Genomic DNA, 50,547 nt, shown 5'->3' with positions numbered 1-50,547 from the left:
GGTTGATGGGCTTCTTCAACACCGGTGCCGCCCAGGTCCAGGCGACGGCGCAGAGGACCGATCCCCAGGCCGAGACCCATTCCCGCAAGCCGCTGGCCAAGGCCGCACCGAAACCCACGGCCAAGCCCGTGGCGAAAGCGATGCCGAAGCCCAAGGCCACAGCCGCCAAGAGCGCGGACGAGGATTGGGCCGAATTCTGAAATCAAGCCTTCCGCAACGACATGTGGAGGCGGAGATTACGGACAAAGCCCCCCGTCAATGATGGGGGGCTTTTGTTTCACGGAGACGAGGAAGCCAGCGAAGACCGGCTTTTTCCCTCATTTATACCGCCCGGCGAATGAATTGATCCATTGGATCAATCCACGCCGAGACGGTGACGCTCAGGCGCCGCGCGGGCTTGCCGGCCGCCCGAACGGATCATTTCAAAGGGCGGCCGGTATTACAGACATTGATGATGTCCTTGGCCGTGACCACCACATCCTTGGGAGCCTTTTGTCCAGGGGCGGTGGTGCCTTGGACCTAACCGCGACTTCTGACGTCCGGTTGACACAAATCATACCCCAGGGGCATCATCGCCGCATGCGACACGCCGAGCGGTGCACCAAGACCAGCAAGAGAACGACCGCCGGATGGCGGCGGCGTTTCTTCGCCTGGTCAGCTCTGCTGCTGATGGCCGTCAACATCCTGGGAGGGGCGTTGCTGCCGGCTTCCCAGGCGGTTGCCGCAACCACCGACGCCGACGCCCTGTTGGGCGGAAAATACATCGTGGTGTGCACCGCCGCCGGCATGATGGCGATCGACCCGAAGGGCGAAGCACCACCGGTCTCGGCCGCGGCACACGGCGCGTTATGTACATTCTGCCTGCCGCTGATGCATGGCGCGGCCGCAATCCCCATGGCGGCCACCGCCCCCCCACCGTCGGCCGTCGAGCATCTGACGGCGCAAACTTCCCCGACGAACGCCCTGCCCTCCCAGGCCGTGCGTGGCATCGCCTCGCCACGCGCCCCTCCCATGGTGTGATCTCCGTCCAGCCGAAGATCCGCCGAAAAGGTGGATTTCATCGCGGCGCCTGACGGCGCCTGATCGACGCAGAGGTGACCCCATGAACACCCACGCGTGCACCGGCACGGGGCCAACCGGCCATGCCCCGTGACCCGGCCACAGGCGGCACCGCCTTGACCGAACAGGTCAACGGTGCCTACCTGACCCACAAATCGTCCCTTTTGCGGTTCCTGACGCGCACATTGGGCAATAGTCGCGACGCCGAAGACGTGGCGCACGAGGCGTTCGCCCGCATGCTGTCCCTGCCGGAACAGGCAACGGTCGACCATCCCCTGGCGTTGCTCAAATGCATTGCCCTCAACATCATCCGCGACACGTTCCGCCGCGAACGATACCGCCGCCAGCAAGTCATCGGATTGGAAGACCCGCTGGTGTCGGCCCAGCCCGAACCCGACCCGGAACAGGTCGCGGCCGCCCGTCAAAGACTGGTCCGACTGCGTGACGCCATCGATGACCTGCCGCCCCGATGCCGCGAGGTCTTCGTCCTGCACAAGGTGCATGGCCTGCCCCATACCGAAGTGGCGCGCCGACTGGGAATTTCCCGCAACATGGTGGAACGTCACGTGATCCGTGCCTACGCGCAATTGCGGGAAGTCATGGACGACACCCCATCCGGGGTTGACAAGGACTAGGTAAGCCGTGACTCATCTCGCCATGTCCACACAGGATTCGCCCCCCACCGCCGACGAGCTCAGGACCGAGGCCGTCAGGCGATTCGTCAGCGCCACCTCGGGCGACGCGCCCGAACGGGAGCGCGACGATCTGGCGCGGTGGGCCGCCGGGGACAACCGGCGCCAACACGAGATATCCTGTCTTGAACGCATCGACGCGGACGCGGCGGCCCTGACAGCACACTATCCCCTTGCCGCCCCGGTTCGCTCCCGACGGTGGCACTGGGCGGCGGCCATGGGAATGGCCATGGCCGGAGCGTGCATCATCCTCTTGTTACCGCCAAAGGTGATCGACGCAGCCATCCGTCCACAGCAGGTGACGCTTGGCGACGGCAGCCGCATCGACCTGGATGCCGGTACGGTCGTCAAGATACCGCGCCAACCTTGGGCGCACTCCATCACCTTGGTCAAAGGCGACGCCGTCTTCGACGTGGTTCACGACGAAAGCCGCCCTTTCACCGTTCACACCCCGATCACCACGATCACCGACGTTGGCACCCGCTTCCTGGTGCGCAGCCGTCCCGACAGCAGCACTGTCGCCGTGTTCGAAGGCGAGGTCGCGGTGACCCCACCGCAAGGCCCCGCACAGCGCCTGACCGCCCAACAGGCGGTGGAGATTCGTGCCTCGGGCGCGACCAAGACCTTGGCGCCCATGAACGAACGCGGCGAAACCGCCTGGCGCCAGGGACGGATCGTGTTCAAGGACACCCCCTTGTCCGAAGTCGCGGCACGGCTGTCGCGTTATTCCCCGCGCCCCGTCCTGATGGGAACGCCGACCCTGGCCGGTCTGAAGGTCAGCGGCAGCTTCGCCATCGACAATGGCGACGACGCCCTGGGCGCCCTTGAACAGGTGTTGCCGATCAGGGCACGCCGTCTGGACGACCGCATCGTCCTTGAACCCGTGGGGCGGACGCAGCCGCCAACTCGCACGCCCCGCTGATTTTTCTCCTAACCGACATCAGGGAACGGTCACGCCATCCGTCTTGGTCATTGGGTTCGCCGTCGAAAGCGACCGTAACGACCATGCCAAAGGGTGGACGACAATGAGAGGACCGAAAGGCGCGACAGGCGTCATCAGCCGCGCGAGAACCGCGTTGGGAGCGTTGAGCGCGGTGGCCGCGTTACTGGGCGCCATGCCGGTATTGGCCGCAGACACGACGGTCAGGGTGGATCTGCCGGCCCAGAAACTTTCCGAATCCCTTGACGCCCTGGCCGCGCAATCGCAAATCCAGATGATGTATGCGGGCGATTCCGTCCGTGGGCTTTCCGCCCCGGCGCTCAAGGGCGAATATCCGGTCGCCGAGGCGTTGCGCCGACTGTTGGCCGGCAGCGGTTTGGAAACCAGAACCAGCGGCGACACCTATCTCATCGTCAAGCCGCAGTCGATCAACCGTCTTGAGGCGGTGACGGTGACCGCGACCCGCACCGAGAACAAGGCATTCGACGTTCCCGCCTCGGTCTCGGTGGTAACGCGCCAGCAGATCGACGACCTTCAGGCCAAGGACATCGCCACCGTATTGCGCGATCTGCCTGGCGTCACCATGGGCGGCGGTCCGCGCGAGAACGGTCAATTGCCAACCATCCGTGGCTACCAAGGATCCGACATCATTCTTCGGGTCGATGACGCCCGCCGCAGTTTGGACGCTTCGGTCGGCATTTTCAGCCCGCTTTACCTCGACCCCAACTTCGTAAAACAAGTCGACATCGTGCGCGGGCCGTCTTCGGCCATCTATGGCGGCGGTGGTCTGGGCGGTGTAATGGCTTTTCGCACCATTGACGCCGACGACGTTCTGGCCCCGGGGGAATCTGTCGGCGGGTACGCGAAAGCGGGATACCGCTCCGGCGATGGGTCGATCAATTCCAACCTCACCGGTGCGGCCCAGACGGCGGGCGCCAGCGTCGTGGCCAGCGGCACGATCCGCAACTATCATAATATCAATAATGGCGCAGGAACAGAAAACATACAGAACGGCACGAGCCAAAACGGCTTGATGAAGGTCGGATACTCTCCGAACGAACTAAACGATATAACCGTTTCCTACATGCGTTACTTTGACGGAGGAATCGGATTCGCCAATCCAGCATTCAACGATGTCTGGAACGCTTCATCATTACGTTACATAGAGCGTTCCCAAGATGAGTTCTCCGGCCGTTGGGACTTCCGGGACGATACAAAAAAAACGTTGGACGGCAAGGTCTTCGCTTACAGCACGCACCTGAAACAAGAAATCCAGGACCGCGCCAATTCCGCCGCCAACAACAGCACCTATGAAGTCACCACCTATGGCGGCGGCGTTCAGAACAGTTCACGCTTCATGGCCGGTCCCGGCCACCGCCTTACCTATGGTCTGGACGGCTATCGGGATGAGTTGACCAACACGAGCGGCGGCAGCGCCAACGCCATCAACCCCGATGGAACCATGTTGGCGGGCGGAGGGTTCGTGCAAGACGAAATCCAGCTATCCAACACCTGGACGCTGATTCCGGCGGTGCGTTTCGACAGCTACAAGGCCGAAGGCGGTGCCAACCCGACCAATTCCAGCGAACGATTGTCCCCAAAACTGGCCATCAAATGGCAGGCATTGCCTGCGGTGGGGGTGTTCGCCAGCTACGGCGAAGCTTTTCGAGCGCCGACCTTGACCGAACTGTATTCGAGTGACAACCGGAGCAGCAGTTTCCAGAATTTCCGAGCCAGCCCCACCTTGAAGCCAGAGGTCAGCCATACCAAAGAGGTCGGCATGACGCTTGCGCTCGATAATCTGCTGGCGGATAGCGACTCGCTTCGAGTCAAGGCGACAGCATTCGATGAACATGTGGACGACCTCATCAACCAGGCAACTGTCGGCACCTATGCCCGAACATCCGCTCCTTTTGGAACTGGTTACGTTTTTCAATACCAGAACGTATCGAACGTCCACCGATGGGGAGGAGACGTGGAACTCGACTACCGTCTTGGCGATTGGTCGTTTGGGGCGGGGTACTCGCGCCTGCGGGTGAACAACAACGCCCTTCTTTCGCAGCCTGACAAATTGACGACCAGTGTCGGTTATTTTGTCGATGAATATCTTGCCTTGAGATATGCCGCGCGCTTCGTCGCCGCCCAGGATTACGACACCAAGGTGGACACCAGTGGTGTACCGCCACAGGATCGCAGACGAAGCGGCTATGCCGTGCACGACATTGGCGCCAGCTATGACCGCGATTGGTATCGGGTCGATTTCGCCGTCACCAACATTTTCGACAAGGAATACATGACCTACGGTCAGAGCCTCCAGACCAGCCGTATCTACGAGGAAGGACGTTCGTTCAACCTGAACTTCACCGCACGCTTCTGATTCCAAGCCGGCTGCCGAGGCGTTTTCCCGCCCCGGCAGCCGACTTGACTTGGATCACATGCACGACCATCCTGCCGGACATGAAGAGGGGGCTCTCCATCCGTCGTTACGACACGGCTGTCGATCGTTCGACCGCCGCCGGGAGACGCTTCGTCGCCGCCTGGACCGGCTTGGTCCTGTTGCTGTTCAACGTCTTGGGGGCGGCCCCGCTGGCCGGCGGGGCCGGCGCCCCGTCCGCCTTCGCCCAGTCCTTCGACACCAGCCATCTGGTGGTGTGTACCACCGCCGGCATGGTGGTGATCGACGCAGGAGCACAAGAGGGCGAGGCAAGCGGGCACGGTGCGCTTTGCTTCCTGTGCCTGCCGCTGTTCCACGCCGCCAGCCAAAGCCCGGCCCCGGCGGATGTCGTCCCGCCCGAGCGAACCGGCGGCATCCAAATTCTTCCGGTCCCCGGCCGCCCGCTCCACCGTCCGTCGTTCCTGACCGGCGCCGCCGGTCCTCGTGCCCCGCCGACAGCCTGACTTCCGCTTTTTCTGAATTCACCGCGCCCCATCGGCGCGGCATCCCGTCGCGGGCAACTGGCCGCCGGTGCGGTCCTTATGCCCATGCATCGAAAGCGAAGTCACCATGACCTCTTTTGCTCGTACCATGCTGGCCGCGGCTTCGGCCATGCTGTTGCTGTTTTCCGCCGCCCCCTCCCATGCCGGTCAGGCACGGGTGGTGGTCAGCGTCCCACCCCTTCATTCCCTGGTCTCCAACCTGTTGCGCGGCGTCGACACGCCTGAACTGCTGATGCGCGAACGGGTGGCCGACCATCTGATCGCGCTTGATTCCACCCAGGTCGAGGCACTGCGCCGCGCCGATATGGTGGTGTGGGCGGGCCCGGAACTGGAAGGCGCCATCGCCGAGGCCGGATTGATCATGCCCGACCTTGCGGTCCGCAGCCTGACGCTTGGTCGCCACATCCCGATCATGACCCCGGTCCAGGACGGAACCGACCAGCCGGGAAACGCCCGCGACCTGCGGTTCTGGCTCGACCCCCGTCTGGTCCACCACGCGGTGCATGTGCTGGCCCCGGCCCTGGTCAGGCTTTATCCCGAAGCGAGCGAAACCATCCTGGACAATGAAATCGCGCTGATGGCGGAAATCCATCAGACCGAACATAACGTCCGTGCCGCATTGGGGACTGCCCAAGGCACGCCGCTGCATCTGACCAACGCCGATCTGCTTTACCTGGAATGGCGGTTCAACCTGCCGGTCAGCGGCTGCGCTCGGGGCGCCTTCGACCCCCTGGGGTTCAACCTGACCAGCGGGCCGGCGCTTTACGGCAAGTTGATGGAAGGCGCCCGCGACACCTTGGCCGCCTGCATGAACAGCAAACCCGCCGAAACGGCACGGCATGGCGACGGCCACGTCCTTTAGACCGACGACAAGACGCCGCGGCCAAACACCGCGGCGTTTTTTTTCGCGACGACGTCAGGAAAAGCCCCCGTGAAGCGTCCATGGCAAGACACTTCTCTTTTCTCACCGTAGGAGCATGCCATGAACCGCCGTCGTTTCCTGCTTGCCGGCAGTACCCTGGGGGCCGTGGCCCTGTCCGCCGGCACCGTCTCGGCCGCAACCTGCGAAGGAGACGGCACCCCGGCCCAGTTCGCCCCCAGAACCCCAAAAGACCCAAACCCGTTGGAGAACGAGTTCGATAAATATCCCAAATGCCCGTATTGCGGCATGGACCGCAAAAAATGGCATTTCTCGCGCCATCTCATCCACTACAACGACGATCTGGTGGACGGCACCTGTTCATTGCATTGTGCGGCGGTCGGCATCTCGCTCAATCTGGTGCGTGGACCAAAGGCCATCTATGCCCCCGACAACGGTTCCGGCGAAGCGATCAAGCCGCTGACCGACGCGCAGATTGCCACCTATGTCATCGGCGGCGATCACAAGGCGGTGATGACCGGCATCGCCAAGACGTCGTTCGCATCCAGAATCGCCGCCGAAGCGGCGAAAGGCGACGGCGAGTTGACCGATTTCGACGGCGCCTTGAAACTGGCCTATTCCGGCATGTGGGACGACATGCGGATGATGCGGCGCAAGCGCGAGGAATACCTGCGGCGCAAAGCCCAACAAACCCCGTCATGACCGGTTCGAGGGAAAATCCCCCCAGAAATCGCCAAGATTGACTAGGATACTCCCTGTCTACAGGGAGAAAACCTTGGTCGCGAAAAAACTCACACGCTGGGTGGACATTTCCGCTGTCCTTGTGTTGGCCGCATTGTCCGCTGCCCCCGTTGCCGCGAACCCGGCAACGGGTGGCCGATGCCCGGCTGGCGGCGACGCCATCACCCTGAGCGTGGATGTCGAGGGCGTTCGCAGCGCCAAGGGAACCGTCACCATCTCGATCTACGGCGACCGTCCCGAAGATTTCCTGGCGAAAGGAAAGAAGCTGGGGAAAGTGCGCCTTCCCGCCGAAAGCGGAACCGTTCACGGATGCCTGTCCCTGCCCCATCCGGGCGTCTACGCCTTCACCGCCTATCACGACGAAAACGAAGACCGCCGTTTTTCCCGGAATTTCCTGGGATTGCCGTCAGAGGGATTCGCCGTGTCGAATGGCAATGCCTCGTTGCTGGGCATTCCATCTTTCCGGGAATCCGCCGTCACCATCAACGGCAGCAATGCGCGCATTACATTGATGATGCAGTATCCGTAGTACAACGCCTTGTAAAATCCTCAAAAAAAGAGGCAGATATCCCTTGTGAGCTTCCGGTTCCAGAATGGAAACGTACAGCCGGAAAACCTGAACGTTTACGAGTAGCGCCATGGCCCGCAGGACAAAGGCTGAATCAGAAGAAACGAGGAAGAGGCTTCTTGACGCTGCCGAATTATTATTCAGCAAAAGAGGGGTAACAAACACATCCCTGGCCGACATCGCCGCCGCCGCTGGAGTAACGCGCGGCGCCATTTATTGGCATTTCAAGAACAAGGTAGACCTGTTCGAGGCAATGCATGCCAGGGTTCGCCTGTCAGTGGATGAGATAGAGTCGGAAGCATTGTCCGCAACGGACCCGTTGACTGGGCTTCGCGATTATTGGACACATTCACTGTTGCGGGTCGCTCATGACGAGCAACACCGTCGCGTGATCGACATATTATTTCGCAAGTGCGAATACGTCGATGAATACCAAACCGCGTCAATCCGCATCAGCGAATGGAGCGGTGAAATCATCCATGCGATGACCGGCATCTACACCCGTGCCGCGGAAAAAGGCGCCCTGACCCCCCGCTTCACCCCCCAAGCCGCTGCCCGCGCCACCTTCAGCATGGTCACCGGCATCGTCTTCAGTTGGCTGGCAGTGCCGCAGCTTTATTCGGATGACGACGAGATCGTCGCCACCGTCGACATTTTCTTCGACGCCCTCAAGCCGTAAGCGGAACCGTCAACCGGCCCCCGCCAATTGTTCGATTTTCTTGCGCAACAAGCCGTTCAGTTCGTCCAGACCGCCATGGCGCAACACCGTTTGGTATTCTGAACGATAGGTCAGCACCATGCTGGTTCCTTCGGCCTTGATGTCGAGAAGACGGTAGCCCTCACCCTCGCCGCGCAAACGCCACTCCACATTCAATGGCTGATTGCCGCTCCCGTCGATCTGAGACGAGACAAGCACATCGCCGTTCCCAATCGGCGTGGCCGCGCCGAAACGCATGCCGCCCCCGGTGTAGTCCTGGAACCGTCTGGCCCAGGTCACCACCAGCATGTCCTCGAACAACCGACGGAATTCCTGCTGCTGTTCCGCGGTGGCGGTCCGGCCGTAACGCCCCAGGACCTGCCGACAGATTTCATCCATGCCAAACACCCGTTGCAGAATCGCACGGAAATTCTGTTGGCGTTCGCCATGGCTCAGGCCGGGGGCCGTGACCTCGGCCAACACCTCCTTACTCACGCCATCAAGAAACGCCACGGCCCCGTCCTGGGCAGCGGCGGTTCCCACCATGAAGGACAACGCAGCCGTCGCGCCGACCACCCAGCGCCAAATCCCGGCTTTCCCCAAAAAAAACATAGCTGCCCCCGTTTATCAAAAGGTATCACCAGACATGGTTCTGCTATACATTCATGAGTGTATGTTGTAAAGAAGTCGTCATCGTGGCGCGTTTTGACGCCACCCGCCAAACGGAGAGATGTCAGTGAGCAGGAAGGCGATCATCCTCAGCGCCGGCCAAGGAAAGCGTTTACTGCCGTTCACGGCGCAGCGCCCCAAGTGTCTGCTGCCGCTGGGGGGGCGTACCGTACTGGAATGGCAGATAGCCGCACTGGCCGCCAATGGCGTTGAAGAAGTGGTGGTTGTCACCGGTTTCGAGGCTCAGGCGGTGGAAACCGTCATCCGGGCTCGGGCCGACGACGGCATCCTGGTGCGACCTCTGCACAATCCCTTTTTTGAGGTGGCCGACAACATCGGCAGTTGCTTCGTGGCCCGCCACGAGATGATGGACGGCGACTTCGTTTTGTTGAACGGCGACACCCTGTTCCACCCCAGCCTGTTCGCCGAAGCCAAAACCCAGGTCGACGCCCCCATCGTGGTGACCGTCGACCACAAGGAACGCTACGATTCCGACGACATGAAGGTGCAGTTGGACGGGCGGCGGCTGGTTGCCATCGGCAAGACCTTGACCGAGGAACAATCCCACGCCGAATCCATTGGCATGCTGTTCTTTTCCGACGATGGCGGACGGATTTTCGCCGACGCCCTGGAACAGACCATCCGACGCGAGGGGGGCCTGAAGCGCTGGTATCTCAGCGTCATCGACGAATTGGCCGGACAGGCGACGGTTCACACCGCCAACATCCAGGGCCGCGAATGGTGCGAGGTGGACTTCCCCAAGGATTTGCCCGCCGCCGAACGTTTGGGGACAAGAATGTGGCGCGAACAGGTCGGAGCTCCCGAAGACGGGGCTGCACTGTGCTCGCGGGCGCCATAGGAAACGCCCGCCCGCATGGATGACGCCCCCCGCCCTCTTCCCTCTTCTTCCGTCGGCAACGGAGTCATGCGCCGCCTGCTGTCCAATCTTGGCCTGTTGATCGGCGGCAAGTCGGTCAGCGGTCTTCTGGGACTGGGCTATCTGGCGCTGACGGTGCGGACGCTTGGGATCGAGACTTTCGGCGTTTTGGTCATCATCCACACCATGGTTGAAATCGCCAGAAACGTGGTCAAGTTCCAAAGCTGGCAACCGATCCTGCGCTACGGCACCCCCGCCTTGCATGCCGGTCGCCTGGACGACTTGCGCCGACTGGTGCTGTTCAGCGGCTGGCTGGACATCAGCAGCGCGATTGTCGGCGCACTCGGAACTGCCGCCGCGTTGTGGTTCTTTGGCTCGGCCATGGGCCTGCCGGCCGAAAGCGTTCCGGCGGCGATGCTTTATGCCGGTTCGTTGCTGTTCATGATCACCTCGACGCCGATCGGCTTGCTGCGCCTGTTCGACCGTTTCAAGCTGGCGGTGCTCGAAGACAATGTCGAGGCGTTGGTGCGGTTGCTGGGCGGGGCTGTTTTCTTCGTGGTCGGCGGCGATCTGAACGCCTTCCTCGCCCTCTGGGCGTTGTCGACGGTGGCCGGCGCCATGACCAGCATCGTCCTGGCATGGCGCGAGGCCCGTCTTCATGGTTTGTCGCTGCGGTCTTCTGGAACGGACAAACGTTCGCTGACCGACGGTTTCGACGGCATCTGGCGTTTCGTGCTCAGCACCAACGCCAACTCGTCCCTGGCGCTGCTGACCAACCAGTTGGCGACCTTGACCGTCGGGGTACTGATCGGGGCGCCACAGGCGGCATTGTTCCGCATCGCCCGCCAAGTGGCCGAGGCCGCCGCCAAGCCGGTCAAGTTGATGACGACCGCCATCTACCCGGAATTCGCCCGCTTCGCGACCCTGAACCGTCTGGATGCCCTGTGGGGATTTCTTGGCCGCACGCTACGCTTGTCCGGGATCGGCGCTGGCCTTTGCGCCCTGGTCCTTTATGTGGCCGGGCCATGGATTTTGACGTTGATCGGCGGGGCCGAGGTGGTTGCCGCGTTTAATGCCATGTTGCTGTTGGGATTGGCTGCGTTGATCGGGGTCGGGACCTTCGCCCTCGAGCCGGCGTTGATTTCCATTGGCGAAGCGTCAACGGCCCTGCGCATCCGCGTGGCCGCCACCGTATTGTATTTGCCGTCGCTGGTGGTGCTGGTGCCGCTGGCCGGAATCGAGGGTGCGGGCGTGGCCGCGGTCATCGCGGCGACCGCCATTGCCCTGATGCAGTCGCTCTCGGTACTGTCCCGCCTTCGGGCGCGGATGGTGCCGTGTGCCAGCGTTGACTGAAGCGCGAGAGGGAAAAGTGTCTTTGGCCGTTGAACAATGCTCCGCCGAACCTTGCAACATCGCTGCCTTGTCGGCGACGCCCACATCAAGCGGCCTCCCGTTGCGCTTTTCGGATTTCACCACCCTGGTTGACGCGCTGGATTATGCCGCGGACGGCAACAGCGGCATGAACTTCTACTCCGGCCGGCTGGAGTTGACGGAACGCCTGCCTTATCGCGACCTGCGCGACCGTGCCATCGTCTTGGCCCGCATCCTGTTGGGCCAGGGATTGCGACCGGGCGACCGTGTCGCCCTGATCGCCGAAACCGGGGCAGACTTCATCGTCGCTTTCGCCGCCTGCCAATACGCCCGCCTGCTGCCGGCGCCGGTCCCGCTGCCCCCCACTTTTGGTGGCCGCGATGCCTATTGCACGCTGCTGCGCCAGATGGTGTCGGGAGCCCGTGCCGTCGCCTTGCTGGCTCCGACCTGGCTTGAGGACTGGTTGGCGGAAGCGTTGGACGGGCTGGGGCTCAAGTTCCACGGCAGCGTCGCCCAATTGCAGAAACTGCCCGAAGCCGCCGTCACCCTGGCCCCGCCACGGCCCGACGACATCGCCTACCTGCAATTTTCGTCGGGCAGCACCCGCACCCCGACCGGCATCGCCATCACCCACCGGGCGCTGATGACCAACGCCGGTGCGATGATCGGAACCGGTCTGGCCGTGCGCCCCGGCGACCGCGCCATTTCCTGGCTGCCGTTCTATCACGACATGGGGCTGGTCGGCTTCGCCCTGGCCCCGTTGATCGGCCAATTGTCGGTGGATTATCTGGCCACCCGCGACTTCGCGCGCCGTCCCCTGGGCTGGCTGTCGCTGATGGACCAGAACGGCGCCACCATTTCCTACAGCCCCAGCTTCGGCTACGAATTGTGCGCACGCCGTGCCTCTAACGCCCTGCCTCAGGGATTGGACCTGTCGCGTTGGCGGGCCGCCGGGATCGGCGGCGACATGATCCGCCCCCATGTCCTGAACGAATTCGCCGACATTTTCGCCCCGGCCGGGTTCGACCGCCGCGCCTTCGTCCCCAGCTACGGCATGGCCGAAACCACCTTGGTGGTCAGCTTCGCCGAACTGGAGCGTGGGGTTGAAACCGACCGTGTCGATGTGGAAACCCTGGAGCACCAGGGCCGGGCCGAACCACCCGCCACCGATTCGAACGGCCGCAGCCGCGACTTCGTGATCTGCGGCCGGGTCATCCCCGGTCACGAATTGCAAATCCGCGACGAAGACGGAGCGGCACTGGCCGAGCGCGAGGTCGGCCGGGTGATGGTGCGTGGTCCCAGCCTGATGACCGGATACGACCACCGCCCGGACGAAACCGCGCGGGTGTTGGATGGCGAAGGCTGGCTGGATACCGGCGACCTGGGCTACCTGATCGGCGGGCAATTGGTGATCACCGGCCGGGCCAAGGATGTCATCATCGTCAACGGCCGCAACATCTGGCCGCACGACATCGAACACACCGTCGAGCAGTTGGACGGCCTGCGCACCGGTGACGCCGCCGCCTTCGCCGTCGACGACGACAAGGGGGAACGGGCGGTGGTGCTGGTCCAATGCCGTCCCAGCGACGATGGCATCCGCCGCTCCCTGATCCAGGCGGTGACGGCCGTGGTGTCCCAGGTGCACGGTATCGAACCACAGGTGGTCCTGGTCCCCAACAACGCCCTGCCGCAAACCTCGTCTGGCAAGCTCAGCCGGTCGTCGGCACGCGCCAGCTTCCTGTCGGGCGCCTTCGCTTCGGAAGGCGGCGCATGAGCCTTGGCCGCGTCGCCGTCACCGGCGGAACCGGTTTCATCGGCCCTTACATCGTTCGCGCCCTGAGAGAGGCCGGCTGGCAAGTCCGGTTGTTGGTTCGTCCGGGACGGCAGCGTGTTTTCGAACCCGAAATCGAGACGGTGGAGGGCGACCTTGCCGACGTCAACGCCCTGACCCGTCTGCTTGACGGTGCCGATGTGCTTGTTCATGCGGCAGGGGCCATCAAGGGCCGCTCGCGCCGAGATTTCCTGACCGCCAACCGTGACGGCGCCCACCTTCTGGCGGTGTTGGCCGCACGCCGCCCTCGCCCGCCCCGAGTGGTGATGCTGTCGTCCCTGGCCGCCCGCGAACCAGCCCTTTCCGACTACGCCTTCAGCAAGGCGGCCGGCGAAGAGGCGTTCCACGAACAAGGACTGAGCGAACTGGCGATCCTGCGCCCGGCGGCGGTTTACGGCCCTGGCGACCGCGAAACCGGATCATGGCTGCGCGCCGCCTGGGGGCCGGTGTTGCCGGTCCCGGACCGTCCGTCGGCGCGACTGTGTCTGATCCATGCCGCCGACGTTGCCGCGGCCGTCATCGCCCTGTGTCCTCACGGCACCCCTTCCGGCACATTCGAACTCAGCGACCAACGCGCCGACGGCTACACGTGGCGCGAACTGGCGGAAACCGCCCGCGCCTGTGCCGGTGGAAACGGACGTATCGTCGCCGTGCCTCCGTTATTTTTGTGCGGCGCAGCGCGAATGATATCCATTCTTAATTTTCTTGGCATCCCCCCGGCCATGTTGACTTCCGGCAAAGCTCGGGAAATTCTGCACCCCGACTGGAGCAGCTCTTCCACCCGCCAGCCGCCGTCTTCCTTGTGGAAGCCGGTGTGGACGTTGCGGGACGGATTGACGCAAACCATTGAAACCTTGCGGCCGGCAACGGCCACCACAGCCCAGGCATAGGGAAAACCAATGGCGGATTTCCAGGAAATCGTCGAACACATCATCGGTCACTTGCGCAAGGTGGTCCCCCCAGGCACCGAAATTGCCGCCGAATCGCGGATTGTCGGCGACTTGGGACTTGATTCCTTGGTAGTGATGAACTTCGTCATGGCGCTCGAAGATGATTTCGATGTGTCGCTGACCATGGACAGTTTGGCCAAAGTCGAAACCGTGGGCGACCTGGCCCGCACCCTGGAGGCGCTGACCAAGCGATGAGCATCCTCGACAAGTTCGCGCCCCTGGGGCAAAGCTATGCCCAATTGCGGGAATTGGGGGCCGATCCGTTCGCGGTGACCTTTGATTCCATGCGTTCCCCGGTCGAGGCCACCATCGATGGCCGCCCGGTCCTGGTCTTCGGCAGCAACAACTATCTTGGCCTGACATTCGACCCCCGGATGGTCGAGTCCGGCATCGAGGCGCTGCGGACCTATGGCGCCGGCACCACCGGCTCGCGCATCGCCAACGGCACCTATCTCGGTCACACCAGCCTGGAACACAAGCTGGCCGAATTCTTCGGCCGCCGTTCGGCCATGGTGTTCACCACCGGCTATCAGGCCAATCTGGCCATGATCTCGACCCTGGCCGGACGCGACGACGTGCTTTTGCTCGACGCCGACAGCCACGCCAGCATCTATGACGGCAGCCGCCTGTCCGCCGCCCAGGTAATCCGCTTCCGCCACAACGACCCCGACGATCTGGCCCGCCGCCTGCGCCGCCTCGAGGGACAGCCGGGCGACCGCCTGATCGTGGTCGAAGGCATCTACAGCATGTTGGGCGACCGCGCCCGCATGGCCGAGATCGCCCAGGTCAAGCGCGAGACCGGCGCCACCTTGCTGGTGGACGAGGCCCATTCCCTGGGCGTTCTGGGCGCCAACGGCCGCGGAGCCGCCGAGGAAGCCGGGGTCGAGGACGACGCCGACTTCGTCGTCGGAACCTTTTCGAAAAGCCTGGGCGGCATCGGCGGCTTCTGCGTGTCGAACCTGCCCGATTTCGACATTCTCCGGGTGTGCTGCCGTCCTTATATGTTCACCGCCTCGTTGCCGCCGTCGGTGGTCGCCACCGTGCAACGGGGATTGGAGCGGATGGTCGAACAACCCGAATTGCGCCAGACCCTGCACCGCAATGCCCACCGGCTGTATGACGGCCTAAGCGCGGCCGGCTTCATCCTGGGACCGGAGCCGGGACCGATCGTGTCGGTTCGCCTGCCCGACGTCGCGGTCGCCGCCACGTTCTGGACGGCGCTGCTTCAGGAAGGCGTTTACGTCAACCTGGCCTTGCCGCCGGCCACGCCGGATTCCCATCCGTTGCTCAGGACCAGCGTCACCGCCGCCCACACCGACGCCCAGGTGGACCGGGCCATCGCCACCCTGACCAAGATCGGCGCCGCTTTGGGCGTGCTGGAGACGAACAATGGCTGACGCCGCCTTTGGTGGCCTGATTGTCGGGCACAGCGACGTCCGGCTGTGGAGCATCACCGGCGAGGAGCGGTGCCGCCGTACCCTGACCAAGGCCGGCGCCGCCACCGTCGTCGCCGACATTGTGGCGACGGCGGACATGCCGTCCTGTTTGATGGCCCGCGCCGATTGGGTGATCGACCCGGCGCTGGTCGGTCTGTTGGCCAAGGGTCGCGGAACCGTGCTGACGACCCGTGTGGATGGCCGGCAGGTGCCGTTAGCCGCCCATGTGGCCGCCGCCGACATCGCCGCCACCGCCCAGGCCATCGCGACCGCCCAGCCCTGGCCCGACCATCTGGCGGTGATCGAACACGATCCGGCGGCGCCTTTCCTGTATCTGGCCATCCTGCGCAAACGGCTGAAGCCGGTGGTGATGGCGCTGACCGAGGACACGGTTGCCGAGGCCGAGCGCGCCACCTTTTCCGGTGCCTACAAAGGGGTCACCGATCTGGTGACCAAATATGTCTGGCCCGCCCCGGCCAGAGCCGTGACCCGCTGGTGCGCCGCCGCCGGGCTCAGCCCCAACGCCGTCACCCTGGCCAGTCTGGTGCTGGTGTTCGTCGCCATGGGATTGTTCGCCCAAGGCCACTTCCTGGCCGGATTGGCCGCCGCCTGGGTGATGACCTTCCTCGACACCGTGGACGGCAAGCTGGCCCGCGTCACCCTGACCTCGACCAAGTTCGGCAACGCCTTCGACCACGGCATCGACATGATCCATCCGCCATTCTGGTGGCTGGCGTGGCATTGGGGCTGCGTGGCGGCCGGCGCCGCCTATCCGTTCCCCGAACTGACCATCGCCGTGACCTTCGTCGGATACGTGGTGCTGCGGCTGCAAGAGGGCGCATTCATCCTGCGCCACGGCTTCCAGATGCATGTGTGGCGCCGTTTCGACAGCTTCTTCCGGCTGATCGTGGCTCGACGCAATCCCAACCTGATCGTGCTGAGCCTGTTCTCCCTGGCCGGCGAGCCGGGATGGGGACTGGCGGCGGTAGCCCTGTGGACGGTGGCCTCCATGGTGGTGCACACGGTGCAACTGGCCCAAGGCGAACTGACCCGCCGGAATGGCCCGCTGTCGTCGTGGCTGGCCGGACCATGACCACGGTGGCGCTGGTCTGCAACCCGTTCAGCGACGGCAACGGCGGCCTGGCCAGTCTGGCCGAGCACGCCGCCACGCTGCCGGGTGTGCTGGCCTGCGCCCCCACCACCCCGGATGATCTGGCCGAAGCGCTGAAGGGTTTCGCCAATGCCGGAATCGACGTCCTGGCGGTGGATGGCGGCGACGGCACCTTGCGCGAGGTGATGACGCTGCTGCCCGAGATTTTCGGAGACCACTGTCCGCCGCTGGCGCTGTTGCCGTCGGGCAAGACCAATCTGGCGGCCCGCGACGTCGGCTCGTTCGGGGGTGGCCGGTCGGGTTTGACCCGTCTCTTGGACATGGTGCGCGACGGATGGCGAGGCGCCCACTGGAGCGAACGCCAAGCCCTTGAGGTGACTTGGCCGGACCAGCCGCAACGCCGCTTGCGCGGCTTCCTGTTCGGTGCCGGGGCCTTTACCCACGCCACCCGCATGGCGGGAAGCTGGGCCCATGACCATGGTTTCCGCCAGCGATCGGCGGTGGCGATCGGCGTGGCGCGGGTGTTGTGGGAAGCCCTGCGCGGCAGCAAGATGCTGGCCGACCCCATGGTCGAATACGCCCCCGACGGTGCCGACGCCACACCCGCCGCGCCTCGATTCCTGATGCTGGCGACCACCGCGCGCACGCTGATGCTGGGGCTGTGGCCGTTTCCGCCGCCGGCTGACGGACCGGCGCTCAACTGGCTGGGCGTCGCCCATCCGCCACGCCGTCTGCCGCTGGCTCTGTGGAAAGCGTGGCGCGGCACCCTGCCCGATCCCGCCCTGGGGATCGAAGGCGGACGCTGCCGCCGGCTCGACCTGCGGCTTGGCGGCGACTTCGTCGTCGATGGCGAGGTATACCAGACCGGCCCCGCCGGCATCGCCTTGCGGGCCGGCCCCACCTTCCGTTTCGTCGCGGGGTAGCCCCATGTCGGCCCCGCCCCCTTCGCTGTTGCTGCGGGAGCATGTGGTTGGCGACGACGTCCGCCGCATGGCCCAGGACATCGCCGACCGTCATGGCGACACGGTGGCGGCGATCCTGTTCTATGGGTCGTGCCTGCGCGACGAAAGCGGCGCGGGCATCCTTGACTTCTATGTGCTGGTGGACGACTACCGCGCGTTCCATGGTCATCCGGGGGCGGCGCTGGCCAACGCCCTGGTCCCGCCCTCCGTCGGCTTCGTTCCGGGGGGACAAAGCCGCTTCCTGGGCGCCAAGGTGGCGGTGATCGCACGGACCCAATTCACCGGCCGGCTTACCCGCGACGCCCTCGACACCACTTTGTGGGCACGATTCTGCCAGCCGGTCGCCCTGGCCTATTGCCGCGATCATGAATGTGCCGCCTGGGTGGAACGGACATTGTCACGGGCCGCGGCGACGGCCATGGATTGGGCTATCCGCCTGGGCCCCGTCGAAGGCCGGGCCGAGGATTTCTGGACCGCGCTGTTCCGCCACACCTACGCCGCCGAATTGCGGGTCGAGGGCGGCGGGCGAGCGGGGCAGATCTATGGCTTCGCCCCGCGGGAATTCGACGACGCTTTCGCCCGGCTGTCGCCGCCCGAGGTCGAGGCCTTGGCCGATGGCCGCTACCGCGTCCATCTGGACGAAAGCGAAAGACGCCATGCCCAGGCCCGCTGGCGACGGCGGCGGGTGACCGGCAAGGCGTTGAATGTGCTGCGCCTGTGCAAGGCGCTGTTCACCTTCGACGGCGGTGTCGATTACATCGTCGGCAAATTGGAACGCCATTCCGGCCAAACCATCGAATTGCGCCCGTGGCAACGCCGCCATCCACTGCTGGCGGCACCCGGAATGGTGTGGTCGCTTTATCGGCGCGGGGTCATCCGATGAATACCATCTCCGTCACCGCCATCGACCCCAGCCACGACCTGGACACCTTTTTACGTGTGCCGTTCCAGGTTTACGGCACCCTGCCCCATTGGGTGCCGCCGCTGTGGATGGAACGCCGCGCCAGCTTGGCCCCCGGCGCCACGCCCTATACCCGGCGCGCCCGCATGCACTGGTGGATCGCCACCCAGGGCGAGAAGGTGGTGGGACGGATTTCCGCCCATGTCGATCCCCTGGCCCTGGAACGCGAGCCGGGTATCGGCCACATGGGGTTGCTGGCGGCGGTGGAGGACCCGGCCGTGGTCGCGGCCCTGACGACAGCGGCCGAGAATTGGCTGCGGGCACAGGGTATGACCCGCGTCCGCGGCCCGCTGGATCTGCACATCAACCAGGAAAGCGGATTGCTGGTGGACGGCTTCGACACGCCGCCCATGATGATGATGCCGCACAACCCGCCCGGCCTGGGCGCGGCGCTGGAAGCCGCCGGCTACGCCAAGGCCATGGACCTGCTGGCCTATCGCGGCGACCCCCGCCAATCTTTCCCGGAATCCGTGCGCCGGCTGATGGATCGCCCCTTGCCGCCCGGCCTCGTGGTGCGGCCGGCCCGTCTGGGATCGTCTTATGACGACGAAGTGCGGACCATGGTGGACATCTTCAACGACGCCTGGAGCGCCAATTGGGGCTTCGTCCCCTTCGAGCCGGAAGAGGTGGCGTTGCTGGGCCGCGAATTGCGGCCGCTGATCGAAAAGCGGCTGGTGTGGTTCGCCGAGACAGACGGCCAAGCCGTGGCCTTCCTGGTGTGTCTGCCCAACGTGAACGAGGCGGTCGCCGACCTTGACGGCCGGTTGCTGCCGTTCGGCTGGGCCAAGCTGTTGTGGCGGCTCAAGGGGCGGGGCTTGCGCACCGCCCGCGTGCCGCTGATGGGCGTGCGCAAGGCGATGTCGGCAAGCCTGGCCGGCAGCATGCTGCCGTTCCACCTGATCGCCGCGTTGTGGCCCGAGGTTCTGGCACGCAAGATGGAAGCGGTCGAATTGTCCTGGGTCCTGGAAAACAACAAACCCATGCGCGCCCTGGCGGAAATGTTGTGCGGACCGGCATACAAGACCTATCGCCTGTACGAGAAGGCCCTGGCATGACCCGCCTCCCTCCGCAAATCCTGATCCTGGCCGGCAGCCGCGGCGGCGCCGACCCGGTGGCGCAGATGGCCGGGGTCGAGCGCAAGGCCTTCGCCCCGGTGGCGGGAACACCCATGCTGGAACGGGTGGTCGAGGCGTTGCGCGCCGCGTTGCCCGAGGCGTCGCTGACCATCGCCATGGACCCGCCCGATTCGCCGCAATCGCGGATGATCGTCGACCGGCTGAGCCAGGGCGGCAACCTGACCATCATGCCCCCGGCGGAATCGCCCGCCCGCACCGTAAGGGCGGCATTGCCGGCCGATGGCGGGCCGATACTGATCGCCACCGCCGACCACGCCCTGTTGACCCCGGCCATGGTGCGCCATTTCCTGGCCACCGCCCCCGAAGACGGCAACGCCGCCGTGGCGGTGGCGACCAAGACCACCATCGCCGCCGCCTATCCCGACACCCGCCGCACCTATTGGCGCTTCGCCGATTGTCAGGTCAGCGGCTGCAACCTGTTCCTGCTGAGCGGCGAAGGCGCCGCTTCGGTGGTGGAGTTCTGGGCGGCATTGGAACGCGACCGCAAGCGGCCATGGGCGATGATCCGCCGGCTTGGTCCGCTGACCCTGGTGCGGTTCGCGCTTGGGCTGCTGCGCCTGGATCAGGCCCTCAAGCGGATGGGACGGCGGACCGGCACCCGGTTGGCCGCCGTGGACATGCCGTTCGCCGAAGCCGCCATGGACGTGGACCGGCCGTCCGACCTGACGCTGGCCGAACGCATCTTGGCCGAACGCATCCTGGCCGAACGCCTTTCCCAGGAGCGGGCGGCATGCTGATCGACCGCTACCTGCTGGCGGAAACCTGGCGCCGTCTGGGCATCGCCCTGGCCGTCGTGCTGGCGTCGCTGGTGCTGGAGCGTATCTTACGGCTGTTCGACATCGTCAGCCTGCATGGCGGACCGGTGACCATGGTGTGGGAAATGGCGCTTTATCTGGTGCCCCACTATCTGGGTCTGGCGTTGCCGGCCGGTTTCTTCCTCAGCGTCTTTCTTCAGGTGACACGGCTGGGCGACGACAACGAATTCGACGCCTTGTTGAGCTGCGGCATATCGCCCGCCCGTTTCGCCGTGCCGTTCGTCGCCTCCGCGCTGGTGCTGGTGGCGATCAGCGTCGCCCTGTTCGGCTATGCCCAGCCCTATGGCCGCTACGCCTATCGCGCCGTCTATTATCTGGCGACCAACGTGCCCTGGGGGGCGCGGGTGCCGGAATACGCCTTTTCCACAATCGGCAAGAATACGGTGGTGACCGCCGACCGGGTAACCGATTTCGGCAACACCCTGGAAAAGGTGTTCGTCCACCAATGGCGCGACGGCCGCGAGATCATCACCACCGCCGCCCGTGGCGAACTGGATTTCGACGCCGGCCGCTCGCGTTTCGGACTGCGCCTTTATGACGGCGTCCAGGCGTTCGTCGGCGCCGGCGGCCAAACCTCGTTCAACCATTTCGACACGCTGGAGATGGACCGCAGCTTCGCCGCGACCTTGCCCGAGTTCCGGCCGCGCGGCAACGACGTGCGCGAATACAGTCTGGACGAATTGCTGGACGGCGCCACCACCCCCACGCCGCCCCTGCCCCGTTCGGAAATCCTGGCGGAACTGCACGGCCGTCTGGTGCGGGCGATGTCGCTGGTCTTTCTGCCGTTCCTCGCCATTCCCATGGCGCTGGCGGCCAAGCGGCAACGGCGCGGCATCGGCATCGTGTTCGGCGCCGTGGTGTTGCTGGTGTTCCATTACGTCCTGCAAACCCTGGAAGGACTGGCCGATTCCGGCCGTCTTCCGGTGCTCACCCTGTGGGGTGCGACGGCGATCTTCGCCGCCTTCAGCCTGAGCCTGTTCTGGCGGGCCCAGCGGCGCCCCGGCGAAAACCCGCTGGATCGCGTCTTCTCCCTCATGGAGGACGTGGCGATCGCCGTTCGTATCCTGATCCGGCGAAGCAAGGGGGTGCGGCCATGACGCTGACCCTTTACCTGTCGCGCGTGGTCGCCACCCGCATCGCCGCCGTCCTGGCGTCGTTGACCGCGCTGGTGCTGCTGATCGAGATGCTCGAGGCGATCCGCCGTGTGCTGGGCGACACCCGTGGCATGGATGTGGTCCTGACCTATCTGGCGCTGCGCCTGCCGCTGGCCGTGGACCGGCTGTTTCCGTTGGCGGTACTGATCGGCAGCGCCCTGGCCTTCGGCACCCTGGCGCGCAGCAACGAAATGGTGATCCTGCGTTCGGCCGGACTGTCGCCGTTGCGCTTTCTGCGCTCGCTGTGGCCGGTGATCCTGGTGTGCGGCACCGTCAACTATCTGTTCGAGGACCATGTGGCCCCGGCCTCGGAGCGTTCCTTCGCCCTGTGGTGGCAAGACACCGTGCGCAAGGATGACGACGACGCCGACAAGAACCGTGCGCAATGGCTGCGCGTCGGCAACCGGATCGTATCCATCGGCCGGATCGACGAGGACGGAAAGAGCCTGGACACCGTCACCCGCTACGACCGCGACGCCGACGGCCGGCTGACGGCGGTGTCGCGGGCCAAATCCGCCCGTTTCGAAGACGGCAAATGGCACCTTGAGCACGACAAGGTCACTCTTGCCGAAGGCGGCAAGGCGGCTCCGCGACTGGTCTGGAGCGATGGCCCCAGCGTGGACAACATCCGTCAACTGACACTGTCGCTGTCGCGCATGTCGAGCGCCCAGGCGCAACAAGTCCTGGACGGCCGGTGGAGCGGCAAGGACAGCGCCGCCCATTATCGCGTCGTCGTCCATCGGGGATATGCCGCCGCTACCGTTCCCCTGGTGATGCTGCTGCTGGCGGTTCCGGCCCTGCACGGGCTTCGCCGCTCGGGCAACCTGATCTACGGCATGGCCAGCAGCCTGGGGCTGGGGCTGGCCTTCCTGGTGGTCAACGGCCTGTTCCTGTCCATGGGCGAGGCCGCCGCCATCCCGGCGGTCCTGGCGGTATGGAGCGCGCCGCTGTCCTTCATCCTGTTGGGACTGGCCGCCTGGGTGCATTTCGAAGAAGGGCGCTGACGGCAAGTCCCCAGCAAAAAACCCCGCCGTTGCCGGCGGGGTCAGTTTGCGTTCCGAGGGGTTTATTGCTTTTTGTGAGCGGCGTTCCAGGTTTCGTTCAGTTCGCGTTCGGCCTCGAACGCACCCTTGGGCAGCTTGTGGGCCACGCCCTTGTGGCAATCGATGCAGGTCTTGCCTTCATCGATGGCTTCGTCATGGCGGATCTGGGCCCGCTTTTGCTGACGCGACAGGTCGAAAGACGAGAAGCTGTGGCAGTTGCGGCACTCGCGGGAATCGGTTTCCTTCATCCGCTTCCATTCGTTCATGGCCAGGCTCAGGCGCTTTTCCTCGAACTTCTCGCGGGTGTCGATGGTGCCCAGAATCTTGTGCAACACCTCGTTCGACGCCTGCACCTTGCGCTTGATCTTGTAGAACCACGGACGCGGCACATGGCAGTCGGGACAGGTGGCGCGCACGCCCGAGCGGTTGCTGTCGTGGATGGTGCCGCGATATTCGCGATAGACGTTTTGTTCCATCTCGTGGCACGACAGACAGAACGTCTCGGTATTGGTCAGTTCCAGGACGGTGTTGAAGCCGCCCCAGAAGACGATGCCGGCACCGAAACCGACCACCAGCAGCGCGCCCAGCGACCACCGGCCGGCCGGCTTGCGCAAGGTTGCCCACAACCGGCACAGGAACCCCGGCGTGGCCGCCTGGGCGGATTCGTTGTCGTTGTTCATGACCGAAATCCTTTCAGGGCCGTCAGCGGTTGATGGCAGCGGGCTGGAACTTGTTTTCCACCAGCGGCTTGGCGTCGACCTGGGAGACGTGGCACTGGGTGCAGACGTAACGGTTGCCGTTCACCGTGTCCTGGCGCACACCATTGCGGTCGAGATAGTGCAGGTCCGAAATTTTCGGCGCCTTCTCCTGGTCGGAATACGGCCATTCATGGCAACGCAGACATTGGTTGACCTTGAGGTCGATCTCGTATTTGTCGGTGGTGTGCGGCACCAGCGGCGGCTGTTGGCGATAGGCGCGTTCCAGCTTGACGCCGTCCTGGACCCGGAAGGTCTCGGGTGCCTTGTCGGGTGTGTTGACAGCCGCCCCGCGCAGACCCTTGAGGTCCTCGGCCGAGACGGATGCGCTCCCCATGCCGAGACCAAGGGCCAGGCCCAAGGCGACGGCGACAGCCATGATCTTGCTTTTCACAGCACTCACTCCCCTTGCAGAACGTCGTCGGTTGCGGCCGGAACCCGGTTGTGGAAACGGGTGCCGAACCGAAAAACTTGTTTTGAGCAAACGTCGATGCAGCGGCCGCAATTGGTGCACGCGCCGGCGTCGATGACCGGTCCGATGCCCTTGTCCTCGCCTCGCAGCGCCGGTGCGATCACCTGGCGTTCGGGGCAGACCGCGAAACATTCCATGCAATTGTCGCAGGCAGCACGGCCATCGGCGCGCACCCGCAGGATCGCCACCCGCCCCAACAGGCCGTAAAAGGCCCCCACCGGGCACAGATGGCCGCACCAGCCGTTGGCCGCCACGCCAAGGTCGAACAGCAGCACCGCCGCCGCCGCCACCAGCGCGGCCCCGCCGCCCAGCACCGAGCCCATCACCAGACCGCGATGCAGCATGGTCACCGGGTTGACGAATTCCCAGACGATGGCCCCGGTCACGGCCGATCCCACCGCCACGCCCGCCAACAGCCAGAACCGAAGCCGGCGGTCCAGCGTCAGGCTTTCCTTGAGGCCAAGGCGGCCGCGCAGCCACAGGGCGAAATCGGAGACAAGGTTGACCGGGCAGACCCAGGAACAGAACACCCGGCCGCCGACCACCACATAAAAGGCCAGAACGATGGCCGCCCCCACCAAGGCGGTGCTTTCCAGCATGTGGCCGGCCAGCAAGGCTTGCATCGCCATCATGGGATCGGTCAACGGCAGCACGCCGAGCGTCAGGCTGGAGGCCAAGGTTCCCTTGACGATCCACACGCCCATCAGCGGCCCGGACAGGAACAGGGCCAGGAAGGTCAATTGCGCGGCACGGCGGGCCAACAGCCATTTGTGCGCGGACAGCCACCCCGTCTGGGCGGCCTTGGAGGCGCCGGGGATCATGGCTTGAACTCCTTGAAGCCACCATTGGGCGTGCGCTGGGAACTGGGCAGGCCCTGCTCCATGCCGCGAATGGGCAGTTGCAGGTTGTCGTCGATCAGCGCGCGTCCGGCCTTTTCCTTTTCCTTCCACCCCAGCCGATAATGCTTGCCCAACTGGCCCACCGCCTGGGCATGGGGCAGCACCTTGATGGCCGCCTCGTCCAGCACACAGGCCTTTTCGCATTTGCCGCAGCCGGTGCATTTGTCGGTGTGAACCACCGGCAACAGGATGGCGTGCTTGCCGGTGCGTTCGTTGTGGTGGGTCTCGAGCGAGATCGCCTGGTTGGACAACGGACAGACGCGGTAGCAGACGTCGCAACGCAGCCCGAGGTAATTCAGGCAGGTCTCGTGCCCGACCAGCACCGCCACCCCCATCTTCGCCTGGGTGATGTCGGTCAGCGACTTGTCGAGCGCTCCGGTGGGACAGGCGACCACACAGGGAATGTGCTCGCACATCTCGCACGGCACGTCGCGTCCATGAAAGAACGGCGTTCCCACCGGCACGCCGTCACCGGGCTCGGCCAGTTTCAACGTGCCGTAGGGACAGTCGCGCACGCACAGGCCGCAGCGCACGCACGCCGACAGGAACTCGCCTTCGTCGATGGCACCGGGCGGACGCAGGGCGACCGCCTCGGCCCGTCGCCGGGCAGGAACACTCAGCAACAGAGCCAGAACCCCCGCCCCGCAGGCGGCGCGAAGCCCCTGTGTGAGCAGGCCGCGCCGGTCCATGTTCGCTTTGCCGTCAGCCATGATCGAGCCTCCGGGACGGGCCGCCGCGCTTGGCGGCGGCCCCGGCCCTTACGCCTTTTCCACCTTGACCGCGCACTTCTTGAAGTCGGTCTCTTTCGAGATCGGACAGGTGGCGTCCAAGGTGAGCTTGTTGACCAGGATGGATTCGTCGAAGAACGGCACGAACACCAGCCCCTCGGGCGGCCGGTTGCGGCCACGGGTGTCGATGCGGGTCTGGATTTCGCCGCGCCGGCTCTTGAGCTTGACCACGTCGCCGTTGCGCAAACCCCGCTTCTTGGCGTCGTTGGGGTGCATGTAGCACAACGCCGCCGGCACAGCCTTGTGCAGTTCGGGCACACGCCTGGTCATCGACCCGGAATGCCAATGTTCCAGCACACGGCCGGTGCACAGCCACAAATCGTATTCACCATCCGGCATCTCGGCCGGGTCCTGGTACGGCAAGGCGATGATGAAGGCGCGGCCGTCGGGGCGGCCATAGAACCGCACGCCCTCGCCTTGCTTGACGTAAGGATCGAACCCCTCGCGGTAACGCCACAGGGTTTCCTTGTTGTCGACCACCGGCCACCGCAGGCCACGTGCCTTGTGGTAAAGGTCGAACGGGCCAAGGTCATGGGCATGGCCGCGGCCGAAGCTGGCGTATTCCTCGAACAGCCCCTTTTGCACATAGAAGCCAAAGGCCTCGGATTCGTCGTTCTCGAACCCCTGTTGCGTCTCGGACAGCGGGAACTTGTCCACCGCACCGTTACGATAGAGTACGTCGAACATGGTCTTGCCCTTGTATTGGGGCGCCTTGTCCAACAATTCGGCCGGCCAGACCTCCTCCATCTTGAAGCGCTTGGCGAACTCCATCAGTTGCCACAGGTCCGAACGGGCTTCGCCCGGCGCCTTGACCTGCTGGCGCCAGAACTGGGTGCGGCGTTCGGCGTTGCCGTAGGCGCCTTCCTTCTCCATCCACATGGCGGTGGGCAGGATCAGGTCGCCCGACAACGCGGTGACGGTCGGATAGGGATCGGACACCACCACGAAGGCCTCGGGGTTGCGGTAGCCCGGATACCCCTCCTCGTTCATGTTGGGCGCCGTCTGCATGTTGTTGGTGCATTGGACCCAATAGGCGTTGAGCTTGCCGTCCTTCAGCATGCGGTTCTGCAACACCGCGTGATAACCGGGCTTGGGATTGATGGTGCCCGCCGGCAGCTTCCATATCTGCTCGGCCATCTGGCGATGCTTTTCGTTCATCACCACCATGTCGGCGGGCAGACGGTGAGCGAAGGTGCCGACCTCACGCGCGGTACCGCAGGCCGAGGGCTGGCCGGTCAGCGAGAACGGGCCGCAGCCGGGCTCGGAAATCTTTCCGACCAGCAGATGCACGTTGTAGATCATGTTGTTGACCCACGTTCCGCGCGTATGCTGGTTGAAGCCCATGGTCCAGAACGACACCACCTTCTTCTTGGGGTCGGCGTAAAGCTTGGCCATGGCGATCAGCTTGTCCTCGGGCACGCCGGACAGCTTGGACACCTTTTCGACGGTGTAGTCGGCGACGAAGGCCTTGAACTCCTCGAAAGTGAAGTTCTCCATCTTGTTGGGATCGCCCTTGCCCTCGCCGTAGCCGTTGTTGCCCGCAATCTTTTCCAAGGGATGAGTCGGACGCAGGCCATAACCGATGTCGGTGACGCCTTTCTTGAAGGTCACGCATTTGTCGACGAACGCCTTGTTCACGGCGCCGTTCTGAATGATGTAGTTGCAGACGAAGTTCAGGATGGCCAGGTCGGTCTGGGGCGTGAACACCATGGGGATGTCCGCCAGATCGAACGACTTGTGCTCGTAGGTGGACAAGATGGCCACCTGGGCGCCCTCGTGGGTCAGGCGGCGGTCGGTGATGCGCGACCACAGGATCGGATGCATCTCGGCCATGTTGCTGCCCCACAGCACGAAGGCGTCGGCCATCTCGATGTCGTCGTAACAGCCCATGGGCTCGTCCATGTTGAACGTGCGCATGAAGCCGGTGACGGCGGACGCCATGCAGTGCCGGGCGTTGGGGTCAAGGTTGTTGGAGCGGAATCCGGCCTTCATCAGCTTGGCCGCCGCATAGCCCTCCCAAATAGTCCATTGGCCGGAACCGAACATGCCGACGCGGGTGACGCCGTCGGGCTTTTTCAGTTGCTCCTTCCACTTCTCGGCCATGATGTCGAAGGCTTGATCCCACGAGATCGGCGCGAATTCGCCGTTCTTGTCGAACTTGCCGTTCGTCATGCGCAACAGCGGCTGAGTCAGCCGGTCCTGGCCGTACATGATCTTGGACAGGAAATAGCCCTTGATGCAGTTCAGACCGCGGTTGACCGGAGCATCCGGGTCGCCCTGGGTCGCCACCACGCGCCCGTCCTGGACGCCGACCAGGACGCCGCAGCCGGTCCCGCAGAACCGGCACACGCCCTTGTCCCAGCGGATGTTGTTGGGCTTCATGGTCTGCGCCGCCGCCGGCACAGCCATGCCTGCCGCGGCCGCGGTGGCGGCGACGGCCTGGGCCTTGATGAAGTCGCGGCGGGTCAAGCTCATGGAACGATCTCCCCTTCCTGCACGGAATCGAAATGGTGGTAGGCCAGGGCGACGGACAGCACGCCCGGCATTTGGATGAATCCCTCGATGGTGGGGCCGGCCAGGGTCTGGGCGGTGTCCTCGACGGTGACGATCAACTTGCCGTCGTCGCCGGTGACGTGGACCTCGACCCCCGGCAGTTCCCCAAGACGCCGGGCCACCCCAAGACGTTCAGCCGGGCGGGCATGCACCAGCACGCCGCAGATGTTGTCGGGGCGGTTCACGGGGCGGCCGCTTTCGGCGCTCGCGAAACGGTTCACGCGCATGCCTGTTCCTCCGAAGACGACGAAGCCGGCACCAGCCGAAGGGCGCCGACCGGACAAACGGCAAGGCAGTCGCCGCAACCGGTACAGGTCGCGGCATCGATGACGGGAAGGGCTCGGCCGCCCAGCAGCGGCCGCAGCTTCAGCGCACGCGGTTCGCACGGATCGGCGCAGGTGCCGCACGCGACGCCGCGCGCCGCCAGACACACGCCCCCCACCGCCGCCACCAGGGCAACGCCCTGGTGCGTCACCGGTACGGAGACGCGCTCGGATACGGAAAGAAAGGCGCGGCGGGACAAGTTCCCCGACATGGATCTGCCTCTTGGCACGGCCGGTCCGACCATTCGGAACCGCCGTGAGGCAAGACTGCGCCCCATGATCGTGGGGGTTACTTGATTTTGGTCAACAAGACCCTAGAAAATAAATGGGTAATCGCAGCAGGGTTGTCGGAAATGACATTTCAGACATAAGTGAAGTCGGCGTTACTGGCGACTTCAAGAATGGTGGAGAACACCAACCGCCAGCATTTGCTCGAACTGGTCGGCGGGAACAGGGCGGGAATAATAATAGCCCTGAACGGTGTCGCAGCCGTTCTCGCGCAGGAAAGTGACGTGGTTTTCCACCTCGGCGCCCTCGGCCACCACCTCGAGGTTCAGGCCGCGCGACAGACCGATGATGGCCCGCGCGATCTCGGCGGTCTTGGGATTGGTGTCCACGTCGGAAATGAAGGCGCGGTCGATCTTGAGCGTGGTGATGGGAAAGCGCCCAAGATAGCTGAGGGACGAATAGCCGGTGCCGAAATCGTCGATGGACAGGCCGAGGCCCAGGTCCCGCAGCGCGGTCATCTTGCGCACCGCCGCCTCGACGTCGTTCATCAGCATGCTTTCGGTGATCTCGAGTTCCAGCCAACGCGGGTCGAGACCGGTTTCGGCCAAAATGCCCGTCACCATCTCCAACAACGTGCGTGAACGGAACTGACGGGGCGAAACGTTGACCGACACCTTGACCGGCATCAGCCCATCCTCTTGCCACCCCTTGGTCTGTTGGCACGAACGGCGCAGCACCCAGGCGCCGATGGGTTCGATCAGGCCGGTTTCCTCGGCCACCGGGATGAATTCGCCCGGCGACACCAGTCCTTTGTCGGGATCGAGCCAACGCACCAGCGCCTCGGCGCCGACGATGCGGCTGTCGGCGGCCCGGACCTTGGGTTGATAGAAGACGGCGAATTCCTCGTTCGCCAACGCCCGGCGCAACCGCGCCTCAAGGTCCAGACGGCTGCGGGCCTTGGCGTTCATGTCCTTGGAAAAGAACTGGTACTGGTTACGCCCCGACACCTTGGCATGATGCAAGGCGTTTTCCGCCTGCTTGACCAGGGCCACGGCGTTGCCCGCGTCCTGGGGATAGATGCCGATGCCGATGGAGAAGGTGACCACCACTTCCTGGTCATTGATGACGAACGGCTCGCGCACGGCGCGCAACACCTTTTCCGCCACGATGACGCTGTCGTCGATGCCGGCCATGGTCATGACCAGGGCGAACTTGTCGCCCTCGATCCGTACCGCCGTGTCGGTTTCGCGGATGCATTGCCTGAGCCGGCGCGCCACCTCGACCAGCAAACGGTCGCCGGCACCGTGCCCCAAGGCGTCGTTGATCACCCCGAAACGATCCAGCCCCATCAGCAGCAACGCCACCGACCCGCCCGAGCGGTTGACCCCCAGCACCGCCTGATTGACGCGGTCATGGAAAATGTCGCGATTGGGAAGCCCGGTCAGTTCGTCATGACCGAAGCGGCGGCTGTCCTCGCCGGCCGAAGGGCGCAACAGGCCCAGATAATGGGTGGGGAAAACGCCGTCGCCGTTGACCGCGCTGACGGTGACATCGAACAGACGGTCAGCCCCGTCACCACAGCGCAACGGCCCGTGCCAGCGACCGCCATCGCTGGAATCCATGGCGCGCAACAGATGCTCGCGCGCCAGTGCGGCATCCTTGCCCTCGCCGGCCAGAAACGCGGCGGCGGCATGGCCGGTGGCCTGTTCGAACGCCTTGTTGACCCGCACGAGGCGACGGTCGGCATCCACCAATACCACGGCGTCGCGGATGTTTTCCAAGATGACGTCGAGGATCGCCTGGTGATCGTTCATATTCTCCCCTCTTGCGGCCATTTATCCCCAGGCCAAGGGCAAAGCGCAACGACCATCTTGCCGTCTTGAGGACGGCGCCGCTCCGTGCCATGGTCAAGGGATGAACGACATCCTGTACCGTGCCGTCCCCTTGGACCGCGCCCACACTCTTCGCCGCGACGCCGAGACCATCTGTGCCCTGCGCCGTTCCCCCGACAAACGGGTCGTCCCCACTTGGCGCGAATTGTCGCTGGTGGCGGGTGACGCCCATCTGGCGGACCAATCGCGCCAAGCCCTGTTCCTCGACCGTATCGGTTCGGGCGAGGCCAACGCGGTCATTCTTGGGGGCACGGTCGCCGCAGAAATCCTCGACATGGCGGGACAAAGCGCCTTTCTCGGGCTTGACCATGGCGGCGCCCCGGTGTTCGCCGCCGACCTGTCGGACGCTCCGCCAGAAGCCGACGGAACAGGGCCGGCCCTGGGCCTGGGCGGCGAGTGGCTGGGGCTCAGGGCGGTCGGCGCCCTGCTGCCAGAAGGTGTGGCGGCGCTTTTGGGCTATGCCCGCGCCATGATGATCTGGCACCGCCGCCATCGTTTCTGCGGCAATTGCGGCGCCCCCACCGAATCGCGCGAGGGCGGACACGTTCGCCAATGCCTGGATTCGCGCTGCAACGCCCAAAGCTATCCCCGCACCGACCCGGCGGTGATCATGCGCGTCACCGATGGCGACAACATCCTGTTGCACCGTCAGCCATCGTGGCCGGCCGGACAATGGTCCGTGCTGGCCGGATTCGTCGAGCCGGGCGAGACGCTGGAGGAAGCGGTGGCCCGCGAGGTGCGCGAGGAAACCGGCCTTGAGGTCGCCGACATCGCCTATGCCGGGAGCCAGCCCTGGCCCTATCCCGGCTCGGTGATGCTGGCTTTCTCCGCCCGCGCCAATGGCGGCACCTTGTGCATCGACCCGCACGAACTGGAAGACGCCCGTTGGTTTTCGCGTCGCGACCTGCTTGAAGCGTTCAATGATCGCCATCGCCAGGACAAATCCGGCCTTTACCTGCCGACGCACGGCTCCATCTCGCGCCAGTTGGTGGAAACATGGCTGGGGCGGTGACCCCCGCCCCAGCCCATGACCTACATCCGCCGCACGCCGTCCAGGAAGCGATCGAGACCGCTTTTCATGGTCTCGGCGTCGCGGGCCAGGGAATCTGCGGCACTCAACACCTCGCGCGCGGCTGATCCGGTCTGACCGGCGGCGGTGGTGACCTCTCCGATATGGGTGGACACCTCATGTGCGCCGGTAGCGGCCTGGGCGACGTTGCGGGCGATCTCGTGCGTCGCGGCGCCTTGCTGTTCCACCGCCGTCGAGATGGCCTGGGCGATGTCGCTCATGCTTTCGATGGTCTTGCCGATTTCCTGGATGGCCCGCACCGCGTCCGTGCTGGTGGTCTGGATGGCGGCGATCTGGGTGCTGATCTCGTCGGTGGCCTTGGCCGTCTGGTTGGCCAGATGCTTGACCTCGTTGGCGACCACCGCGAAGCCCTTGCCGGCCTCGCCGGCACGGGCGGCCTCGATGGTGGCGTTCAACGCCAACAAATTGGTCTGGCCGGCGATGTTGTTGATCATGCTGACCACCTCGCCGATACGCGCCGCCGCCTCGGACAGGCCGCGCACCACAGAATCGGTGCGATGCGCCGCCTCGACCGCGTCGCGTGCGATGGCCGTGGACTGGACCACCTGACGCGATATTTCGCCGATCGAGGCGTTCAGTTCCTCGGCCGCCGCCGCCACCGTTTCCACGTTGGCGGTGGTCTGCGACACCGCCGCCGCCACCACCTGGCTTTCCTCGCTGGTCCGGTCGGCGGTGCCGGTCATGGCTGTCGCCGCCGACCGCATCTGGGCGGCGGCGGCGTTGACCGCCTGGGCCGTGGCCGACAAACCCAATTCCAGTTCCTGGGCCAGATTGGCCAAGGTTTCATGGCGCTCGCGCTCGGCGGCGCGGCGCATCTGTTCTTGTTTCTCGTGCAGCGACTGCACCTCGATGGCGTTCTGGCGGAACACCTCGATGGTCTGGCTCATCTCGCCGATCTCGTCCCGGCGCCCGGCCAAGGCGACGGTGACCGTGGTGTCGCCTTCGGCCAAACGCTGCATGGCCCGCGAAATGGCCGCCAACGCCTCGACGATACGGTGGCCGACCAGATAGGAGATACCCAGCACCACCGCCATCACCACGGCGATCAGGATGCCCTGGCTGGTGACCGCCCGCCAGAAGGCGGCGTCCACGTCGTCAATGTAGATGCCGGACCCGACCACCCATCCCCAATCGTCGATTCCCTGGACATAGGAGACCTTGGAAACCGGCTGCTCATGGCCCGGCTTCGGCCACAGGTAGTCGACAAAGCCGGCCTTTTGCGCGGCAACGGTGGCAACGAAATCGGAGAACAGTTTCTTGCCGGAAGGGTCCTTGAACTCGGCCAGATCCTTGCCGTCCAATTCCGGCTTGATCGGATGCATGACCATGCGCGCGCGCATGTCGTTGACCCACAGATATTCGCTGCCGCCATACCGCACCGCCTTGAGGGCGGCCAGGGCGGCGGCCTGGGCCTGTTCGGTGGTCATGTGGCCGGCCTTGGCCTCGGCCACGTAATGGCCGACGATACCGGCCCCCACCTCGACCACATGCTGGGTCTTGATGCGTCGCCCTTCCAACAACTCGTGCCTGAGCGTAGTGAGTTCCAGCGTCACCATCGCCGCCATGCCGACGAGCGAGGCCGCCACGATCAACAGGATTTTCGCGCGCACGCGCCAGTTGTCGATGAACATTTTCTCTCCCTATGTCCCGATTATGGTTTCGGGTTCGTGACTTTTCGTCCTTATGCATTATTGGAACACGCAAAGGCCCGCGGTCAATCAGTGGATTGACGGGGGCAATCCAGAAGAGCCGCACATAATCATCAACACCTCTCTTAAGGGTTTCCGACAAATAAAAAGAGCCGCCCGGTTGGGCGGCTCCTTCTGATTTTAAACCCTCGGGAAAGATCAGCGCGGCAATTCGCTGGTTCCCATCAGGAACTCGTCAACCGCGCGGGCGGCCTGACGGCCTTCGCGGATGGCCCACACCACCAGGGATTGGCCGCGCCGCATGTCGCCGGCGGCGAACACCTTGGGGTTCGAGGTCTGGTAGGTGTCGGTGTCGGCCAGAACGTTGCCGCGCGCGTCCTTTTCCAGGCCCAGACCATCGACCAAGCCTTCGTGCACCGGATGGACGAAGCCCATGGCCAGCGTCACCAAATCGGCCTCGATCTTGAACTCGGTGCCGTGGATCGGCTGAAACTTGGCATCCACCTCGACGCAGTTCAATCCCTTGAGCACGCCGTTCTCGCCGTAGAAGGACTGGGTGGCGACCGACCAGCGGCGCTCGCAGCCTTCGTCATGGCTGGTCGAGGTGCGAAGCTTGTTCGGCCACAACGGCCAGGTGGTCAGCTTTTCTTCCTTTTCCGGCGGCTTGGGCATGATCTCGATCTGGGTGACCGAGGCCGCGCCCTGGCGGTTCGAGGTGCCGACACAATCGGCGCCGGTGTCGCCGCCACCGATCACCACCACCTTCTTGCCGGTGGCAAGGATGTCGGCGGCGTCGAAGCCTTCGCCCGACACACGGCGGTTCTGTTGGGTCAGGAAATCCATGGCGAAATGCACGCCGGCCAGATCGCGGCCGGGAACCGGCAGGTCACGGGGCTTTTCCGAACCACCGGTCAACACCACGGCGTCGAAGGCATCAAGCTCGGACACCGGAACGGTAACACCCACATGGGCACCCACGCGGATTTCCACGCCCTCGGCCGCCAATTGGGCGGCACGGCGTTCGATGATCTTCTTTTCCAGCTTGAAATCGGGGATGCCATAGCGCAGCAAGCCGCCGACCTGGGCGTTCTTTTCGAACAACACCACCGAATGGCCGGCGCGGGCCAATTGCTGGGCAGCGGCCAGACCGGCCGGGCCGGCCCCCACCACCGCCACCTTCTTGCCGGTACGCGGCTTGGAGGTGTCGGGCTTGACCAAGCCTTCGGCCCAGGCGCGCTCGATGATGGCATGCTCGATGGTCTTGATGGCCACCGGGCTGTCTTCCAGGTTCAGGGTGCAGGCCGCCTCGCAGGGCGCGGGGCAGACACGGCCGGTGAACTCGGGGAAATTGTTGGTGGAGTGCAGAACCTCGATCGCCTCGGCCCAGCGGCTTTTGTAAACCAGATCATTCCAATCGGGGATGATGTTGTTCACCGGACAGCCCTGGTGGCAGAACGGAACGCCGCAATCCATGCAACGCGCGCCCTGCTTGGACAATTCCTCGTCCGCCATCGGCTTGGCGAATTCGTTGTAATGCTTCACGCGCTCGGCGGGCTTTTCATATCCCGGGGTCTGACGCGCGTATTCCTTGAAACCGGTAGCCTTACCCATTTCAGCGGCCTCCCTCACCTGCGGTCGAAGACCGTGAGACCGTCGTACCGCCGACGGCGACCTTGGGGGCCTGAGCCTGAGCCATTTCCTCCAGGGCGCGGCGATAGTCCACCGGCATCACCTTGACGAACTTGGGCATGTAGTATTCCCAGTTAAGCAGGATCTCGTGGGCCCGTTTGGACCCGGTGTAGTGGATGTGGTTGCGCAACAGCGCCTGGATACGGTCGGCGTCACCACGGGTCATGTCGCCCAGGATTTCCACCCGGCCGTGGGTCTCGAGGTCGTGGCTGAGGCCTTCGTGCTTGGCCATCGCCTCTTCCTCGGCCGTCACCGGTTCCAGTTCGACCATGGCCATGTTGCAACGCTTGGCGAAGTCGCCGGCCTCGTCCAGCACATAGGCGACGCCCCCCGACATGCCGGCCGCGAAGTTGCGACCCGTCGGGCCGATCACCAGGACACAACCGCCGGTCATGTATTCGCAGCCATGGTCGCCCACGCCCTCGACCACCGCGATGGCGCCCGAGTTGCGCACGGCGAAGCGCTCGCCGCCGACGCCGCGGAAATACACCTCACCCTCGGTGGCGCCGTAGAGCACGGTGTTGCCGACGATGATGTTGTCTTCCGGCACGATCTTGGACGACTTGGGCGGATAGATGATCAGCTTGCCGCCCGACAGGCCCTTGCCGACATAGTCGTTCCCCTCGCCTTCCAACTCGATGGTCACGCCGCGCGCCGCGAAAGCGCCGAACGACTGGCCGGCGGTGCCGGTCAATTTGACCTGAATGCTGTCGTCGGCCAGCCCCTCGGCTCCGTGCGCCTTGGCCACCGCACCGCCCAGCATGGCGCCGACGGAACGGTCGTAATTGTGCACGGCCTTGGCGATCTTGACCGGCGTCTTGTTCTTGATGGCCGGCTGCGCCTCGGCGATCAGCTGGCGATCCAGGACGGCATCGACGTCGTGTTCCTGATTCTCGCAGTTGAACACCTTGTCGCCCTTGGCGTCCACCTTGTGGAACAGGCGCGAGAAGTCCAGACCCGAAGCCTTCCAATGCTCGATCGCCTTGTTGGTGTCGAGCAGGTCGGAGCGGCCGATCATCTCCTGCATGGTGCGGAAGCCCAGACGAGCCATCCACTCGCGCACTTCCTCGGCGACGAAGAAGAAGTAGTTGATGACGTGCTCGGGCTGGCCCTTGAACTTCTTGCGCAATTCCGGGTCCTGGGTGGCGACACCCACCGGGCAGGTGTTGAGGTGGCACTTGCGCATCATGATACAGCCGGCGGCGATCAACGGCGCGGTGGCGAAGCCGAATTCGTCGGCTCCCAGCAGCGCGCCGACGATCACGTCGCGACCGGTGCGCAAGGCGCCGTCCACCTGAACCGCGATACGCTTACGCAGGTTGTTCAACACCAGGGTCTGGTGGGTTTCGGCCAAGCCGATTTCCCACGGGCTGCCGGCATGCTTGATCGAGGTCAGCGGCGAAGCGCCGGTGCCGCCATCGAAGCCCGAGATGGTGACGTGGTCGGCCTTGGCCTTGGACACGCCGGCGGCGACGGTGCCGACGCCCAACTCGGACACCAGCTTGACCGAGATGCGGGCTTCGGGGTTGACGTTCTTCAGGTCGAAAATCAGCTGCGCCAGATCCTCGATCGAATAGATGTCGTGGTGCGGCGGCGGGCTGATCAGGCCGACGCCGGGGGTCGAGTGACGCAGCCGGGCGACGAACTGGTCTACCTTGTGGCCGGGCAATTGCCCGCCCTCGCCGGGCTTGGCGCCCTGGGCCATCTTGATCTGGATGTCGTCGGCGTTGACCAGATATTCGGCGGTGACGCCGAAACGGCCCGACGCCACCTGCTTGATGGCCGAGCGCATGGAATCGCCGTTGGCCAGCGGCTTGAAGCGCGCCGGATCCTCGCCGCCCTCGCCGGTGTTGGACTTGCCGCCGATGCGGTTCATGGCCACTGCCAGGGTCGAGTGCGCCTCGGCCGAGATCGAGCCCATGGACATGGCGCCGGTGGCGAAACGCTTGACGATCTCGCTGGCCGGTTCGACGTCCTCGAGCGGGATGCCGTTGCCCGCCGGCTTGATGTCGAACAGGCCGCGAAGCGTCAACAGACGTTTGGATTGTTCGTCGATGGTCCGCGAGAACTGCTTGAAGGTGTCGTAATTGTTGGACCGCACCGCGTGCTGCATGGCCTGGATGGTTTCGGACGTCCAGGCATGCTCCTCGCCGCGGTTGCGCCAGGCGTATTCGCCGCCGACGTCGAGCGCGTTCTTGTAAACGGGCGCGTCGGAATAGGCCAGCTTGTGCCGGCGCACCGATTCCTCGGCCACCTCGGCCAGACCGACACCCTCGATCCGGCCCTTGGTGCCGGCGAAATACTTGTCGAGGAACGGAGTGGACAGGCCCACCGCGTCGAAAATCTGAGCGCCGCAATAAGATTGATAGGTGGAGATGCCCATCTTGGCCATCACCTTGAGGATGGCCTTGTCCATCCCCTTGATGAAGCGCTTCTGCACCTCGTAGCCGGACAGCGGCTCGGGCAGGGTCGGACGCATGGATTCCAGCGTCTCGAAGGCGAGGTAAGGGTTGATCGCCTCGGCGCCATAACCGGCCAGACAGCACATGTGGTGGATTTCACGCGCTTCGCCGGTCTCGATCACTAGACCGACCTGGGTCCGCAGACCCTCGCGGATCAGGTGGTGGTGCACCGCCGACACCGCCAGAAGCGACGGCACCGGAATGCGGTCGGCCGACACCTTGCGGTCCGACAGGATCAGGATGTTGTAGCCCTCGCCCACGCGGGACTGGGCGTCGCGGCACAGGCAGTCGATGGCCTTTTCCATGCCGGCGGCCCCCGAGCTGGCCGGCCAGGTGATGTCCAGGGTCACCGACCGGAAGCCGGAATTGGGCACCTGTTCGATGCGGCGGATCTTCTCCAGATCCTCGTTGGTCAGGATCGGCTGCTTGACCTCGAGCCGCTTGCTCTCGGGAGCGTCGTCGTTGCGCTCCAGCAGGTTGGGGCGCGGGCCGATCAGGCTGACCAGGCTCATGACCGATTCCTCGCGGATCGAATCGATCGGCGGATTGGTCACCTGGGCGAAGCATTGCTGGAAATAGTTGAACAGGTTCTTGGGCTTGTCCGACAGCACCGCCACCGGCGTATCAGTCCCCATGGAACCGATGGCCTCCTGGCCGGTCACCGCGATGGGCTGCAACAGGAACTTCAGGTCTTCCTGGGTATAGCCGAACACCTGTTGGCGATCGAGCAGCGTCTCCTGTTCGAAACCCTTGGGTTCGACCTCGATCTCGAGCTCCTCAAGCACCATCTGGGCTTCGTCCAGCCATTGCTGGTAGGGCTTCTCGCCGGCCAACTGGGACTTGATCTCGGAATCGTCGATCAGGCGGCCGTTCTCCAGGTCGATCAGCAACATCTTGCCGGGCTGGAGACGCCACTTCTTGACGATCTTGTCCTCGGGAATGGGCAGCACGCCCATCTCGGACGCCAACAGGAACTTGTCGTCCTCGGTGATCAGGTAGCGGGCGGGACGCAGACCGTTGCGGTCCAGGGTCGCGCCGATCATCCGGCCATCAGTGAAGCACAGGGCGGCCGGACCGTCCCACGGCTCCATCAAGGCTGCGTGGTATTCGTAGAAGGCGCGGCGCTTCTCGTCCATCAACGGGTTGCCGGCCCAGGCTTCGGGCACCAGCATCATCATGGCGTGCGCCAGGGAATAGCCGCCCATGGTCAGCAATTCGAGCGCGTTGTCGAAACACGCGGTGTCCGACTGTCCCTCGGCGATCAGCGGGAACAGCTTGGCCAGATCGTCGCCCAGCACCGGGCTGCTCATGGCGCGACGGCGGGCGTTCATCCAGTTGACGTTGCCGCGCAGGGTGTTGATTTCACCGTTGTGCGAAATCATGCGGAACGGATGGGCCAGACGCCAGCTGGGGAAGGTGTTGGTCGAAAAACGCTGGTGGACGAGGGCCAGGGCCGAGGTCATGCGCGGATCGAGCAGATCGCGGTAATACACCCCCACCTGATCGGCCAGCAACATGCCCTTGTAGACCAGGGTGCGCGACGACAGCGACGGCAGATAGAAATCCTTGTCGGCACCGGCCGGAACACGGTTCTCGGCCTGCTTGCGGATGACGAACAGCTTGCGTTCGAAAGCGTCCTGGTCCGGGCAGTTGGCGCCACGGCCGACGAAGATCATGCGCACATGGGGCTCGGTCGGCTTCACCGTCTCGCCCAGGCACGAAGCATCCACGGGAACGTCGCGCCAGCCGAGGACGGTCTGGCCCTCGGCCTTGACCAGACGTTCGACCATGCTTTCGCAAGCGGCGCGCAACGCCTTGTCCTTGGGCAGGAACACGCTGCCCACACCCCAAGCGCCGGCCTCGGGCAGGGAAACACCATTGGCGGCAGCCTCGGCGCGCAAGAAGGCTTCGGGCAGTTGAATCAGGATGCCGGCACCGTCACCTGCCAGCGGATCGGCGCCGACCGCGCCGCGATGGGTCAGGTTTTTGAGGATTTCCAGGCCCTGCTGGATGATCTCGTGCGACTTGCGGTTCTTGATGTCGGCAATGAAGCCGACGCCGCAAGCGTCGTGTTCATACTGCGGGTCGTAAAGTCCCTGCACTTCTGGCAATCCGCTCATCTGACGCTCGGTTCCTCTCAATCGCGGACGAAAGCGGCGGCCCCCGGCACACGACCTTTTTCATAGTTTTAAAATATGGAGACGCGGCCCTTAACGTATCCCCATAGGAATACGCGCACGCCCCAGCCCCTCCGGCGCAAAGGTGACTTCATACGGCATTCGCCGTGCCACGCCAAGGAAAACACACCTCGGCAAGGCTGCTCCCTATAACCCAAAGATGAGCTGTGGCATACTGCCCCTCAGGGTAGGGAGCCCCTTCGTGACAAGAGCAAAGCGTATCGCCGGCCTGTTCTTCGCGACCGTCTGCGCTTTGGCGTTGGGCGCGGCCGTGATTGTCGCGACGCATCCGCGACCCAAGACAGTGCTGATCATCGGCGGCCACCCCGCCAATTCCAAGGTCGCCGACGGGTTGCGCATGGGACTGGCCGAACGGGGATGGACCGAGGGCGAGAACATCCGCTTCGTGACCGCTCCTCCGGCCTTTTCCAGCGAAACGCTGGCCGACGAGGCGCGCAACACCATCGACCGGAACACCGACCTGGTGGTCACCTTGACCACCCAGGCGGCGTTGGCGACCCGCGATATCGCCAAGCCTTTAGGAATTCCGTTACTGATGATCCCGGCCAGCGATCCGGTGGCCGTCGGCTTGGTATCCGGTAACATCCATCCCGGCCAGAACATCACCGGCATCACCTTCGCGGCGCAGGAAGCCCGACGGCTGGAATATCTGGCCCGCATCGCCCCCACCGCCCGCCGCATCTGGATTCCCTTCGACCCCTCGGACCCCAGCCCGACGGCGATCGTCGCACGACTGCGCCCCGTTGCGGAGAAACTGGGTCTGACCGTGCTGACACAGGATGTCCACAACATCCGCGACCTGCTCAAGGGCCTGGAATCGCTGCCGCGCGACGTCGACGCCATCTTCATCCCCCCGGACATCCGCCTGTCCAGCAACGTCCGGGCTATCGCAAACGCCGCACTCGCGCGTCGGTTGCCGATCACCACGCCGCACCTCAACGGCGTTGAACAAGGTGCGCTTTTCTCGTATGGGTTCGACATCGACACCTTGGGAAAACAGGGAGCCCGCTTGGCCGACCTGATCCTCAGGGGCACACCCGCCGCCGACCTGCCCATCGAAATCGCCGAGATGAAATTGTCCGTCAACCTGACCGTCGCCGATCTGTTGGGAATCACCGTTCCCGACGACCTGTTGCGGCATGCGGTCATCGTCGGGCAAGCTGGGGAATAGGCATGAGGCTCAAGCAACGCCTGGCCTTGGCGATCATCCTGTTGGCGGTGTTGCCGCTGGCGGCGGCCGGCGTGGTGCTGACACGGGCAGCCTATGATTCCGCCTACGAACAAAAGCTGGCGGAACAGCAACAAGACGCCACCTTGGCCGCGCGCGAGGTCGAGGCCCACGTCGCAAGTCTGGTCCGCGAGTTGCAAATGATGGTGCGGATCAAGGGGCTGGCCCACCTTGCCACCGCCGAACAGCGCAAGATGCTGGGTGAATTGCTGGCTTGGGAACGACAGTTGGCGGACTTGGCCTGGCTTGACGGCGAAGGCCGGGAACGGACACGGGTCTCGCTTTATCACGTGCACGACGAAAACGACCTGGGCACCCGCTCCCGCTTGCCCGAGTTTGAAAACCCACGAGCCAGCGGCAACGTCTCCTTCGGCCCCATCGAAATCGACGCGACCAGCGCCGAACCCCTGATGGCGGTGTCGGTGCCGGAACGCGATCCACGAAGCGGCGTTGTCACCGGCGTCCTGGTGGCGCGACTTCGCCTGAAACACATGTGGGAAGTGGTCGGCCGCCTGCATGCCGCCCATGACGACACCCTGATCTACGTCACCGACCCCAACGGCCTGGTGGTGGCGCATCCCAACCCTTCGGTGGTGCTAGGCGGCACCCGCGTCACCCTGCCCCGCCGGAACGGCATCACCACGGGCATCACCGGCGACAAGGTCCTGGCCGCACGGATGACCCTGGTCGCCGGAGCGCGGGAACTGGTCGTGGTCGCCGAACAACCGCTGACCACCGCCCTGTCGCTGCCGTTGCGCACCGCCGTCGCCACCTTGGCCATCATCGCCGGCGCCTTGGTCGCGGCACTGATCCTGGCCCTGGTTGCAAGCCAGGCGATCATCAAGCCCGTCCAACGACTGGCCGGCGTCGCCGCCCGCATCGCCGCCGGCGACCTTTCGCACCGGGCCGATGGCGAGAACCGTTCCGACGAAATCGGCGACCTGGCCCGTGCCTTCAACACCATGACCGCCCGACTGGTTGAACTGGTGTCGACGCTGGAGGCGCGGGTCGATTCCCGAACCCGTGACCTGTCGACCGCCCAGGCCCACCTGCGCGAGGCCATCGAAAGCATTTCCGAAGGCTTCGTGTTGTGCGACGCCGACGACAAGGTGATCATCGCCAACCACCGCTTCTATGATTTCTATCCCGAAATCGCCCATCTGGCCCGTCAGGGACTGCCGTTCCGTATCCTGCTCGAAGCTGCCGCCCGGCTTGGCCTGGCCTGCGACGTCGACAAGTCCGAGGATTGGCTGGAGCAACGTCAACGGCTTCGCGCCACCGAGACGCCGCATATCCAACACCTGTCGTCGGGCCGTTGGCTTTTGGTCAACGAACGCCGCACCAACAGCGGTCAGATGGTGGCGCTTTATACCGACATCACCGACCTCAAGGTCGGCGAGGAGGAACTGCGCAAGGCCAAGGCCCAAGCCGAAAGCGCCGCCCAGGCCAAGAGCGATTTCCTGGCCGCCATGAGCCACGAATTGCGCACCCCGCTCAACGCCATCATCGGATTTTCCGACACCATGGTCAGCGGCGTCTTCGGTGAGGTCGAGAACCCGCGTTATCGCGAATACGTGCGCGACATCTACAATTCCGGCCAACATCTGCTGTCGCTGATCAACGACATCCTGGACCTGTCCAAGATCGAGGCCGGCGCCATGGAGGTCGACCGCCACCCCCTGGACCTGGGCCCGGTGGTCGAACGCGCCCTCAGCATGACCCGCGATTCCGCCCTGGCGAACGGATTGCGCCTGTCCGTCCGCCTGCCCGACGACCTGCCGCCGGTGGCCGCCGACGAACGGCGCCTGTTGCAGGTGCTGCTCAACCTCTTGTCCAACGCCGTCAAGTTCACACCCGAAGGCGGAAGCGTCACCTTGTCCGCGACCATTGAGGACAACATGGTGGCGTTGCGCGTCCGCGACACCGGCATCGGCATCACCGCCGAAGACATCCCACGCGCGTTCGAAGCCTTCGGCCAAATCGATTCGTCGCGATCCCGCCGCTTCCCCGGATCGGGTCTGGGGCTGCCGTTGTCACGCAAGTTGACGGAAATGCTCGGCGGTTCCCTGTGTATCGACAGCCAACCGGGAAAGGGAACCACCGTGACGGTGCGTGTCCCCGCAGCCCCCTCGCAAACTGTCGCCTGATCACCGGAACCGTGACAACACGTCGCTTTCCTTTGCAACGAAGGTTGGCTATGGTTGCCAAGGGAAAAGATAACACTATCGACGCCTAGAGGTGGCTTGCGCTCTATTTGGCGGCGCATCACGAACGCCAAGCACGTTTCAGGACGGACGTTGTTCCCTTATGAGTGACGATTTCGAGCTGTTCGACGACCCACCGCCTCCGCCCACCCAGGCTGCCGCCGGCGGGAATCGTGGACCTTCGGCCGCTTCCGACGACCTTTTTTTCGACGACGACGACACGTCGGCTACGGCCTCGACGGCCGCCCCCACCGGCATCAGCATGAAGGAACGTGTCGTCCAGTACCTGGATCTGTTCGCCGTTGACGCCGACGCCCAGGAACTGATCCGCGCCAACAGCGAAAACTTGGTGAAAAACACCGAAATGCTGGTGAACGACGCCTCTGAATGGGTGACACGTTTTCCGCCTTTCGGGGAAAAGCTGGCCGGCGACGCCGGAACCACTCTGCGCGGCGTTCTGGTCGAACACTGGCGCCACCTTTATTCCTGCGAGTTCACCGCCGACTATATCGCCACCGCCCAGCAATTGGGCTTCATGCTGGCATATCTTGATCTCGGCGCCAGTTGGTATCAGGCCATGGCCTCGGCCGGCGCGGCACGGGCCTTGGTCATGCTCAAGGGCAACCGGCGCTTCGAGGGGCTGGCACAGGCGTTGGGCAAGGTCGCCCAGCTTGACGTGTCGCTGGTCACCCACGATTACTTCGAGGCGGCGAAACAGGCGCGCGCCAAGACGGTCACCGATCTGGCCATGGGCTTCGAACGCTCGATCAAGGGCGTGGTGGACGAGGTCGGCGCCATGGCGGCGACACTGAAGTCGCATTCGGACGAAATGCTGTCGCGGCTGTCGCACATGGATTACGAGACGGTCAACATGGCCGCCGCCGCCGAGGAAGCTTCGTTCAGCGTCGACAACATCGCCCAGAACACCAGCGACCTGGCCCAGTCCATCGAACATATCCGTACCAACGTGGTGCGTACGGCGGACGCCGCCCAACAGGCGGCCCAAGCGGCCATGGCCACCGACGACGCCATGCGCGGCCTGTTGGACGTGGCCTCGCGCATCGGCAAGATCGGCGAAACCATCGACGTCATCGCCCGCCAGACCCGCATGCTGGCCCTGAACGCCACCATCGAGGCGGCACGGGCCGGCGCCGCCGGACGCGGCTTCGCCGTGGTCGCCCAGGAAATCAAGAAACTGTCGGAACAGACCAGCAAGGCCACCCACGACATCGCCTCGTCGGTCGGCGAAGCGGTTACGGCCACCAACACGGCAGTGGACACCATCCACCACACCGTGGCGGCGGTGTCGGGCATCAACCAGGTGGCCGCCGACGTGCGTCAGGCGGTCGAGGCCCAGACGTCCTCCACCGGCACCATCGCCTCGCATGTGGGCGAAGCCGCATCGGGCGCCAAGGCGGTGACCAGTTCGGTCAACAGCGCCATCGAGGCGCTGAGCGTGTCGTCCTCGGCCGCCGGAGAACTGAACCGGTCCGCCGACGCTTTGGCCGCCAAGGCCAACCACATGCGCAACGAGGTGGACAACTACCTCGCCCGCTTGCGGGCAATGGGCTGAGCGCCCGCCTGCGGACCATGGGCTGACAACCCGCCGCCGCTTATCGGACGATAAGCCTCTTCGATTCTATGACTTGTGAGTTATTTTCCGCCATCCGGCCATAGGCCGATGGTTATTGCTTCTTGCGCGTCAGCTTCTTGATGAAGACCCAGAAGGTGCCAAGGATGGGGCTAACCTTGAGGTGGATGCGCACCTTGTAGGGAAGCCGAGGCACCGCGCAATCGAACACAACGTTCAGTTCGCCGGTGGCGACCCCCTTGCGGAACTGCTCGACGATCAGGCCGTTTCCGGCCCACCGCGCCACTTCCGCGAAAAAATCCCGCCCCACCAGACTGGGGGCGTTGGCGCCGAAATCTCCGGGTTCCGTATCGTTATAGGCAACCACCTTGCCGTCGCGGTCCAGTTCGGCGGCACCGAACGACAAGCGCGCGACCTCTTCCGCACCGACACGAATCAGCGGGTTTTCAGGATCGTCCTCGGCAAAGGCAAAGACCGTCATATTCCACGGTCCGGCCTGAGTGGTGATGGTTGGCATTAAAAGCTAACTCTTCGCCTCTTACTCCCGAAGAGAATTTGCCGTATTATCCACCTTCGGTCCACAGGGAAAACGCGGTCGAGCGGGATGGAGATCAAGGACAACAACGGCAGGTTGGAAGTGGAATTGCCCGGAATCGTCGATTTGATCGCCGCCGGAGAATTGCGCGACCTGATGCTCGACGCCCTGGCGAAAGACAGCGCCGCCGACCTGATTTTGCGTGGTCAGGCGGTCGACCGCATCTGTACCGCCGCCATCCAGGTGATCCTGGCCGGCGTTCCGGCGTTCCGCACCGCCGCGCGACGGCTTGAAATCGAGGACGCCACCCATATGCTGGAGGCGTCGTTCCGCCAGCTCGGCCTGGGCGAGGATTTCGACAATTTTCTAGTGATTGCCTGACAGGGGATTTCTCATGGGTAAAAGCGTTCTGGCCGTCGACGATTCCAAGACGATGCGCGACATGGTCTCCTTCACCTTGCGCGGCGCCGGCTATACCGTGCTTGAAGCCGAGCACGGCGTCGCGGCGCTCAAGGTGCTGCAAGGGCAAAAGGTCGACGTCATCATCACCGACATCAACATGCCGGAAATGGACGGCATCACCCTGACCCGCCGCATCCGCGCCCTGCCGGCCCAGGTCGGCACCCCCATCTTGATCCTCACCACCGAAAGCGACCAGTCCAAGAAGGACGAAGGCCGCGCCGCCGGCGCCACCGGCTGGATCGTCAAACCGTTCAGCCCCGACAAACTGTTGCAGATCGTCGCCAAGGTCTGCCCCTAATCGGCACCAAGCCAGCGGCCAAGCGGGAGAAAGCCGAGCATGAGCGACGACCTGGGGTACGACCTGTCACAGTTCAAGGCGACCTATTTCGAGGAATGCGCCGAACTGCTCGCCAGCGCCGAGGAAACGCTGAGCCGTCTTCAGGACGGGAGCGGCACGGTCGAGGACTTGAACGCGGTGTTCCGTTGCGTCCACTCCATCAAGGGGGGCGCCGGGGCCTTTTCGTTCGACGACCTGGTCCATTTCGCCCATGTTTTCGAAACCGCCATGGACGCCCTGCGTTCCGGCCGGGCCGAACCGTCGCCCCAACTGGCCGAATTGCTGATGCGCGGCAACGACGTGCTGGGTGACTTCGTCCGCGCCGCTCAAGAGGGAGTTTCCCTGGCTTCCGACCACGGCGCCGACATCCTGGCCCAGCTTGCCGCCATTACCGAAGGCGGCCCTGTCGCCCCTCTGCCTGCCAAGGCCGTCGCCCCCCAAGCGGCGCCGGCCGCCCCACCCCCGGCCGTCGCTTCCGTTTTCAAATGCTACAAGATCGCGTTTCAGCCGACCCTCGCCATGCTGCGCACCGGCAACGACCCGTTGTTGATGATCCGCGAACTCGCGGCGCTGGGCGACCTGGATGTGGCGGTCGACCGCTCGCGCATGCCCAGCCTGACGGAAATGGACCCCCAGGCGGCCTATTTGTCGTGGACCTTTACCTTGACCACCGACAAGGACCGTCAGGCGATCGCCGACGTGTTCGAATTCGTGGACGGCGACACCGCCACCATCACCATCGAGGAAATCCAGGGCGCCGAGGAAGGCGACGGCTGGGGCTTGTTCGCGCCGCTGCCGACCGCCGCTCCCGCCGCGGGCGCCTCCCAGGCCGGCGATGTCGAAGGTGACGGCTGGGGGCTGTTCGCCCCTCAATCCGCACCCGCCGCCGAACAGCCGGCGAAACCCGCTTCCGTGCCGGCAACGGCCGCGCCGACGCCAGCCGCCGCCGCCGGCGGTCAGGTGCACACCACCTCGATCCGCGTCGATCTGGACAAGGTCGACCGTCTGGTCAACATGGTGGGCGAACTGGTCATCACCCAGGCCATGTTGGGACAGCAAGCCATTGGGTTTTCCGTCGAATCCCATCCCGAACTGATCCAGGGATTGCAAGAGCTCTCGCACCACACCCGCGAGCTTCAGGAAAGCGTGATGGCGATCCGCGCCCAACCGGTCAAGGCGCTGTTCTCCAAGGCGCCGCGTCTGGTGCGCGACCTTTCTTCCAAGCTGGGCAAACAGGCCCGCTTGGTCATGAGCGGTGAAAATACCGAGGTGGACAAGACGGTGATCGAACAATTGTCCGATCCCCTGACCCATCTGATCCGCAACGCGCTGGATCACGGCCTGGAAACGCCCGAGGAACGCATGGCCGTGGGCAAGCCGACCGAGGGCACCATCCACCTCGCCGCCGAGCACCGCTCGGGCCGCATCATCATCGAGATCAGCGACGACGGACGCGGCATCGACCGCAAGCGGGTGCTGGAAAAGGCCATCGACAAGGGTTTGGTGGAACGCGGCCAGCAATTGACCGACGAACAGGTCGACATGCTGATCTTCGCCCCCGGCTTCTCGACCGCCAGCGAGGTTTCGGACGTTTCGGGCCGCGGCGTCGGCATGGACGTGGTGCGCAAGAACATCCAGGACGTGGGGGGCCGCGTGGTGGTGCAAAGCACGCCGGGCGCCGGTTCCCGCTTCATCTTGTCGTTGCCGCTGACCCTGGCGGTGATGGACGGCATGTTGGTGGCGATCGGCGGACAGCGTTACGTGCTGCCGTTGACCAACATCGTCGAATCGCTGCGCCCCGCCGCCCATCAGGCCCGCTTCCTGGTGGACGTCGGCGACGTGCTGACGTTGCGCGGCGAATACATCCGCCTGATCCCGCTGCACCGCCTGTTCGGAATCGGCAACGCCATCACCGACCCCACCCGAGGGTTGGTCGTGGTGGTCGAGACCGAGGGGGGCGACCGGGTCGGCCTTCTGGTGGACGAATTGCTAGGGCAGCAACAGGTGGTGATCAAGTCGCTCGACGCCAATTTCCGCCCGGTCGAGGGTATCTCGGCCGCGACCATCCTGGGCGATGGCCGCGTGGCCCTGATCCTGGACGTGGGAGCCCTGCGCGTCATGGGGGAAAGACTGACCGTCCACGACCGCAACGCCGCCGCGGCCGAGTAAGGAAATCAACATCCCCCTCCCGCGATATTGACGGCTCGGTGATTGCGGCGCAGTCTTCATGACCTTTTCCTGATACACTGGACCGCCGCTCACGGATAACCACAGGAGACCACATGTCGTACTCCAACGAAGCCGCCCAGGCCGGTGTCCGCCAGTTCATCTCCTTCAAGATCGGCGACGAGGAATATGGCGTGGACATCATGGCCATCCGCGAGATCAAGGGATGGACGGAAACCACGGAACTTCCCGATTCGCCACCTTATCTGCGCGGTGTCATCAACCTGCGCGGCGCCATCATCCCGGTCTTCGATCTGCGCGCCCGTTTCAGCGGTGTCCTGACCCAGGCCACGGCCCGTCACGTCACCATCGTGGTGACGGTGGGAAGGCGGGTGCTGGGCCTTCTGGTGGACGCGGTCGCCGACATCATTACCGTCGCCGCCGATTCCATCCAGCCGGTTCCCGACATGGACGGCACAGACCGGGCACGGTTCCTGTCCGGGCTGGTGACGGTCGAGGGGCGCATGGTGGCGCTTCTCGATCTTGAGAACATGTTACGCGGCGACCTCCATGCCGCCCACGACGCTGCGGCCTGAAACTGTAGAACACAGGGGAGACGGGATAATGGAAAAGAACAAGGGGCTTACCGTCAAAGGCCGGATCTACGGTGGGTTCGGCATCGTCCTGGCCTTCCTGGTCGCGTTGGCTGCGGTGGCGCTTTTAGGCTTCGCCACGGTTCGCGACAACGTGGCCGACTATGCCCGCGTGCTGGTCAACACCTCGGCCATCCAACAGATCGACCGCAACGTCGCCGGCCTGCGCCGCAACATCTTCGTGTACGTTGACGAAGGCAACCAGAAAGCCCTGGACCGCGCCAACGAATTGCGCACCGTCTTGCGCCGCGACCTGAACGAGGTCGCGGCCCGCGTCCGTCTGGCTGAAACCAAGGCAGCCATGGACCGCATGGTCATCTTGTTCGAACGCTACAGCGGAAACTTCGACAAGGTGATCGAACTGCGCACCGAGCGCGAACGACTGGTGCGCGAAGGCACCGACGTCATCGGCCGCGACACTTCGGCGATCGTCGACCGTCTGATTGCCGCGCGGATCCAGGAGCGCAACTTCGACGCACTGGTCAGCCTGTCCGCCATCGACAGCCATTTCAGCACCGCCCGTCTGGCGGTCCTGCGCTTCCAGGGCCGCATGAACGAGGCCGAGGCCGAACTGGCCATCAAGCAATTGAACGAGGCCCAAAGCCTGCTGGAAACCGCTTCGCGCAACGAAATGGGCAATGCCCGCACGCAGATCGAGGATCTGCTGGGACGGGTCAAATCCTATCGCGATTCCTTCACCCGCCAGCGCGACGCCACGCTCAGCTATCGCAAGTTGGTCGAGGACATGGGAGTTCTGGCCACCGAGTTCGGCGACTTGGCCCGCGATGCCGCTGAACGCCAGAACAAGCAGTTGAGCCTGATCGAAGAAGCGACCTTCTCGGTCATGAACAGCCGGTCCACCATTGCCGCCGTGGCCTCGGCCCTTGCCGTGGTGCTGGGATTGTTCGCGGCCTATCTGATCGCGCGCTCGATCCTGGTGCCCATCAACCGCATGACCGACGCCATGGGCGATCTTGCCGGCGGCCGGCTTGACGTCACCGTTCCGGCGCTGGAGCGCGGCGACGAGATCGGCCAGATGGCCCAGGCGGTCCAGGTGTTCAAGCAGAACGCGGTGGACAAGAAGCGGATGGAGGAAGAGGCCGAGGCGGCGCGGGAGGCTCAGGCCAAGGCCGAGGCCGAGCAGCGCGGCCGCGAGGCGGCGATCGTCGCCGAGGTGGCCGAGGTGGCCAAGGCGGCGTCGGAAGGCGACCTTGACCGCCGCATCGAGCTGGCCGGCAAGGACGGCTTCCTGCTGAACCTGTGCGAGGGCGTCAACAATCTGGTCAACCTGACCGGCATCGCGCTCAAGGACGTTGCCGAAGTTCTGGCGGCGGTGGCGCGCGGCGACCTGACCCGGCGCATCACCAACAATTACGGCGGGCTGTTCGGCCAGCTCAAGGGCGACGTCAACCAGACCGCCGACAAGCTGTTCGAGATCGTCACCAACATCAATTCCTCCGCCGGGCAGATCGGCTCGGCGGCGGCCGAGGTGGCGGCCGGGTCGCAGGATTTGTCGGAACGTTCTGAACAGCAGGCCAGCGCA

At 64.5% G+C, this 50,547-nt stretch carries 45 protein-coding genes; 32 read left to right on the top strand and 13 right to left on the bottom strand.

Annotated features, from left to right (window positions below; genetic code table 11):
* From G4223_RS16850 to G4223_RS16805, 10 genes are all read left to right on the top strand, one after another.
* Positions 1–200, top strand: a 200-nt coding sequence (locus G4223_RS16850; protein ID WP_205762555.1) for a hypothetical protein, incomplete at its 5' end; no start/stop codon positions are given.
* A gap of 379 nt (positions 201–579) precedes the next feature.
* Positions 580–1,020, top strand: a complete 441-nt coding sequence (locus tag G4223_RS16845; protein ID WP_163682155.1) for a DUF2946 family protein — start codon at positions 580–582, stop codon at positions 1,018–1,020.
* A 122-nt stretch (positions 1,021–1,142) separates the two neighbouring features.
* Positions 1,143–1,694 (top strand): RNA polymerase sigma factor, encoded by a 552-nt coding sequence (locus G4223_RS16840; RefSeq protein WP_163682153.1) that lies wholly within the window; start codon positions 1,143–1,145, stop codon positions 1,692–1,694.
* 7 nt (positions 1,695–1,701) lie between these two features.
* A complete protein-coding gene (locus G4223_RS16835) occupies positions 1,702–2,673 on the top strand; it encodes a FecR domain-containing protein (protein WP_163682151.1) in 972 nt (323 codons plus the stop codon).
* A 103-nt stretch (positions 2,674–2,776) separates the two neighbouring features.
* Entirely contained in the window at positions 2,777–5,068 is a 2,292-nt protein-coding gene (locus G4223_RS16830; RefSeq protein WP_163682149.1) for a TonB-dependent receptor, read from the top strand.
* 44 nt (positions 5,069–5,112) lie between these two features.
* Positions 5,113–5,589 carry a DUF2946 family protein gene (locus G4223_RS16825; RefSeq protein WP_163682147.1) on the top strand — a complete coding sequence of 159 codons (477 nt, stop codon included), beginning with the start codon at positions 5,113–5,115 and terminating at the stop codon, positions 5,587–5,589.
* A 106-nt stretch (positions 5,590–5,695) separates the two neighbouring features.
* Positions 5,696–6,490, top strand: coding sequence for a metal ABC transporter solute-binding protein, Zn/Mn family (locus G4223_RS16820; RefSeq protein WP_163682145.1), 795 nt, complete (start codon positions 5,696–5,698; stop codon positions 6,488–6,490).
* A 120-nt stretch (positions 6,491–6,610) separates the two neighbouring features.
* The gene (locus tag G4223_RS16815; RefSeq protein WP_163682143.1) at positions 6,611–7,210 is read left to right on the top strand and encodes a nitrous oxide reductase accessory protein NosL; all 600 of its coding nucleotides are present in this window, start codon (positions 6,611–6,613) and stop codon (positions 7,208–7,210) included.
* Between the two features lie 73 nt (positions 7,211–7,283).
* On the top strand, positions 7,284–7,778 hold the full coding sequence (locus tag G4223_RS16810) for a DUF2141 domain-containing protein (protein WP_163682141.1): 495 nt from the start codon (positions 7,284–7,286) through the stop codon (positions 7,776–7,778).
* Positions 7,779–7,887: 109 nt separating this feature from the next.
* Positions 7,888–8,496, top strand: a complete 609-nt coding sequence (locus tag G4223_RS16805) for a TetR family transcriptional regulator (RefSeq protein ID WP_163682138.1) — start codon at positions 7,888–7,890, stop codon at positions 8,494–8,496.
* Positions 8,497–8,505: 9 nt separating this feature from the next.
* Here the strand turns inward: G4223_RS16805 and G4223_RS16800 are convergent, their stop codons facing one another.
* On the bottom strand, positions 8,506–9,090 hold the full coding sequence (locus G4223_RS16800; protein ID WP_163682136.1) for an ABC transporter substrate-binding protein: 585 nt from the start codon (positions 9,088–9,090) through the stop codon (positions 8,506–8,508).
* Between the two features lie 160 nt (positions 9,091–9,250).
* Between G4223_RS16800 and G4223_RS16795 the strand changes: the two genes are divergently transcribed.
* The 13 genes from G4223_RS16795 to G4223_RS16735 all read left to right on the top strand — a co-directional run bounded on the left by G4223_RS16795 (position 9,251) and on the right by G4223_RS16735 (position 22,791).
* Complete coding sequence (locus tag G4223_RS16795; RefSeq protein ID WP_338086909.1) at positions 9,251–10,042, top strand: phosphocholine cytidylyltransferase family protein; 792 nt, start codon at positions 9,251–9,253, stop codon at positions 10,040–10,042.
* Between the two features lie 66 nt (positions 10,043–10,108).
* The gene (locus tag G4223_RS16790) at positions 10,109–11,413 is read left to right on the top strand and encodes a lipopolysaccharide biosynthesis protein (RefSeq protein ID WP_163682133.1); all 1,305 of its coding nucleotides are present in this window, start codon (positions 10,109–10,111) and stop codon (positions 11,411–11,413) included.
* A gap of 16 nt (positions 11,414–11,429) precedes the next feature.
* Positions 11,430–13,205, top strand: coding sequence for a fatty acyl-AMP ligase (locus G4223_RS16785; RefSeq protein ID WP_338086908.1), 1,776 nt, complete (start codon positions 11,430–11,432; stop codon positions 13,203–13,205).
* Positions 13,202–14,152 (top strand): NAD-dependent epimerase/dehydratase family protein, encoded by a 951-nt coding sequence (locus G4223_RS16780; protein WP_163682129.1) that lies wholly within the window; start codon positions 13,202–13,204, stop codon positions 14,150–14,152. Before G4223_RS16785 ends, G4223_RS16780 begins: the two co-directional genes overlap by 4 nt.
* Positions 14,153–14,161: 9 nt before the next feature.
* The gene (locus G4223_RS16775) at positions 14,162–14,407 is read left to right on the top strand and encodes an acyl carrier protein (RefSeq protein WP_163682127.1); all 246 of its coding nucleotides are present in this window, start codon (positions 14,162–14,164) and stop codon (positions 14,405–14,407) included.
* Positions 14,404–15,609 carry a serine palmitoyltransferase gene (gene spt, locus G4223_RS16770; RefSeq protein ID WP_163682124.1) on the top strand — a complete coding sequence of 402 codons (1,206 nt, stop codon included), beginning with the start codon at positions 14,404–14,406 and terminating at the stop codon, positions 15,607–15,609. The genes G4223_RS16775 and spt overlap by 4 nt, the downstream gene beginning before the upstream one ends.
* Complete coding sequence (locus G4223_RS16765) at positions 15,602–16,741, top strand: CDP-alcohol phosphatidyltransferase family protein (protein WP_163682122.1); 1,140 nt, start codon at positions 15,602–15,604, stop codon at positions 16,739–16,741. Before spt ends, G4223_RS16765 begins: the two co-directional genes overlap by 8 nt.
* The gene (locus tag G4223_RS16760; RefSeq protein ID WP_163682120.1) at positions 16,723–17,682 is read left to right on the top strand and encodes a diacylglycerol kinase family protein; all 960 of its coding nucleotides are present in this window, start codon (positions 16,723–16,725) and stop codon (positions 17,680–17,682) included. Before G4223_RS16765 ends, G4223_RS16760 begins: the two co-directional genes overlap by 19 nt.
* A gap of 4 nt (positions 17,683–17,686) precedes the next feature.
* Positions 17,687–18,604 carry a hypothetical protein gene (locus G4223_RS16755; RefSeq protein ID WP_163682119.1) on the top strand — a complete coding sequence of 306 codons (918 nt, stop codon included), beginning with the start codon at positions 17,687–17,689 and terminating at the stop codon, positions 18,602–18,604.
* The gene (locus G4223_RS16750; RefSeq protein WP_163682117.1) at positions 18,601–19,737 is read left to right on the top strand and encodes a dATP pyrophosphohydrolase; all 1,137 of its coding nucleotides are present in this window, start codon (positions 18,601–18,603) and stop codon (positions 19,735–19,737) included. The genes G4223_RS16755 and G4223_RS16750 overlap by 4 nt, the downstream gene beginning before the upstream one ends.
* Positions 19,734–20,555, top strand: coding sequence for a nucleotidyltransferase family protein (locus G4223_RS16745; protein ID WP_163682114.1), 822 nt, complete (start codon positions 19,734–19,736; stop codon positions 20,553–20,555). Before G4223_RS16750 ends, G4223_RS16745 begins: the two co-directional genes overlap by 4 nt.
* Complete coding sequence (locus G4223_RS16740) at positions 20,549–21,730, top strand: LptF/LptG family permease (RefSeq protein ID WP_163682112.1); 1,182 nt, start codon at positions 20,549–20,551, stop codon at positions 21,728–21,730. The genes G4223_RS16745 and G4223_RS16740 overlap by 7 nt, the downstream gene beginning before the upstream one ends.
* The gene (locus G4223_RS16735) at positions 21,727–22,791 is read left to right on the top strand and encodes an LptF/LptG family permease (protein ID WP_163682111.1); all 1,065 of its coding nucleotides are present in this window, start codon (positions 21,727–21,729) and stop codon (positions 22,789–22,791) included. The genes G4223_RS16740 and G4223_RS16735 overlap by 4 nt, the downstream gene beginning before the upstream one ends.
* A 62-nt stretch (positions 22,792–22,853) precedes the next feature.
* On the opposite strand, the gene G4223_RS16730 is transcribed toward G4223_RS16735, so the two are convergent.
* From G4223_RS16730 to G4223_RS16695, 8 genes are all read right to left on the bottom strand, one after another.
* Positions 22,854–23,510 (bottom strand): NapC/NirT family cytochrome c, encoded by a 657-nt coding sequence (locus tag G4223_RS16730; RefSeq protein ID WP_163682108.1) that lies wholly within the window; start codon positions 23,508–23,510, stop codon positions 22,854–22,856.
* Between the two features lie 22 nt (positions 23,511–23,532).
* The gene (locus G4223_RS16725; RefSeq protein WP_163682107.1) at positions 23,533–23,979 is read right to left on the bottom strand and encodes a nitrate reductase cytochrome c-type subunit; all 447 of its coding nucleotides are present in this window, start codon (positions 23,977–23,979) and stop codon (positions 23,533–23,535) included.
* A 5-nt stretch (positions 23,980–23,984) separates the two neighbouring features.
* Complete coding sequence (gene napH / locus G4223_RS16720; RefSeq protein WP_163682105.1) at positions 23,985–24,878, bottom strand: quinol dehydrogenase ferredoxin subunit NapH; 894 nt, start codon at positions 24,876–24,878, stop codon at positions 23,985–23,987.
* Positions 24,875–25,666 (bottom strand): ferredoxin-type protein NapG, encoded by a 792-nt coding sequence (gene napG, locus G4223_RS16715; protein ID WP_163682103.1) that lies wholly within the window; start codon positions 25,664–25,666, stop codon positions 24,875–24,877. The genes napH and napG overlap by 4 nt, the downstream gene beginning before the upstream one ends.
* Before the next feature lie 48 nt (positions 25,667–25,714).
* Complete coding sequence (napA, locus tag G4223_RS16710; RefSeq protein ID WP_163682101.1) at positions 25,715–28,219, bottom strand: nitrate reductase catalytic subunit NapA; 2,505 nt, start codon at positions 28,217–28,219, stop codon at positions 25,715–25,717.
* On the bottom strand, positions 28,216–28,518 hold the full coding sequence (locus G4223_RS16705) for a chaperone NapD (RefSeq protein WP_163682099.1): 303 nt from the start codon (positions 28,516–28,518) through the stop codon (positions 28,216–28,218). The genes napA and G4223_RS16705 overlap by 4 nt, the downstream gene beginning before the upstream one ends.
* The gene (locus tag G4223_RS16700) at positions 28,515–28,832 is read right to left on the bottom strand and encodes a 4Fe-4S dicluster domain-containing protein (protein WP_163682097.1); all 318 of its coding nucleotides are present in this window, start codon (positions 28,830–28,832) and stop codon (positions 28,515–28,517) included. Before G4223_RS16700 ends, G4223_RS16705 begins: the two co-directional genes overlap by 4 nt.
* Positions 28,833–29,015: 183 nt before the next feature.
* Complete coding sequence (locus G4223_RS16695; protein ID WP_163682095.1) at positions 29,016–30,662, bottom strand: putative bifunctional diguanylate cyclase/phosphodiesterase; 1,647 nt, start codon at positions 30,660–30,662, stop codon at positions 29,016–29,018.
* 100 nt (positions 30,663–30,762) lie between these two features.
* Between G4223_RS16695 and nudC the strand changes: the two genes are divergently transcribed.
* Entirely contained in the window at positions 30,763–31,752 is a 990-nt protein-coding gene (nudC, locus tag G4223_RS16690; protein WP_163682093.1) for an NAD(+) diphosphatase, read from the top strand.
* A 20-nt stretch (positions 31,753–31,772) separates the two neighbouring features.
* Here nudC and G4223_RS16685 read toward each other — a convergent pair whose 3' ends face one another.
* From G4223_RS16685 to gltB, 3 genes are all read right to left on the bottom strand, one after another.
* Positions 31,773–33,461: a methyl-accepting chemotaxis protein gene (locus G4223_RS16685; protein ID WP_241004183.1), complete on the bottom strand. Its 1,689-nt coding sequence runs from the start codon at positions 33,459–33,461 to the stop codon at positions 31,773–31,775.
* Between the two features lie 216 nt (positions 33,462–33,677).
* Positions 33,678–35,090 carry a glutamate synthase subunit beta gene (locus tag G4223_RS16680; protein ID WP_163682091.1) on the bottom strand — a complete coding sequence of 471 codons (1,413 nt, stop codon included), beginning with the start codon at positions 35,088–35,090 and terminating at the stop codon, positions 33,678–33,680.
* Between the two features lies 1 nt (position 35,091).
* Positions 35,092–39,750 carry a glutamate synthase large subunit gene (gene gltB / locus G4223_RS16675; RefSeq protein ID WP_163682088.1) on the bottom strand — a complete coding sequence of 1,553 codons (4,659 nt, stop codon included), beginning with the start codon at positions 39,748–39,750 and terminating at the stop codon, positions 35,092–35,094.
* Between the two features lie 259 nt (positions 39,751–40,009).
* Here gltB and G4223_RS16670 point away from each other — a divergent pair, with 259 nt between their 5' ends.
* The 3 genes from G4223_RS16670 (at position 40,010) to G4223_RS16660 (ending at position 44,833) form a co-directional block, all read left to right on the top strand.
* Positions 40,010–40,999, top strand: coding sequence for an ABC transporter substrate binding protein (locus G4223_RS16670; RefSeq protein ID WP_163682085.1), 990 nt, complete (start codon positions 40,010–40,012; stop codon positions 40,997–40,999).
* Positions 41,000–41,001: 2 nt separating this feature from the next.
* Positions 41,002–43,203 (top strand): sensor histidine kinase, encoded by a 2,202-nt coding sequence (locus G4223_RS16665; protein ID WP_163682083.1) that lies wholly within the window; start codon positions 41,002–41,004, stop codon positions 43,201–43,203.
* A 160-nt stretch (positions 43,204–43,363) separates the two neighbouring features.
* On the top strand, positions 43,364–44,833 hold the full coding sequence (locus tag G4223_RS16660) for a methyl-accepting chemotaxis protein (RefSeq protein WP_163682081.1): 1,470 nt from the start codon (positions 43,364–43,366) through the stop codon (positions 44,831–44,833).
* Between the two features lie 112 nt (positions 44,834–44,945).
* Here G4223_RS16660 and G4223_RS16655 read toward each other — a convergent pair whose 3' ends face one another.
* Entirely contained in the window at positions 44,946–45,332 is a 387-nt protein-coding gene (locus G4223_RS16655; RefSeq protein ID WP_163682079.1) for a PAS domain-containing protein, read from the bottom strand.
* A 123-nt stretch (positions 45,333–45,455) separates the two neighbouring features.
* On the opposite strand from G4223_RS16655, the gene G4223_RS16650 reads away from it, so the two are divergent.
* The 5 genes from G4223_RS16650 to G4223_RS16630 form a co-directional block, all read left to right on the top strand.
* A complete protein-coding gene (locus tag G4223_RS16650; protein ID WP_163682077.1) occupies positions 45,456–45,767 on the top strand; it encodes a hypothetical protein in 312 nt (103 codons plus the stop codon).
* 13 nt (positions 45,768–45,780) lie between these two features.
* On the top strand, positions 45,781–46,146 hold the full coding sequence (locus G4223_RS16645; protein ID WP_163682075.1) for a response regulator: 366 nt from the start codon (positions 45,781–45,783) through the stop codon (positions 46,144–46,146).
* Between the two features lie 39 nt (positions 46,147–46,185).
* A complete protein-coding gene (locus G4223_RS16640; RefSeq protein ID WP_163682073.1) occupies positions 46,186–48,354 on the top strand; it encodes a chemotaxis protein CheA in 2,169 nt (722 codons plus the stop codon).
* A gap of 113 nt (positions 48,355–48,467) precedes the next feature.
* A complete protein-coding gene (locus G4223_RS16635) occupies positions 48,468–48,947 on the top strand; it encodes a chemotaxis protein CheW (RefSeq protein WP_163682071.1) in 480 nt (159 codons plus the stop codon).
* Positions 48,948–48,975: 28 nt separating this feature from the next.
* Positions 48,976–50,547 (top strand): methyl-accepting chemotaxis protein (locus G4223_RS16630; RefSeq protein ID WP_163682069.1); only part of this gene is annotated, 1,572 nt, incomplete at its 3' end.

It is taken from the genome of Magnetospirillum aberrantis SpK (assembly GCF_011022235.1).
GTDB lineage: Bacteria > Pseudomonadota > Alphaproteobacteria > Rhodospirillales > Magnetospirillaceae > Magnetospirillum > Magnetospirillum aberrantis.
Note: the sequence above shows the minus strand (reverse complement) of the source record. Positions and strands in the feature narration are given on the sequence as shown.

Excerpts from the sequence above, each read along its gene's own strand:
- G4223_RS16845 (WP_163682155.1), top strand. The coding sequence starts at position 580 with ATGCGACACGCCGAGCGGTGCACCAAGACCAGCAAGAGAACGACCGCC.
- G4223_RS16840 (WP_163682153.1), top strand. The coding sequence starts at position 1,143 with ATGCCCCGTGACCCGGCCACAGGCGGCACCGCCTTGACCGAACAGGTC.
- G4223_RS16830 (WP_163682149.1), top strand. The coding sequence starts at position 2,777 with ATGAGAGGACCGAAAGGCGCGACAGGCGTCATCAGCCGCGCGAGAACC.
- G4223_RS16820 (WP_163682145.1), top strand. The coding sequence starts at position 5,696 with ATGACCTCTTTTGCTCGTACCATGCTGGCCGCGGCTTCGGCCATGCTG.
- G4223_RS16815 (WP_163682143.1), top strand. The coding sequence starts at position 6,611 with ATGAACCGCCGTCGTTTCCTGCTTGCCGGCAGTACCCTGGGGGCCGTG.
- G4223_RS16805 (WP_163682138.1), top strand. The coding sequence starts at position 7,888 with ATGGCCCGCAGGACAAAGGCTGAATCAGAAGAAACGAGGAAGAGGCTT.
- G4223_RS16790 (WP_163682133.1), top strand. The coding sequence starts at position 10,109 with ATGCGCCGCCTGCTGTCCAATCTTGGCCTGTTGATCGGCGGCAAGTCG.
- G4223_RS16780 (WP_163682129.1), top strand. The coding sequence starts at position 13,202 with ATGAGCCTTGGCCGCGTCGCCGTCACCGGCGGAACCGGTTTCATCGGC.
- G4223_RS16775 (WP_163682127.1), top strand. The coding sequence starts at position 14,162 with ATGGCGGATTTCCAGGAAATCGTCGAACACATCATCGGTCACTTGCGC.
- spt (WP_163682124.1), top strand. The coding sequence starts at position 14,404 with ATGAGCATCCTCGACAAGTTCGCGCCCCTGGGGCAAAGCTATGCCCAA.
- G4223_RS16765 (WP_163682122.1), top strand. The coding sequence starts at position 15,602 with ATGGCTGACGCCGCCTTTGGTGGCCTGATTGTCGGGCACAGCGACGTC.
- G4223_RS16755 (WP_163682119.1), top strand. The coding sequence starts at position 17,687 with ATGTCGGCCCCGCCCCCTTCGCTGTTGCTGCGGGAGCATGTGGTTGGC.
- G4223_RS16750 (WP_163682117.1), top strand. The coding sequence starts at position 18,601 with ATGAATACCATCTCCGTCACCGCCATCGACCCCAGCCACGACCTGGAC.
- G4223_RS16745 (WP_163682114.1), top strand. The coding sequence starts at position 19,734 with ATGACCCGCCTCCCTCCGCAAATCCTGATCCTGGCCGGCAGCCGCGGC.
- G4223_RS16740 (WP_163682112.1), top strand. The coding sequence starts at position 20,549 with ATGCTGATCGACCGCTACCTGCTGGCGGAAACCTGGCGCCGTCTGGGC.
- G4223_RS16735 (WP_163682111.1), top strand. The coding sequence starts at position 21,727 with ATGACGCTGACCCTTTACCTGTCGCGCGTGGTCGCCACCCGCATCGCC.
- G4223_RS16730 (WP_163682108.1), bottom strand. The coding sequence starts at position 23,510 with ATGAACAACGACAACGAATCCGCCCAGGCGGCCACGCCGGGGTTCCTG.
- napH (WP_163682105.1), bottom strand. The coding sequence starts at position 24,878 with ATGATCCCCGGCGCCTCCAAGGCCGCCCAGACGGGGTGGCTGTCCGCG.
- napG (WP_163682103.1), bottom strand. The coding sequence starts at position 25,666 with ATGGCTGACGGCAAAGCGAACATGGACCGGCGCGGCCTGCTCACACAG.
- napA (WP_163682101.1), bottom strand. The coding sequence starts at position 28,219 with ATGAGCTTGACCCGCCGCGACTTCATCAAGGCCCAGGCCGTCGCCGCC.
- G4223_RS16700 (WP_163682097.1), bottom strand. The coding sequence starts at position 28,832 with ATGTCGGGGAACTTGTCCCGCCGCGCCTTTCTTTCCGTATCCGAGCGC.
- G4223_RS16695 (WP_163682095.1), bottom strand. The coding sequence starts at position 30,662 with ATGAACGATCACCAGGCGATCCTCGACGTCATCTTGGAAAACATCCGC.
- nudC (WP_163682093.1), top strand. The coding sequence starts at position 30,763 with ATGAACGACATCCTGTACCGTGCCGTCCCCTTGGACCGCGCCCACACT.
- G4223_RS16685 (WP_241004183.1), bottom strand. The coding sequence starts at position 33,461 with ATGTTCATCGACAACTGGCGCGTGCGCGCGAAAATCCTGTTGATCGTG.
- G4223_RS16680 (WP_163682091.1), bottom strand. The coding sequence starts at position 35,090 with ATGGGTAAGGCTACCGGTTTCAAGGAATACGCGCGTCAGACCCCGGGA.
- gltB (WP_163682088.1), bottom strand. The coding sequence starts at position 39,750 with ATGAGCGGATTGCCAGAAGTGCAGGGACTTTACGACCCGCAGTATGAA.
- G4223_RS16665 (WP_163682083.1), top strand. The coding sequence starts at position 41,002 with ATGAGGCTCAAGCAACGCCTGGCCTTGGCGATCATCCTGTTGGCGGTG.
- G4223_RS16660 (WP_163682081.1), top strand. The coding sequence starts at position 43,364 with ATGAGTGACGATTTCGAGCTGTTCGACGACCCACCGCCTCCGCCCACC.
- G4223_RS16655 (WP_163682079.1), bottom strand. The coding sequence starts at position 45,332 with ATGACGGTCTTTGCCTTTGCCGAGGACGATCCTGAAAACCCGCTGATT.
- G4223_RS16650 (WP_163682077.1), top strand. The coding sequence starts at position 45,456 with ATGGAGATCAAGGACAACAACGGCAGGTTGGAAGTGGAATTGCCCGGA.
- G4223_RS16645 (WP_163682075.1), top strand. The coding sequence starts at position 45,781 with ATGGGTAAAAGCGTTCTGGCCGTCGACGATTCCAAGACGATGCGCGAC.
- G4223_RS16640 (WP_163682073.1), top strand. The coding sequence starts at position 46,186 with ATGAGCGACGACCTGGGGTACGACCTGTCACAGTTCAAGGCGACCTAT.
- G4223_RS16635 (WP_163682071.1), top strand. The coding sequence starts at position 48,468 with ATGTCGTACTCCAACGAAGCCGCCCAGGCCGGTGTCCGCCAGTTCATC.